This is a genomic window from Streptomyces sp. NPDC102270 (assembly GCF_044766405.1).
In the GTDB taxonomy this organism is placed as follows: domain Bacteria; phylum Actinomycetota; class Actinomycetes; order Streptomycetales; family Streptomycetaceae; genus Streptomyces.
Genome location: NZ_JBIWLX010000037.1, coordinates 1 through 46,068, shown reverse-complemented (window position 1 = coordinate 46,068; position 46,068 = coordinate 1). Strand labels below are relative to the sequence as shown.

Below are 46,068 nucleotides of genomic sequence, written 5' to 3'. Positions count from 1 at the left end.
TATCAACATATCTGGCGTTGATTTTTGGCACGCTGTTGAGTTCTCAAGGAACGGACGCTTCCTTTGTACTCACCCTCTCGGGCTTTCCTCCGGGCGCTTCCCTTCGCTGTTCCAAACTCTATCAGTGTTTTTCCGGCCCCCTGACCACCCTCCTGCAGGCATGCAGAAGATGATCCGAAGTTAGGATCTGACAAGTTGGATGCCACCGGGCGAGGGCGCATGGTCGCGCCACTCAGCCTCAAGCAGGAGTACGACTGTACACGGGGCCTCGGAGACGGTGCAAATCGATGGGACTGGTGGTCTAGACCACTAGCCGGTATCTTCCGTGCGGAACGCTCAGTTCATCTGACATACGCTGCTGGACAGAGTCGTCCGAGACAGGCAGTGGCGGCCCATATACGCAGCTCCACCCCTGGGAGGCTTCCCATGACCACCGTGACGTCCCCTCTTGTAGGACGCGCCATCGGACTGGCCGCCGTGCCGGATCCGGTCTTCTCCGGGGCCATGGTCGGCCCGGGTACAGCGATCGATCCCGTGCGCGAACCGTCCGAGGCCGTCGCGCCCGTCGACGGTGTGATCGTCTCGCTCCACCCGCACGCGTTCGTCGTCGTGGACGAGCAGGGACACGGCGTGCTCGTCCACCTCGGCATCGACACCGTGCAGCTCAACGGAGAGGGTTTCGAGCTGCTGGTGAACAAGGGCGACACCGTCGTGCGCGGTCAGGCGATCGTGCGCTGGAACCCGGCTGCCGTCGAGGCCGCCGGCAAGTCCGCGGTCTGCCCGGTTGTGGCGCTGGAGGCCACGGCCGAGGCCCTCTCCGAACTCCGTGACAACGGCGATGTGAAGGCCGGCGACAGTCTCTTCGTCTGGAAGTGACGTCAGAGCCGTCCTACGCGGCAAGCAGGGAAGACAACCACCGCGGCGGCGGGACCTGCCGCACTACCGGAGACGGGTGAAATGGAGACAACGCTGCGAGGCGTCGGCGTGAGCCACGGTGTGGCGATCGGCGAGGTTCGGCACATGGGGACGGCGGTGCTTGAGCCGCCTGCCAAGCAGATTCCGGCGGAGGACGCGGAGCGCGCACAGGGGCGTGCGCGCAAGGCTGTGGAGGCTGTGGCGGCCGACCTGATGGCGCGCGGCAATCTGGCGGGGGGCGAAGCCCAGGCCGTGCTCGAAGCGCAGGCCATGATGGCCCAGGACCCCGAGCTGATGGCCGATGTGGACCGGCGGATCGCCGTCGGCAGCACGGCCGAGCGTGCCGTGTACGACGCGTTCGCCGCCTACCGCGAGCTCCTGGCGGGCGCGGGTGAGTACCTGGCCGGTCGCGTCGCGGACCTCGACGACGTGCGGAATCGTATCGTCGCCCGTCTGCTCGGGGTGCCCATGCCGGGTGTCCCGGACAGTGACGAGCCCTATGTACTGGTGGCGCGTGATCTCGCGCCCGCCGACACCGCTCTGCTGGACCCGACGCTCGTTCTGGGTTTCGTCACCGAGGAGGGTGGACCGACCAGCCACAGCGCGATTCTGGCGCGGGCGCTCGGTGTGCCGGCCGTCGTGGCGCTGCCGGGTGCCGGTGAGCTGGCCGAGGGCACGGTCATCGCTGTCGACGGCAGCACCGGTGACATCTTCGTGAACCCGAGTGACGAGAAGAAGGCCGAGCTGGAGGCCGCTGCCGCCGAGCGCAAGGCCGCGCTCGCCGCGTCGACGGGTCCGGGTGCCACTGCCGACGGCCACAAGGTGCCGCTGCTGGCCAACGTGGGCGGTCCGGCGGACGTACCCGCCGCGGTCGAGGCGGGGGCCGAGGGTGTCGGACTCTTCCGTACCGAGTTCCTCTTCCTCGACGACAGCAAGAACGCTCCGTCCGAGGAGAAGCAGGTCGAGGCGTATCGCCAGGTCCTCGAGGCATTCCCCGAGGGGCGTGTGGTCGTCCGTGTCCTGGACGCGGGCGCGGACAAGCCGCTGGACTTCCTGACGCCGTCCGACGAGCCGAACCCGGCGCTGGGCGTGCGTGGTCTGCGGACGCTGCTGGACCACCCTGACGTGCTGCGCACCCAGTTGACGGCGCTCGCGAAGGCCGCCGAGGGGCTGCCGGTCTATCTCGAGGTCATGGCCCCGATGGTGGCGGACCGTGCCGACGCCAAGGCGTTCGCCGACGCGTGCCGTGCGGCCGGGTTGCGGGCCAAGTTCGGCGCGATGGTCGAGATTCCCTCGGCCGCGCTGCGGGCGCGGTCGATTCTGCAGGAGGTCGAGTTCCTGTCGCTGGGGACCAACGACCTCGCGCAGTACACCTTCGCCGCCGACCGTCAGGTGGGTGCGGTGTCCCGGCTGCAGGATCCGTGGCAGCCCGCGCTGCTCGACCTGGTCGCGCTGTCCGCCGAGGCGGCGAAGGCCGAGGGCAAAAGCTGTGGCGTCTGTGGTGAGGCCGCGTCCGACCCGCTGCTCGCCTGTGTGCTGACCGGTCTTGGTGTCACATCGCTTTCCATGGGTGCGGCGTCTCTTCCTTATGTCCGAGCGGCGTTGGCCAAGTACACGCTGGCTCAGTGCGAGCGTGCCGCCGCCGCCGCGCGGGCCGCCGACAGTGCCGAAGAGGCACGTGCCGCGGCTCAGGCGGTGCTGTCGGGCGAGTAGTCGGAACCGGATCGGCGGCTGACGGCTTCCGGAGGGCGCTCCACCTGTGGGTGGGGCGCCCTCCTTGTGTTCAGTGACTGTGCCGCGGAGTCTGTCCTTCCGGTCCGAGGTCGGGAGGCACGCAGTAGTCGACATCCGATTCCGGGGAGATCAGATCGCCGGATTCGATGTCGGTGCAGTAGGCGTCGAAGACCTCTCCGGCGGTGAGGGGTTCGAGGCCGTCGCCGCGCAGGCGCCAGCCGTAGATGCGGTCGGTGGTTCCGGGGGCGCTCGTACGCATGACGAGTCCGCCGGGGCACTGGGTGGCGAGGCCGAGTGCGAGGACCGTGATGAATTCGAGGGCCTCGGCCTCGTCGAGTTGTACTGCTCCGTCGGTGTCCTCGTCGGAATGGAGGACGGCGACGAGGGTTTCCGGGGTGCCGGTGATGCTGCAGACGAGGTGGTGTTCGCCCGGCCGGGCTGTGTCGAGGATCCGGACGAGGAGGTCCGAGGCGCGGGTGAAGGCCGCGCGGCCGATGTCCTCTCCGCAGGAACCGCAGGTGCCGAGACGGGCGAGGAGGGTGGTCGCGTACTCCCAGGTGGCCTGGCGGACGGCCTCGTCCACGAGAGCGGGTACGAGGTCGGTGAGAGGCTGGCCCTCGTACGGGAGCGTCGGTCCGGTGTTGGCGAGTTCGGCGGTGAAGCGTGTGCGGCTGGACGGGATGTCCGGGTTGAGGCCCGTCTCCTCGCAGAACTCGGCGTATTCCTGAGGGTCGAAGAGGGCCACGGTGGTGTGGCTGCCCTGTGCGGCGCGGGTCCTCAGGAGGTCTTCGACCTGCTGAAGGTAGGTCGCGTGGTCGTCGAAGGTGAAGCTGCGGTAGCGCCGCATGGCGCGGAAGTCGTGTTCGTCGGTGAGCAGGCCGATGGTGCCGGCGATTTCTCGGCGCAGAACGCGTCGCATCGTCTGGTGGTCGGTGTGCGCCATATTTCCCCCTGTGCGCAGTCGATCATTGCTCACTCACAGTAACTGGCGGCACTGACAATGAGGGGTTGAGTGAAGCGTCCTCGAACCATTCGGTGACGGATTGCGCAAGTCAGAGCGATAACGGTGTCGAAGCTGGCCCCAGCTTGCCGGTCGGGCGGCGATAGCCGCGGTGACCGTGAGTAGGTTGGTGCTGCCCTGGGCCAGAGAAATCTCCGAGACGTGCCTACGGCGGTTGACCCGCCCCGTCAGGCGCGTTTGCGGGCCAGGTCCTCGTAGAAGTGGAGCAGGTCGAGGTTGTCGATGGAGCCCGGGTTGACCGCCTTCTCCAGCGAGGTGCCCTGGAGGAGGCGCTTGACGGGGACCTCGATGCGCTTGCCGGTGAGTGTGTGCGGGATGCCGGGGACCTCGATGACCTCGTCCGGGATGTGGCGAGGGGAGAGGTTCTCGCGGATGGTCCGCTTGATGCGGTCCAGGAGTGCCTGGTCGAGGACGGCTCCCGGAGCCAGGTGCACGAACAGCGGCATCCAGTAGCCGCCGTCGGGCTGCTCGATGCCGATGACCAGGGATTCCTTGATCTCGGGGAGCCGCTCCACGGCCTCGTAGATGTCGGCCGAGCCCATGCGTACGCCCTGGCGGTTGAGCGTCGAGTCGGAGCGGCCGTGGATGACGACCGAGCCGCGCGAGGTGAGGGTGATCCAGTCGCCGTGCCGCCACACTCCGGGATAGGTGTCGAAGTAGCTGTCGTGATAGCGGCTTCCGTCGGGGTCGTTCCAGAAGTGGATCGGCATCGACGGCATGGGGTTGGCGACGACGAGCTCGCCGACCTCGTCGATGAGGGGCTTGCCGCTCGGGTCCCAGGACTGCAGGTCGGTGCCCAGGCTCGGCGCCTGGAGCTCGCCGATGTGGACGGGCAGGGTCGGTACGGCGCCCGCGAAGCACGAGCACACGTCCGTGCCGCCGCTGACGGAGGCGATCCAGAGGTCCTCGCGGACCTCGTCGTGCAGCCAACGGAAGCCGTCGGGCGGGAGCGGGGAGCCAGTGGTGGCCACGCACTTCACCTTGGAGAGGTCGAAGTCACGTCCTGGGTGCACGTCGGCCTTGCGGCAGGCCATGACGTACGCGGCCGAGGTGCCGTAGAACGTGGCGCCCGTGCGTTCGGCGACCCGCCACTGGGCGCCCGTGTCGGGATAGCCGGGGCTGCCGTCGTACAGGACGACGGTCGTGCCCGTGAGGAGGCCGGAGACGAGGAAGTTCCACATCATCCAGCCGGTGGAGGTGTACCAGAAGAAACGGTCCCCAGGGCCGAGGTCGCAGTGCAGGCCGAGCTGCTTGAGGTGCTCGACGAGGATGCCGCCCTGGGACTGGACGATCGCCTTGGGCAGGCCCGTCGTGCCCGAGGAGTAGAGCACCCACAAGGGGTGCGCGAAGGGCACCTGCTCGAAGACCGGTTCCGTGTCCGCGCGCGTGAGGTCAGCCCACTCCAGGGCGCCCTCGGGAGCCTCGGTGCCGAGGAGGGGGATGTGGACGACGGCGCGCAGGGAGGGCAGTTCGCGGCGGAGTTCGGTGACCGTCTCGCGGCGGTCGTGCTCCTTGCCGCCGTAGCGGTAGCCGTCGACGGTGAACAGGACGACCGGTTCGACCTGCTCGAAGCGGTCCAGGACGCTGCGGGCGCCGAAGTCGGGGGCGCAGGAGGTCCAGACGGCGCCCACGGCGGCCGTGGCGAGGAGGGCGACGACGGCCTGCGGGATGTTCGGGAGATAGCCGCTCACGCGGTCGCCGGGCCGGACGCCGAGGGCGCGCAGCTCGGCGGCCAGGGAGCCCACCTGGCGGCGCAACTCGGACCAGGTCACCGGGGTCGGCTCATGGGTCTCGTCGACGGACAGGAGGGCGGGTTCGTCCGCGCGGGTCTCGGCCGCGCGCAGGGCGTGTTCGGCGTAGTTGAGGGTGGCGCCGGGGAACCATTCGGCGCCGGGCATGGAGCGGTCGCCGAGCACGCGCGCGTAGGGCGTCGAGAACCGTACGTCGAACCATTGGGTGACGGCTTCCCAGAACGGCTCCAGCTCGTCCACGGACCAGCGGTGGAGGACTTCGTAGCCTCCGTCGGCCGGGGCGCCGTGATGCTCGGCCGCCCATGCCTGGAACCTGGTGACCTGGGACCGGGCGATGCGCTGCGGGTCTGGCTGCCAGAGCGGCTGGGGATTCACGGTCGACATGGGGGCTCCCGGACTGTGCGCGTCGTGTGCGTCTCCCGCGCACGGGCCAGGGGTGTGCGCGTGACGCGGCTGACAGGGACGATGCCATGTGATCAACTTCTACGCCAGGGTGCGGCCCACATAGTCCGTGTCGTGAAGATGTGGCCCCGGCATGGGTGAACGGCAGCTGAACGGCACACGCGGGTGGGGCAGTGAGTGGCAGGGTGAGCAGCATGAACGGTCGTGACCTGGTGCGTTCGATGAAGGCGGTCGTTTCGGTGGGGGCGCCCCAGGGGTTGCGTACCGTGCGTGCCGCGTGGCGCAGGAGGCGCACCGACGCCGTCGGGCTGCCGGTGCGGAGGGCCGAGCGGGCGCGGGTGCCGGGGCCGGTGCAGGACGCGGAGCCGGGCCCGGGCGGGGGTGTCGTCCGGTTCAGCCGCTCCGAGCTGCGGATCGTCGTCGCGGTGAACGGGGCGGTCTTCTGGGGGTGGGACGGCGCCGAGCCCGAGCCGTCGTACGCGCTGGCGGGCCGCTGTCCGGAGCCGGATCCCCGGGCGGTTCTGGAACCTGACAAGGACGGCGGCTGGCGGGTCGTGGCCGAGCGCGCGACGGTCGTGGTGTCGCGGCACGGGGCCGTCGAGGTGCTCACGCCCGGCGGGGTGACGCTGCGCCGGGATCTGCCGCCCCGCTGGTGGGAGCCGGTGGGCGGGGGCGGGGCGCGCTGGGTGCAACGGTCGGAGGTGGCCGCCGACGCCCGGTTCTTCGGGCTGGGTGGACGGGCCTCGGGGCCTCGGCTGCGGGACGGGACGTATCGGCTGTGGAACACCGACCCCGGGCGGCCGTTCGGGCGGGCGGACGATCCGCTGTACGTCACGATGCCGGTGCAGCTGGTGGTGGCCGACGCCGCCACCCATCTCGTGTTCCACGACAACTCGTGGGACGGCACCGTGACCTTGCGGGAGGGTGAGGAGGGCGCCGGTTCCGGGCACGACCGGGTGGGGGTGTCCGAGCTGCGGATGGCCGGCGGTCCACTGCGCTGCTGGGTGGTGGTGGGCACTCCCGCGCGCGTGCTGCTCGCCTGGGCCTCGCTGACCGGGGCGCCCGCGCTGCCGCCGTCCTGGGCGCTCGGCCATCAGCACGCCCGCTGGGGCTTCGGCAGTGAGCAGGAGGTGCGGCGGATCGTCGCCGGGTACCAGGAGCGCGGGCTGCCGCTGGACGCCGTGCACCTGGACATCGACCACTACGAGGAGCATCAGGTGTTCACGGTCGACCAGGAGCGCTTCCCCAAGCTGCCCCAACTGGCCGACGAACTGCGGCGGGACGGGATCCGGCTCGTGTCGATCGTCAACGCGGCGATCAAGGCCGCGCCGGGCAACGCCGTCCATGACAGCGGTACGGCCGAGGACGTCTTCGTGCGGGACGCGTCGGGGCGGCTCGTGGAGGGGGTCGGGCGGCCCGGTGGGGTGGTCTATCCGGACTTCACGCACGCACGCGTGCGTGCCTGGTGGGGTCGCCTCTACCAGGAGAGGCTCACAGCGGGGTTCACGGGCTTCTGGCACGACATGAACGAGCCCACGTCCTTCACCGCGTTCGGGGAGTCCACCCTGCCGCGGTCGGCCGGGCACGCCCTGGAGGGCCGCGGCGGTGACCACCGGGAGGCGCACAACCTCTACGCGCTGTGCATGGCCCAGGCGGGGTACGAGGGTCTGCGCGAACTCGTGCCGGACGAGCGGCCTTTCCTGTTCTCGCGCTCGGGATGGGCCGGCATACAGCGATACGGCGGCACCTGGTCCGGTGACGTGGCCACCGGCTGGCCGGGTCTGCGGGCCTCGCTGTCGCTCGTGATGGGGCTGGGGCTGTGCGGGGTGCCGTACTCGGGGCCAGACGTGGGCGGTTACGACGGGCACCCGTCGCCCGAGCTGTATCTGCGCTGGTTCCAGCTCGGCGCCTATCTGCCGCTGTTCCGTACCCACGCGAGTCTGCGTGCGGGGCGCAGGGAGCCGTGGGAGTTCGGAGCCGAGGTGCTGGAGCACGCACGAGTGGCGCTCGTGGAACGCCGGCGGCTGCTGCCGTACTTCATGACGCTCGCACAGCTGGCCCGGCGTACCGGCGCGCCTTATGTACGGCCCTTGTGGTGGTCCGCGCCCGAGGACCGTGCCCTGCGGGACTGCGAGGACGCCTTCCTGCTCGGTGACTGCCTGCTGGTGGCACCGGTGCTCGATCCGGGCAGCGACCGGCGCGCGGTGCAGCTGCCGCGGGGGCGCTGGTACGACACGACCACGGAGCAGGTCTACGAGGGGCCGGGGCAGGTCCTTGTCGACGCTCCGCTGTCGCGGATCCCGGTGCTCGCGCGCGCGGGTGCCGTCATTCCGGTGCGGGCGGAGGACGGCGGAATCGAACTGGAGGTGTGGGCACCCGCCCGGGGGCGGAGCGGGGGTGGGCTGGTGGTCGAGGATGCGGGCGACGGGTGGGCCGAGCCGGAGATCGAACGTTACGTCGCCCGCTGGGAGGGCCGGAAGGTGGTCGTTCAGCGGGAGGGCGAGGACGGCTTGGGCGAGCCGTCCCACCCGGTGCGGCTGCGCGGGCTGGGAGCGCGCTGAGATTCAGAGGTAGCGGCCCTCGAACCAGGCCCGTACGGCCAGCGTGTGCAGTGGGAAGGCGAGCTCCTCGGGCCGGCGCAGGAGATGCCAGCCCTCCGTCTCGTCGGTGGCGGCGGACTGCGGGAGACCGTCGGCGGGACGTTCCGGCAACGCCCCGAACAGCAGCAGGTGGCCGTCGGACGAACTCAGCGCGTCGACGAGCCGTACGTCGCGGGTGGCCGCGTCGATGCCGGTCTCTTCCTTGAGTTCGCGGACCAGGGCGTGCCGCCAGTCCTCGCGGTGGTCGATGTACCCGCCGGGCAGCGCGATGCCTCCGCGCGCGGGAGCGATGGTTCGGGTGATGACGACCAGGGCGGTTCCCTGGGTGTCGTAGACGGGCTGGAGTGCGACGGCGACCGGCAGGGGGTTGCGGTACGCGACGGTGTTGCAGACGGGACAGGTGCGGGGCCAGCCCGCGACACCCTCTCCGTAGGGCGCTCCGCAGCTCGAACAGTGGGAGCCGGCTGCGGAGTTGGGGGTGGAGTGCTGAGTTTCGGACACGCCGCGGACTGTATCCGATCATCAGGTTCTCCGGTTCGTCGGGCCCTCTGCCTGTTTGCGGCCGCCCGTGCGACACTCCTGACGTTCCGTCAGATCCTGCCCTCGGGAGGGGCTTTGCCGCGTACACGTACACCTGTGGTCGCCGGGTGGTTCGCCGGTGACGGAGACGACTTCACGCTCGTCGGTACCCGCTGCTCCGCCTGCGCCTCGGTCTTCTTCCCGCGCGAGGACGGCTGGTGCCGCAACCCCGGATGCTCCGGTGGCGATCTGGCGGAGATTCCCCTTTCGCGGCGCGGTCGCGTCTGGTCGTACACGGACGGCCGGTACCGGCCGCCGTCACCGTACGTGACCGATCCGGAACTTCCGTGGGTGCCGTACACGTTGATCGCTGTGGAGCTGGCCGCCGAGCGGATCGTGGTGCTGGGGCAGGCGGTTCCCGGGGTCACGGTCGCCGATCTGACCGTGGGCGCGGAGGTGGAGGTCGTCCCCGGTGTGCTCCATGAGGACGGGGAGACGGTCTGGACGACGTGGCAGTGGCGGCCGACGGGGGCGAGGGCATGACGGGCGAGGTGGCGGTGCTCGGCGCGGGGATGCACCCGTGGGGCAAGTGGGGGCGAAGTTTCGTCGAGTACGGCGTGGCGGCTGCGCGCGCGGCGCTGGCCGACGCCGGCCTGGAGTGGCGGGACATCGGATCGATCGTCGGCGCGGACACCGTGCGGGGCGGCTATCCGGGCCATGTGGCGGGGGCGACCTTCGCCAAGGCGCTGGGCTGGCAGGGGGCTCGTGTTGCCAGCGTGTACGCGGCGTGTGCGTCCGGGGCGCAGGCCGTGGCGGCCGCGCGGGCGCAGATCCTGGCGGGGCTGGCCGACGTGGTGCTCGTGGTGGGGGCCGATGCCGCTCCCAAGGGGTTCTTCCGGCCCGCGGGCGGTGACCGGCCCGACGATCCGGACTGGCTGCGGTTCCGGGTTCTCGGCGCGACCAACCCGACCTACTTCGGGCTGTACGCGCGCCGGCGCATGGCCGTGCATGGGGACACGGTCGAGGACTTCGCGCAGGTCAAGGTGAAGAACTCGGCACTGGGCGCGCTGAATCCGTACGCGCGGTACCGGAAGCGGGTCAGTGCGGAAGAGGTCGCGGCCTCCGCCGTGGTGGCTGATCCGTTGCGGCTGCTCGACATCTGCGCCACCTCGGACGGCGGGGCGGCGCTGGTGCTCTCCAGCATGGAGTTCGCGCGTCGCAGGGGCGTTGCCGAGCCCGTGCGGATCAGAGCGGTGTCGACGGTGACGCCGACGTATCCGAACACGGTGCTGGATCTGCCGGACATCGCGACGGACTCCGCCGCCGCGGTCGAGCCCGCCGCCGAGACGTTCCGTGCGTCGATCGCGCGCGCGGCCTACGAGGAGGCGGGTGTCGGGCCGGAGGATCTCTCTCTCGCCGAGGTCTACGACCTTTCCACCGCTCTGGAGTTGCAGTGGTACGAGGATCTCGGGCTGTGCGGGGAGGGCGAGGGCGCGAAGCTCCTGCGCGAGGGGGCGACAGCGCCGGGCGGGCGCATACCCGTCAACATGAGCGGTGGGCTCGCCTCCTTCGGCGAGGCGGTGCCGGCCCAGGCGATCGCCCAGGTGTGCGAACTCACCTGGCAGCTACGGGGCGACGCGGGTGACCGGCAGGTCGAGCACGCGCGCGTGGGGATCACCACGAACCAGGGGCTGTTCGGGCACGGCTCGGCGGTGATCGCCGTGCGGTGACGGGGAGCCGGGCTCGACCCGCTGACGCGGTTTCCCTGGTTCTGATGCCGGCAGGTCAGCGATGGGGCAGGGTTCGCGGCGGGCGACGAGGTCATCCGCGCGGTGGGGCGGGCGGGCCGGTCCGCCGCGTTCGGCACCGCGCGCGTGGGGGCACCTTGGCGGGACGGCTTCCCGAGGCTGACCGGACCGGAGGAACTGGCTTCCGCCGACCACCTCCGTGCCGGACGCACCCTGGGCCACGGGCGGCGGAGTACCGGACACAGGCGGCTTCGACGGGGTACGCGGCGGCAGAGCCTAGGAAGGGGCCGAAGGCGCATCCGCAAAGCGCCGTCCGGCTCCCTCAAAGCTCGGCCGGGCCTGCGCCCGTTGATCGAGGCAGAGCGGTGGCAGAGCACAGGAAGGGACCGAAGGCGTATCCCGCACAGCGCCCTCCGGCTCGCACCAGGCTCGGTCGGGCCTGCGCCCCGTTGCCCGAGGCGGTTCCGCAGGCCGTGCCAACCGTTGTCGTCGGCGACCTTGACGCCCCTCGGGGCCCGGTGAACACTTCCCGTGTCGGTCGACATCGCCGTACATTCTCGGCGTTCCAGGCACCACGCCGCGCGGGCCCCCACGAGCCAAGGCCCATACCCCCACGGGCGATTCGGCTGCGACGGCACGCTCGTCGCGGACGCCGGGCGGGGCGCGGGATCCTCCTGCCCTCGGCAGTTCGCCAAGGGAACCGCACCCGCACGCAGGGCCTAGGAGCCGCCATGAGCAACGGAGACGTATTCCTCGGTGAGGTCATCGGTACGGCGATTCTGATCCTCTTCGGCGCCGGCGTGGTCGCCGCCGTCGTACTCAACCACTCCAAGGCGAAGGACGCCGGCTGGGTCGTCATCGCGTTCGGCTGGGGCTTCGGCGTGCTCGCCGGGGCGTACACCGCCGCCCCGCTGTCCGGCGGGCATCTCAACCCCGCCGTGACCCTCGGGATCGCCGTCGACACCGGGGACTGGGACCAGGTTCCCGTCTACATCGCCGGGCAGATGGTCGGTGCCATGCTCGGGGCGGTCCTGTGCTGGCTGGTCTACTACGCGCAGTTCCGGGCCAACGCCGAGGAGGAGCTCGCCCAGCCCACGCTCGGGATCTTCTCCACCAGTCCCGCGATCCGCAATCCCGTGGCGAACCTGGTCACCGAGATCATCGCGACCGTCGGCCTGGTCCTGCCGATCCTCGCCTTCGGCCTCACCAAGGGCCTCGGCGAGTCCGGTACCGCGGTCCTCGTCGTCGCCTTCCTGGTGGTCGGCATCGGTCTGTCGCTCGGCGGGCCCACCGGGTACGCCATCAACCCGGCCCGTGACCTGGGCCCGCGCATCGTCCACACCCTGCTGCCGATCCCCAACAAGGGCACGTCGGACTGGGGTTACGCGTGGATCCCGGTGGTGGGACCGCTGATCGGCGGGGCGCTGTCCGGGGTGATCTTCAACGCAGCCTTCTGAACACGCCTTGTGGAACGCAGCCCTTGTGAAACGCAGCTTGGGCAGGAATCGACGAAGGGGACGTCATGACGGACAAGTTCGTCGCCGCTATCGACCAGGGCACCACCTCGAGCCGTTGCATCATCTTCAACCAGGACGGCGCGATCGTGGCCGTCGACCAGCGCGAGCACCGCCAGATCTTCCCCAAGCCCGGCTGGGTGGAGCACGACGCCACCGAGATCTGGTCCAAGGTGCAGGCCGTGGTCGCCGGGGCGATCGCCAAGGCCGGGCTGCGCGCCGACCAGCTCAGCGCGCTGGGCATCACCAACCAGCGTGAGACGACCGTCCTGTGGGACCGCGCCACGGGCAAGCCCGTGCACAACGCGATCGTGTGGCAGGACACCCGCACCGCGGCCCTGACCCACCAGCTCGGCGGCTCGGACGGCCAGGACCGTTTCCGCGAGCAGACCGGGCTGCCGCTGGCCACCTACTTCTCGGGGCCGAAGGCGGCCTGGCTGCTCGACAACGTGCCGGGGCTGCGCGCGCGTGCCGAGAACGGCGAGATCGCCTTCGGCACCATCGACTCCTGGCTGATCTGGAACCTCACCGGCGGCACGGACGGCGGTCGGCACGTCACTGACGTGACCAACGCCGGACGGACCATGCTGATGAATCTGGAGACGCTCCAGTGGGACCAGTCCATCCTGTCCGCGATGAACGTGCCCGACGCCGTCCTGCCCGAGATCAGGTCGTCCGCCGAGGTCTACGGCACCGCGGTCGGCCAACTCGCGGGCGTGCCCGTGGCGTCGGCGCTGGGCGACCAGCAGGCCGCGGTGTTCGGGCAGGCCTGCTACGACGTGGGCACGGCGAAGAACACGTACGGCACAGGGTCCTTCCTGCTGCTCAACACCGGTAACCGGCCGGTGCCGTCGAAGAACGGGCTGTTGACGACGATGGGCTACAAGATCGGCGGTGAGGCACCGGTCTACTGCCTGGAGGGGTCCATCGCCATCACGGGCGCCCTGGTCCAGTGGTTCCGCGACCAGCTCGGCATCATTCGTACCGCCGACGAGATCGAACCTCTCGCGGCCAGTGTCGAGGACAACGGCGGTGCGTACATCGTGCCCGCCTTCTCGGGCCTGTTCGCGCCCTATTGGCGTTCGGACGCGCGCGGGGTCGTCACGGGCCTGACGCGATACGTCACCAAGGCGCACCTCGCGCGGGCCGTACTGGAGGCGACGAGCTGGCAGACGCGCGAGGTCGTGGACGCCATGTACCAGGACTCCGGGGTGCAGATCACCACCCTGAAGGTGGACGGCGGCATGACCAAGAACAACCTGCTCATGCAGCACCAGGCGGACGTGCTCGACGTGCCGGTGGTCCGGCCGAAGGTGTCCGAGACCACGTGTCTCGGCGCCGCGTACGCGGCCGGGCTCGCCACGGGCGTGTGGAACGACCTGGACGAGCTGAAGTCCCACTGGCAGAAGGACGTCGAGTGGACGCCGAACATGGAGGCGTCCGTGCGGGACCGCGAGTACCACAACTGGCACAAGGCCGTGGAGAAGAGCTTCGGCTGGGAGGAGGACGGCGAGAACTAGGCACGCGCGCGTGGTGCCGTCGAGCCGCGGCCCGTACCCCTGTCGGCGGGGGTAGGGGCCGCTCCCCGCCGCTCCCCCGCCTCAGGTGGTGACGGTCTGACGGTGGCGCGCCGAGTACGCCATCGCGTGCTGGACGACGCCTACGAGGACGTTCTTGACCGACTGCTTGTCCCGGGCGTCGCACAGCACGATCGGTACGTCCTCGTCGAGGTCGAGGGCCTGCCGTACGTCCTCCTCGGGATAACGGACGGCGCCCTCGAAGCAGTTGACGCCGACGAGGAACGGTATGGAACGCCGCTCGAAGTAGTCGACGGCGGCGAAGCAGTCCTCCAGGCGGCGCGTGTCGGCGAGCACGACGGCTCCCAGCGCGCCCTCGGACAGTTCGTCCCACATGAACCAGAACCGTTCCTGCCCGGGTGTGCCGAACAGGTACAGCACCAGGTCCTCGCGCAGGGTGATGCGCCCGAAGTCCATGGCGACGGTGGTGGTCCGCTTGCCCTCGACACCGCTCGTGTCGTCGATCGGGCGTCCTGCCTCGGTGAGCAGTTCCTCGGTGCGCAGCGGCCTGATCTCGCTGACCGCGCCCACGAACGTGGTCTTGCCCACGCCGAAGCCGCCGGCCACCAGGATCTTGAGCGTGACGGGCTCGACCGGCGGCTTGCCGCGCTCAGAACGCCCGAAGATCATTGGTCTCTTCTCCTGCTTGCTGGGGGTCGGGTCGACGGCGGACCATGGCCTTTGCTTTCCAGGACGACGTCAGTGGCGACGGCGTCCACGGGTTACCCAGGTGTGCCAGCGTGTCGTCACGTCCACCTCCGCGGAGGGTCGTCGACGATCGGTCAGATCATATCGGCAGGCGCGTTCCGGCGTTCGCCACGCCCGGACGCCACCCGTGAGCGCCGCGCTACGCTCACGGAGGGGCCCGGGTGGTCGGGGCGGCCGGTCACAGGGCCCGGAGTCCGTCGATCACGTCGCGCAGGATGCTCTCGTCCGGAAGCTCGGCGGGCGGCACCGGCCGGTTCACATGGACCCACTCCGAGGCGACGAGGTCGCCTATGAGGACCCGTACGACCCCGATGGGCAGGTCGAGTTCGGAGGACAGCTCGGCGACCGACTGCGGGGTGTCGCGGCACAGGTCGACGATGTCCACGTGCTCGGGGGACAGCGAGTGGTCCCCTTCGGGGTCGTCCGCGTGGGCTTCGGCCACGACGACCGCGATCAGGTCGAGACGGTGCTGACCAGCACTTGTGGTGCGGCCACGCGTCATGGCGTACGGACGGACCACCGGTCCGGCCTCGTCGTCGAACCAGTGGCTTCTTCCCTGACCGTCTGTGCTCATGCCATCTCACTACCCGCCCTGAGGCAGATCGGTGCGTGGAGCGGCACCGAGATGCACACCGACCCGCTTGACCAGGAGCGTCATCTCGTACGCGACGAGACCCACGTCCGAGTCGGCGTCCGAGAGGACGGCGAGGCAACTGCCGTCGCCCGCGGCCGTTACGAACAGGAAGGCGTCGTCCAGTTCCACGACCGTCTGCCGGACATTGCCCGCCTCGAAGTGCCGGCCCACGCCCTTGGCCAGGCTGTGGAACCCGGACGCCACGGCGGCGAGGTGCTCGCTGTCCTCGCGGGTCAGGTCCCTGGACACGCCGGTCGGGAGGCCGTCGCTGGAGAGCACGAGGGCCTTGCGGATGCTCGCGACGCGATCCACCAGGTCGTCGAGGAGCCAGTTGAGCTCGCCGGACTTGTCGGTCGCCTTCGGTGCGGTCATCGACCGTCCCCCTTAGTCGTTCGTTGTGGTGCTGTGCCGCCGGACGTGTCGTCGCCCTCGGCGTTCTCCTCACGGCCGCGCTGCCAGCCGCGCTGGAGCGAGGCCATGCGGCTGCGTACCTCGTCGGCGTCCCGCTCGGCGGGCTCCGCCTTGTTCTGGGGGCGCCGCTCGGGGGCCTGCTTGAGCTGTGGGGCCAGGTTGGCCTGTCGTACGCGGCGGGGCAGCGGAGCGCTGCCGGTGCCCGCCTCGGCGGGCTCGCGGGCGGCGCCGAGGGGCGGCCTGCCCGAGCCGGACGCACCGGAGGCACCGCGGGCGGACTCGCCCCAGCCGGGCCGTACGGCGCCGCCCGGGGCGGAGTCGGTCACGTCGTTGCTCCCGAGGGCGTCCACGGCCGGACCTACGGCGCCGAGAGCGGACGTGTCCGAGCGCGGCCCGCTGGTGGCACCGGTGGCCGGGTCGTCCGCGACCGGGCCGCTCGACGCGATCTCGGCACGCCGGGTGCGCCGTGGCAGGGCGGGGGCGCCGGGGGCCTCGCCGGGTTCACGGCCCGGGAATGCCGAGGAGGTCGGTGTCTGCGTCAGCTCGTCGAGGCGGTCGGCCACGCCGGTGCTGCGCCGCAGGGCCGCGGCACGGCGGCGGCTGGGCAGGGTCGGGGGTTCGGAGTGTGCGGGTCCCGGCACCGAGGGGGTGGCCTGCGCCCGGGACGCGCCCGGACCGGTCACCGGTGGCCGGGCCGTCTCCTCGCGTCCCGTCCGCTCGTCGGTGACCGGGCGTCCGTGGGAGCTGACCAGCTTGGGGGTACGGCGGCGGGACAGGGACACCGGGGCGTCCGGGCCGTCGTCGCCGATGTCCACCCCGTCGGTTCCAGGGACTTCGTCGTCGACCTGGGCCAGGGAGCGGCGCGGTCGGAACAGTCCGCCGCGCTCGCTGTCCTCGGATTCGAGCACGCCCGGGAGATCGCTCAGGGTGTCCAGGTCGACGGGCGCCTCCAGTTCGACCGGGCCGTCCAGGATCGCGGGCGGCATGCCCGGCAGCTGGGCCGGTCCCCGGGTGAGCGCGACGCGCCGCGACTGCTCCAGTTCGGCCTCCTTCGGCGGCCGGGGGCGGTCGAGGCGGAAGCCGATGCCGTTGGTGTCGGGGACGTCGTCCGTCAGCAGCGCTTCGGGGATGAAGACGACCGCGGTCGTGCCGCCGTACGGCGAGGGCTGCAGCGAGACCCTGACGTTCTGCCGCTGGGCGAGTCGGCTGACCACGAAGAGCCCCAGCCGGTCGGTGTCGGACAGCTCGAACTCCGGGGTCTCGGCGAGCCGGAGGTTGGCGTCCAGCAACGCGTCGGCGGCCATGCCGAGTCCCCGGTCGTGGATCTCCAGGGTGAAGCCGTTGGCGACGCGCTCGCCCAGGACCTGGACGGCGGTGTGCGGCGGGGAGAACACCGTGGCGTTCTCCAGGAGTTCGGCCACGAGGTGCGTGAGGTCCGCGACGGCCGGGCCGGTCACGGCGACCCGGGGCAGCCTGCGGACCTCGATGCGCTCGTAGTCCTCGACCTCGGCGACGGCGGCGCGGACGACGTCCATGAGCTGGACGGGTTTGCGCCACTGCCGGGAGGGGGCCGCGCCGGAGAGGATCACCAGGCCCTCGGCGTGCCGGCGCATACGGGTCGTCAGGTGGTCGAGGCGGAACAGGTCGGCGAGCTCGTCGGTGTCCTCGGTGCGGCGCTCCATGGTGTCGAGCAGGGTGAGCTGCTTGTGCAGCAGGACCTGACTGCGACGGGCGAGGTTGACGAAGACCTCGGAGACACCGGCGCGCAACTCGGCCTGTTTCACGGCGGCTTCGACGGCGGCGCGCTGGAGGGTGTTGAGGGCCTGGCCGACCTCACCCATCTCGTTCTTGTCGTACTCCAGGCGCGGGACCTCGGTCTCGATGTCGACCTGTTCGCCCACGGAGAGGCGGCGCATCACGCTGGGCAGCCGTACGCCGGAGGCCTCATGGGCTTCCAGACGCAGTTGCCTCAGGTCGCGGATGAGGCCGCGGCCGACGCGCACGGAGAGGACGAGCGAGAAGAGCAGGGCGATCAGACCGAGGACGCCGACAGCGGCCGCCTTGATGATGACGCCCATCGCGTCCGGCCGGACGCGGTCCTGGAGGCGGTCGCCCGCCTGGTCGTCGAGCTTGGCGAGTTCGTCGAGCGCGGTGCCCGCGGCGGCGTCCCAGCTCTTGGCGCTCACACTGCGGGCCGTGCCGGGCTCCGCCCTGGCGACGGACTGCTCGGCGGAGCGCAGCGGAGCGGTGGCGGCGTTCTTCCAGAAATCCTCGTAGCGGTCGCGCTCCGAGGCCGGCAGCACTCCCAGGCTGATCTCGTACATCAGGTTCCGCTGGGCGACGAGGTCGGAGACGTCACGGATCTCGTCGCGGGTGAGCTTGCCCACCACGAGGGCGGAACCGAGAAGGGCGTCCTCGCGGGAGAGCAGTTCGCGGGCCCGGGTGACGTTGACCAACGCCCGTGCCTGCTTGTCCAGTTCCACGTTGTCGATGCCGTCGAGGGTGGCGAGGAGGGCGTGGGCGGGGTCGACAAGGCGGTTGTACTGGTCGAGGGCCTGGAGCCGGGAGACGGTGCCGTCCTCGACACCGCGGCGCAGCGAGTCGATGCCGTCGAACGCGTCCAGGACGGCGGTGAGGCGCTCGTCGTCGTCCTGGTCCATACCGTCGCGGACATCGGGATCGCGCGCGTTGCGGCGGAACTTGGCGATGGCCTCGTCGGAGGCGGTCCTTGTGCTGCGCAGCGCGGACAGGGCGTCCGACGCGCGCGGGTCGGCCAGGTAGACGAGCGTCTGGCGGCGTTCCTGCTGGAGCACGCGCACGGTGTCCTCGGCGGGATAACCGATCTTCTCCGTGACGGTGGACACCTGGAAGAGCTGGGCGACTTCACGTCCCGTCAGCACTGTGACGAAGCCCCACACCGCGATCAGGGACACCAGCGGCACGAGAAGCAGCGCCACGATCTTCCGGCGGATGGACTTCCCGCGAAAGCGCATGGCCTCCCCCAGCTCGACCCCCGCCGGCCGGGGGTACACATGTACGTCAACAAACGGCGCGAGCCTACTACCGACGCACGCGTAACTCGAAGTTGCGTCCGGCACCCGAACTTCTGCTCCGACATCGAGACATCGGGAGTTGTCCCCCCATTACGGGAGTTTGCCTCCTGCGACCAGGCGAGTCGTGTCGGACCGGAACCGATCGGCCAGGGCAGGTGGTTGGCTGGATTTTTTCGTTTCTTTGACGTGGCGGGGGAATCTTGAAGGAGTCTTGTTCGTCCTTCTCTTCGGGAAATGGCGGTGGATTCGGCCACAGGAGCCGCATCTGCAACTGGGCGGCGTAAAGCAGCGCAAGCCGGGCAGCCACCTTGAAGCCCGGTTGACGCACACCGGGTCAAGGGAACTGCCGGCGGTGGGGAGTGACACGTGATGGGCACGGCGGAACGACAGGAGGCGCCGGGAATCGGCGTGGAGACAGCGAGTCCGGCGGCGCCGCGGCGCCCCGAACCGCGGGTTCTCGGCATACCGGCGGAGCCGGACGTGCCGAGAAGGCGTGCCGCGGCCCGGGAGGAGCCGTACCGGCCATTGTGGGTCGAGGAACCCGCTCGCAGGCGTCGGCTGCCGGATCCGGTGCGGACCTCCGCGGTGCGGGCGGTGCTCATCATCGCGGTGACCCTGCTTCAGGCGATGGTGGCCTTCCTGTGCACCATGGCCGGATCCTGGCTGGCGTTCCCGATGGTGCTCAGCAGTGTGGCGAGCACCGTGGTGGCCACCTGGGCCGCCCTGGACGTCTGGGTGACCCGCCAGGTGTGGAACCAGCGCCACGGCGTCGTGTCGGCCCCGAGCAGCACGGCGCGTGCCCTGCGGCGCGAGCGGCGCAAGGCCCGTCGGCACGCGCGGGTCACCGCGCGGGCGCAGGCGCGGATACGTCGGCAGGGCGGCGGCGCGGGGCAGCTGTCCCACCCCTGAGCCGGACCTTCTGAGCGACCGAGTTTTCGTCTCCCGAGTGGCTGAACTCCCTTACGGAGACACCGGCGCCGGACGCTTGAACATGCGCGTCGCCGTGATCTCGCTGTGCCCCGCCTCGTCCGCCTGGGGCTGCTGCGGCAGGCCCGGCCTGAGGTGTTCCTCCACGCTGATGTACTTCAGGCCGGCCCTGAGGTCCGCGTCATTGCGCAGGCGGATGACGAGGGGGAACTCCGCGAGTGCGGTGGTGTCGAACAAGCCCGTGGTGTACAGGAGTTGGACGCCGAGCGCGTCCGACACCGCCCGCTGGAGCTCCAGCAGATACGTCGCGTTGGCGCGGCCGATCGGGTTGTCCAGGAACAGCGTGCCGGCGTGTCGGTGCTTGTCCCGGCCCCGGTCGTTGGAGCGCAGGGCGGCCATCGTGCAGTACAGCGCGATGGCCGCCGTCAGCAACTGGCCACCGGAGAACACGTCACCCATCTGCCCGACGGGCACCCGCTCGGCGCGCAGCACCGCGTCCGGCTTGAGGATCTCCACGGCCACGCCCCTGGGCTGGAGCGCCGCCCCGACTCCCCGCAGCAGCAGGGACATTCCGTCGCGCCGCAGGTCGGAGTTCTTCTTCACCGCGGCCCTGGTGGCCTCGTCGATGACCTCGCCGAGCCGCACGGTCAGCGTCGCCTGGTCGGGTTCCTCGAAGCGGATCCGCAGGAACTCCTGCCCGGACCACTCCCCGAGTCCCTCGGGCAGCCGGGAGAGCCGCTGGGCGGACCTGAGCGTGGCGAGCGCGGACTCCACGAGCCCCCGCAGCCGGTCCACGATCGAGTCACGGTTGCGCTCCAACTGTGCCAACTCGTCGGTCAGCACCCGCAGTCGGGGCGCGAAGGCGTCCGCCCACTTCTGCGCGTGCTCGGGCAGCGCGGACGCGGGCAGCTCCCGGATCTGCTGCCGCGCGGGGGTACGCACCTGCTCGTAGCGCGTGGAGTTGGCGTGCCGGACGAGCACGTCGCTCGCCTCGCGCACGGCGCCCTCGGCGGCGGACAGGTCGGCGGCGCAGCCACGCAGCGACCGGCGGGCCTCGGCAGCGGCCTGCCGGGCCTCCTCGGGGCTGCCCGGGTACGGCTCCGACTCGTCCTGCTCGTCCTCCATGGCGTGCTCGCGCAGCAGGTCGCGGAGCATCGCGGCGATCTCGTCGAAGCCGCCCGCCGCGTCCTCGGCGGCCCGGTGGGAGCCGAGCAGCTCCGCGTGCGCCTCCCTGGCCTGCGCCAACGCCTCGGTGCGGGAGGCGAGTTCGGCGGTGGCCGTACGCAGCAGCGCCTGCGCGTGCTCGGCGTCGCGCGGCTCCAGCTCCGGCGACAGCTCGGTGTGCGCCTCGCCGTCCTCGGGAGCGTGCCGCTCGGCCTCGCCGCGCAACCGTCCGAGCTGCTCGCTCGCGGTCGAGACACGGGTCTCCAGGAGCTGCACCAGTTCCTCAGCGCGGGCGGCGGCGGCCTGCCGGGAGGGCCCGTCGGACCCGTCGGGCGACTGGAGCAACTGCGCCGCGCGCGTGCGGACCTTGTTGCTCAGCCGGTCCAGTTCGGCGAGGGCCGCGCTCTCGTCGCTCTCCGCCCGGGCCTGCTCGGCCCGCAGGTCGGCGCCGACACCCACCTTCTCGTACAGCTGGGAGGCGGCCCGGTAGGCCTCGCGGAGTGCGGGCAGGGACGCCTTGGACGCATCGGGGGCACTGTCCGGTACGTCGTCGGGGGCGCCGGCGATCTCGGCGCGCTCGGCGCGCAGCGCACGGGCGGTGCGGCGGGCGTCGTCGGCGGCCCGCTGGGCCCCGCGCCGGTCCTCGTCGGCGGCCCGGGCGCGGTCCAGACAGGTCTGGGCGCGGGCTTCCGACTCGGTGGCCTCGTCGGCCAGTTCACGCAGCTTGGCCTGCCAGCCGGCCCGCTCCCGCAGCCGGTAGGCCAGTCCGGCGAGGGCGTCGGCGGCGCGCCGGGCCTTCTGGGCGGCCTCCTGCCGCTCGTCGCGTGTCCGCGCGGCCTCGGAGGCGGCTTCGTCGGCCTCGGCCCGCACCGTGCGCGCCTCGGCCAGCTCGGCCTCGGCCTCGTCGGCGAACACGCGCGTGTCCCGGGCGGCCTGCGCCAGCTCGACGAGCCGGCCGGCCGGACAGCCGGTGCGCCAGGAGGCGAGCCGGGCATGGAGTTCACGGTCCTTGCCGAGGCGGGCGGCGAGCGACCGGATCTCCTCGTCCCGCTCGCCGGCCCGGGCGCGCAGTGCCTGGCGCTCCTCGTCGGCGGCGTGTTCGTCGTGCATGGCCGGGTTCGGCGGTACGAGGAAGACGTCACCGCTCTGGGAATCGGTGGCCGGGGTCGGCGCCAGCAGTGCGGCGGCCGTGCCGACGGCCACGGCGGAGCGCGGGAGCAGCGCCGCGTCGTTCAGTGCCTCGCGGGCACGCGCGTGGGTGGCGGGGTCGGTGATGATCACGCCGTCGACCAGTTCGGGCCGGGCGGCCAGCACGCGCGCGTGGTCGGCGGGGTCGACGGCCTGGGCGAGGTAGCGCCAGCCGGGCAGGGCGGGGATGCCGTTCTCACCGAGGAACTCGACCGTGGCCAGCACGTCCGGGCCCGGCGGCAGAAGCCCGCCGTCACCGAGCGCGCCGAGGATCCGGGAGTCGTCGGCGGCGGCCGTACGCAGCTCGAAGAGCTGGCGTTCGGCCGAGGAGACGGAGTCGTCGAGCAGCTCGCGCAGTTCGTCGGCGAACCGGTCGAGGTCCTCGGGGGTCAGGCCGCCGTCGGAGTGAGCACCCGTGGAGCCGGTGTGCGGATCGGTCCCGGCTGCGGAACTGTCGCGCCCGGTCGTGCCGTTCGTCTTCGTGCCCTCTGCCGCGCGCGGTCCCGGCACGCCGCCGGTGGTCCCGCCGGTGGTCCCGGTCAGGCTCAGGAGCTCCGCCAGCCGCTCCTCGCCCGCCAGTCCCTCGGCCAGGCGCCGCTCGGCCTCGTAGGACCGGGCGGCCGCCGTGGCCGCGTCCTCCGCGCGGGCGGCCGTGAGTTCCGCCCGGGATTCGGCGGCGGCCGCCTCGCGCGCGTGCTCGGCGGCCCGGTTCGACGCCTCGCGGGCGGTGTCCCAGGCGGCGACCGCCGACTTCTCGGCGTCGCTCGCGGCGAGGGCCGCGCGGGCGGGGTCGGCGTCCGGGGCACTGTCGTCGAGCCAGCCCGCGCGCACGGCCTCGGCGGTCTCCTGTTCGACCTCGCTCAGCCGCTGGCGCAGATGGCCGATCTCGCTGCGGGCGCGCTGCGCCTCGGTGGCGGCCGACGTGGAGTCCTGGTAGGCCGACTGGCTGACGTCCTGGAGAGCGGCGGACCGCTCCTCCTCCTCGTTGGCGAGCGTCTCGGCGCTCTCTGCGGCCGTCTGCAGGGCGCGGACGAGATCGACGGCGGCCCTGGCGCGGGCGGCGAGCGCGGGCGCCGCGTCCCGCTCGGCCTCCTGGATGGCGACGGCCACGCGCGCGACCCGGTCGGCGGCGGCCCGGTGGCGCAATACGGCCTCGGCGGCCTGCCAGGCGGAGTGCAGCGTCCGCGCTTCGGCGAGCTCGCGCTTCTGGGCCGCGGCCGACTTCTCGGCGGCGGCGAGCGCCAGGGAGGCGTGCCGGTAGGCGAGTTCGGCGGCGATGAGCGCACTGCGCTCCCGGCCCGCCTCCGCGTGTGTGACGGCGTAGGCGGCCGCGGTGACCCGCTGGGCCAGGTCGCCGGCGCGTACCCGCTCCCGGACGCCTCGCGCGGACAACCGGCGGGCCAGCGTCCGGGTACGGCGTTCGGCGCCCGTGTGGATGTCACGCGCGCGTGAGCGGGCCTCGGCGGCCTCGACGATGCGGCCCAGCAGGTCCACCGATCCCGCGGTGAACTCCCGTTCGGCGATGAGCTCGGCGCGGCGCCCCAGCTTGTTGCCGAACCCGCTGACCAGGTCGGCGAGCCCGTCGGTGTCGCGGGTGTCGGTCACGGCCCGCAGCAGCAGGTCGGTGAAGTCGGAGTCCTTCTTCACCGCGAACAGGCCGGCGGCCTCGCCCTCGTCGGCGTTCATCTCCCGCTGGTAGCGGAAGAGTTCGGGGTCCAGGCCGAGGTCACCGAGGTGCTCGATCCAGCGGTCGTGGATCTCCTCCCAGTGCACCTCCAGATGCGGATACGCCTTGCCCGCCTCGGTGATGGCGTCCCGGAAGCCCTTCATGGTGCGGCGACGGCCCTGCGCGGCCGACTGCCCCTCGGCGGGCGGCCGTACGGCGGTGGACTCGGCGACGGGCAGGTTGTCGAGGCTGAGCCCCGGTCCGGGCCTGAACGAGTACCAGGCCTCGGCGAACTTCCGCGGGTCGTTGGAGACCTGGCGCCCCCGCCACTCGCTGACCTTGCCGACGACGACGCACTCGCCGGTGAGGGTGTGCTGCCACTCCAGGGCCACGTGCCCGCAGTCGTCCGCCAGCAGGAACTTGCGCAGCACACCGGAGCTGGCGCCGCCGAGGGTGTTGCGGTGGCCCGGCAGCATCACCGAGAAGATCAGCTTGAGCAGGACGGACTTGCCGCCGCCGTTCTCCAGGAAGAGCACTCCTGCGGGTGCGGGCCGGCGCGGCGGGCCGACGGGCTCCTCCTCGAAGAACTCCGCCTGGGTGGGCGCGGGGTCGGGCACTTCCGCGCCGACGCCGCGCAGGTCAAGCACGGTGTCGGCGTAGCGCGCACCGGCAGGACCGATGGAGTAGAGGCGGACCCGGGACAGCTCGTACATGGCGGACTCTCGTAAGTCTTCGGCAGGTCAGGGAAGTTCAGGAGTGGAACGGCAGCCCGGCATCGGCCACCAGCTCCATGTCGTCGCCGTCCTCGGGCGGCAGCAGCGTCGGTGTGCCGTCGGTTACCGGGACGACTCCCAGTTGGAGGAGTTCGGCCATGGCGGCGCTTCCGGCCATGTCCCGCACCTGGAGCTGGTAACGAGCCGTGGTCCGGTAGGTACCGCCGTTGTCGTCCCCCGTGCGCTGGAGGAACCCGGAGTCGGTGAGGAAGGCGGCCGCCTTGCCGACGATGCCGGTCGTGGACCCGGCGAGCCGGCGCGCGTCCTTGGTCGCACCGGCCGCGCTGCGTCTGGCCCAGATCCGCCAGGCCGCCTCGAGGCCCGGAGCGTCGGTGGCCGGGTCGGTGTTCTCGCCGACCTCCTCTGCGCGCTCCTCGAGGCGTCGGCAGGCCTGCCGTACGAAGGCGTCGACGCCATTGACCGAGACCCGCCCGATGTAGCCGTCGTCGGCGAGGTCCTCGGGCCGCGGGAACGCCATGGCGGCCACGGCGAGATGGGCGAGGCCGTGCAGGAAGCGGTCGCCGCCGTCGGCGGACGTACGACGCGCGTAGTCCCCCATCCGGACGGCGAAGACGGAGTCCTCGGCGGCGGTCACGGCCATCCCCGCGCGCGGGGACACTTCGAGGACGACAAGGCCGAGTCCGGCGGCGACGGCGTCGGCGAGCCGCGCGAACGGCGGGTCCTCCCGGCAGCGCCGCAGCAGTTCGGCGTACTCCTGGTCCCGCGCGGGCTGCAGTTTGGGCTGCAGCCCGAAGGCGACGAGCCGAGCGGCGTCGGCGGCGTCGGCGGGGGTGACGGCGGCGGACGCCGACGGGGTCGGGACCTCCGTGTCGCTCCACTCGACTTGCTCACTCACGGCTTGGGCTCCTTGTCACGCTGTTGCTCACTCATGCTGCCTCCGTCCGGTCCGCCGCCATCCCCGCGGCGTCCAGCAGGGCTGTGCCGACGATGAGGTCGGCGCCGCCGAAGTCCGGGTCGTCCAGTTCCGTCCCGTCGTCCACGGCGAAGAGGAGCTTCTGCTCGCCCTGGCGGTAGGCGGTGCCGACGGCAGGGCTGGCGGCGTGGATCGCCAACAGGGCGACCAGGTAGGCGAGATCGAACCCGCCGGTCCGGCGGGCGTCCGCGAGCAGTCCCGAGAGCCTTCGCGGTGCGTCCGCCGGCAGGTCGAGCAGCTGCTTCGCGGAGGCCAGTTGCTCCTCGCTGAACCGGCTGTCGTCGGGGGTGGCGATGAGGTCCGGCTCCGGCATCTCCGCGCCCAGGTGCTCTCGCTCCATGGGCGGGGTCAGCAGTAGGTCGACGAGATCGCCCACCCGGACCGACACCGGCGTGCGCAGGCCGGTCCCGCGCGCGAAGAACGCGTCGGTGACCCGGGTGGCCTGCTGCAACGGCAGGGGCAGCACCGGGGCGACGAGGTGGCCGTAGAGGTCGATCCCCGATGTCGTCATGGGGGTGGCGAAGGCCTGCCGGTCCTGTTCGGCCCGGAACAGGGGACCGGCTTCCAGGAGCCGGGACTGGAGCTGGGTGTGGCGCCGGATGCAGTCCTTGACGATGTCGACGAGCTCGGCGGCGCGCCGCTTCTGCTCGGGGTCCTCCGACTCGTCCCGCGCTTTGCGGATGTTGGTCAGGATCGCGTTCTCGTGGCGGTACCGGTCGGCGACGTGGTCGAGCGCCTCGGCGATCATGTCGGGCACGGAGTTGAGCCAGTCGACGGCCCGGACATTGCGGCGAGTGGCGTCCAGCGCCCTGCGCAGGGTCTCGGAGTACTGCACGGTCCGGTAGCGGGCCTGCTCCGCGGCGAGCTGGGCGTCGGCGAGGCGGCCGCGGCTGATCAGTACCTCCAGCTTGACCTCGGCGGCGATCTGGGCGCTGGTGACGTCGGTGTCGAGGGCTCCGACGAGGACGTTGACCGCCTCGTCGGTCGTCCGGAGATACACCGAGCCGCCGGGGCCCGGCACCTCCTCGATCAGCTTGAAGTCGTAGTCACGCCGGACATAGGTGCCGTCGGGATCGAAAGTGCCGTAGACCGCACGGAAACCGCGGTCGACGCTGCCGACGTTGATCAGGTTCTCCAGGACCCAGCGGGCCACGCGCTCGTGCTCGGCGACGGGTCGCTGCGGGGCCTGGGCGGCGATGCGCGGGATGAGACGGGCGACGATCTGGTCGTGGTCGGCGCCGGTGTCGAAGTCCATGTTCAGGGTGACCAGGTCGATGGCCGCGAGGGCCACCTCCGCCATGCCGTACACCGAGTACTCGCCGGCGAGATTGGCCTTGCGCGCGTCGAGGTCGTGCAGCGGCGCGGTGCAGGCGAGCGCGCGCAGCCGACGCGCCAGTCCCTCGTCGGCGGCCGGGCCCGGTGCGGGGCGCGGCCCCGCGCTGAACTGGGGCGGAACGCTGTCCGTCGTCGCAGGCGAAGTCACGGTGCACAGACTAGGTCCTCGGTCTGACAACTCCCCAAACGGCGCGGATCGCCTCCGGCGGTTGGACCGGGGACTGCCGGTTGCGTCGCGTCGGCAGGCCGGTGGGGGCTTGTCGCGCTGGCCCCCGCGCCCCTACGGGGCGCTCACCCTGCGCCGGTAGACATCGACCACTCGTTCCAGCGAGTCGCGCAGATACACCGCCAGCAGCTTTTCGGCCGCATCCTTGTCACCGGCCTCGAGCGCCCCCAGGATCTGCTGGTTGCGGGCCAGGTACGGCTCGTGGAGGGCCTTGGGATCGTCCACGACGTGGAAGGCCAGGCGGAGTTCGGCGAAGACGCTGCGCATCAGTTCGTCGGTGCGGTCGCTGCCCGCGAGGGCGACGAGTTCGCGGTGGAAGTGGATGTTGGCCGTGCCCAGCGTTTTCCAGTCACCTTCGCGCACCGCCCGCTGCCCCTCCCCGACCGCTTCGGAGAGCGCGCCCAGGGCGTACGGCGGTTCGCCCAGTCCGCGGACGACGGCGCACTCCACGAGCGCGCGGGTGCGGTAGATGTCCTCCACGTCCTCGACCGCCAGGACCCGGACGAACACGCCGCGGTTCAGCTCGTGGACGAGCAGCCGCTCGTGCGTGAGCAGCCGGAACGCCTCGCGCAAGGTGTTGCGGGAGACCCCCAGTGCTCCGCCGATGCTGTCCTCCGACAGCCGCGTCCCCGGCGGGAAGTAGCCCTCGGCGATGCGGCTCCTGAGGATGTCCGAGACCCGCTCGGCCGTGCTGGTACGGCCCAGGAGGGCACGGTCGTCGGCCAGTCCGCTCAGCTGCTCTGCCATGCCCGGAATTCAACCGCAGACACGAGAACGAAACAACAGGGGTATTGAAGGATCGTTGAACGATCCTCTACGTTGCTCTACACCGCACGGCTCAGCTCCGCATCCTCCGTCCTCCCACTGCGAGGTGCTCATGAGCACGACCCCGCCCCCACAGGCCCTGACCGATCACCCCACAGCGACCGAACACCCCGCCGAAGACGGGGCGTTGGGCTGGTACCGCGCCCTCGGTCCGCGCGGCCGACGTGCCTTCGCCGGTGCGTTCGGCGGCTACGCCCTCGATTCCTACGACTACTTCACGCTCCCGCTGAGCATGGTCGCGCTGGCTGCCTCCTTCGGCCTGAACAGCGGCCAGACCGGTCTCTTCACCACCGTCACCCTGCTGGCCTCCGGTATCGGCGGGGCCCTGGCGGGGGTGCTGGCCGACCGGGCCGGCCGGGTCAGGGCGCTGATGATCACGGTGGTCACCTACGCGATCTTCACCGTGGCCTGCGGCTTCGCCCCCGACTTCGAGTCTCTGCTGGTCTTCCGCGCCCTGCAGGGCCTCGGTTTCGGCGGCGAATGGGCGGTCGGCGCGATCCTGGTCGCCGAGTACGCGAGCGCCAAGCACCGGGGCCGCACGCTGGGCGCGATCCAGAGCTCGTGGGCCGTGGGTTGGGCCCTGGCTGCGATCATGTACACGCTGGTGTTCTCGGTCCTCGACGACGGCACGGCCTGGCGCGTGATGTTCTGGACCGGTGCGCTGCCCGCGCTGCTCGTCGTCTGGATGCGACGCCGGGTCCAGGACGCCCCGGAGGCGGTCGCGGTGCGCGAGAAGAGCGCCGGCAAGGGCTCCTTCGCGGCGATCTTCAAACCGGACCTGCTGCGTACGACGATCTTCGCCGGGCTGCTGTCCACCGGCGTCCAGGGCGGCTACTACACGCTCGCCACCTGGGTGCCGACGTATCTGAAGAGCGACCGCGGGCTGTCGGTCGTGGGCACCGGCGGCTATCTGACCTTCCTGATCTCCGGGGCCTTCCTCGGCTATCTGACCGGCGGTTACCTCACCGACCGGCTGGGCCGGCGGCGCAACATCTGGCTCTTCGCCCTGCTGTCGGCCGTCTGCATCGTGGCCTACGGCAACATCCCCAGCGGAGCCGACACCTGGCTGCTGATCCTCGGCTTCCCCCTCGGGTTCTGCATGTCGGCGATCTTCAGCGGCTTCGGGTCCTATCTGAGCGAGCTGTACCCGACGGCGGTGCGCGGCTCGGGTCAGGGCTTCACGTACAACGCGGGTCGCGCGGTCGGCGCGGTCTTCCCGACCACCGTCGGCTTCCTGGCCGACAGCTGGGGTGTGGGCGGGGCGCTGGTCTTCGGCGCCATCGGCTACGGCATCGCCGCCCTGGCCCTGCTCGGACTGCCGGAGACCCGTGGGAAGGAACTCGCATGAACCGTACGGAGGACCGCCCTCTGACCGTCGCCGACGAGCACGCGCACGCGTGGAGCCCGGCCGAGGCACGCGCCCGCTTCCGCGCGGGCCTGGCCGGCCCCACCGCCGGGGTCGCGGCCGGCCACACCCAGGTCAACCTGATCTCGGTGCCCGCCGACTGGGCGTACGACATGCTGCTGTTCTGCCAGCGCAACCCCAAGCCCTGTCCGGTCCTCGACGTCACGGACGCCGGCGACCCGACCACCGTCCTCGCCGAAGGCGCCGATCTGCGCACCGATCTCCCGCGCTACCGGGTGTGGGAGGACGGCCGGCTGGTGGACGAGCCGACGGACGTGCGCGCACACTGGCGTGACGACCTCGTTTCGTTCCTGATCGGGTGCAGTTTCACCTTCGAGTGGGCACTTTCGGAGGCGGGCGTCCCGATCCGGCACATCCAGCAGGGCCGGAACGTTCCCATGTACGTGACCAGTCGACAGTGCCGTCCCGCGGGGCGGCTGCACGGACCCATGGTGGTGTCCATGCGCCCGGTGCCGCCCCAGCACCTGGCCGCCGCCCTGAGGGAGAGCAGTCTGCTCCCGGCCGTGCACGGCAGTCCGGTGCACTGCGGCGATCCCTCCGCGCTCGGCATCGACGACCTCGGCCGCCCCGACTTCGGTGATCCGGTGGACGCCGAGCCCGACGACATCCCGGTGTTCTGGGCCTGCGGAGTGACCCCGCAGGCCGCGGTGATGGCCTCGCGCCCGCCGTTCGCCATCACCCACGCACCGGGGCAGATGTTTCTGACGGACGCCCGCGACGAGCAGTACAGAGTGGCCTGAAGACCCCCACTGGAGCCCCTTGAGAACCCGTTGAGAATCCCGGAAGGAGATACGAGACCTCCATGACCTCGATCGATCTGAACGCCGACCTCGGCGAGGGCTTCGGCCGCTGGCAGCTGACCGACGACGAGCAACTGCTGTCCGTCGTCACCAGCGCCAACGTGGCCTGCGGGTTCCACGCCGGGGACGCGGTCACCATGCGCCGGGTGTGCGAGCTGGCGGCCGCGCGCGGAGTCCGGATCGGGGCCCAGGTCTCCTACCGCGACCTCGCGGGGTTCGGGCGGCGTGCGATGGACGTGCCGTCCGCCGAGCTGACGGCCGAGGTGGCCTACCAGATCGGCGCCCTGGAGGTCTTCGCCCGGGCGGCGGGCACACGCGTGTCCTACGTCAAGCCGCACGGCGCCCTCTACAACCGTGTCGTCCACGACGAGGAGCAGGCCGCCGCGGTCGTCGCCGGCGTACTCCTCGCCGACGCCACGCTGCCCGTGCTGGGCCTGCCCGGCTCGCGTCTGCTGGAGGCGGCCGGCAAGGCGGGCCTGGAGGCCGTCACCGAGGCCTTCGCGGACCGCGCCTACACCGAGGAGGGCACGCTGGTGCCACGCGGCCAGGAGGGTGCGGTGGTCACCGATACGGAGGCGGTCGTGGAGCGCTCGCTGAGCCTGGCCCGGGACCACGCGGTCACCGCGCGCTCCGGGACCCGCATCGAGGTCGAGGCCCGCTCCCTGTGCCTGCACGGCGACACCCCGGGCGCGGTGGAGCTGGTCCGACGGGTGAGAGAGCGCCTGGTGTCCTCGGGCGTCCGGGTGGAGGCCTTCGTATGAGGGCGCTGCGCGTCGGGGACGACGCCCTGCTCGTCGAGGTGTCCTCGGGCGAGGAGGCCCAGGCCCTCCACGCCGAGCTGGTGCGTCGCCGCGCGGAGGGCTCGCTGTCGGTCCGCGAGATCGTGCCCGCGGCCCGCACGGTCCTCCTCGACGGTCTCGCCGACCCGGCCCGCCTGACCGCCGAACTCACCGACTCGGATGTGCCGCCCGCTCCCCCACGCGCGCGCGAAGTGATCGAACTCCGGGTGCGCTACGACGGCCCGGACCTGGCCGACGTGGCCGCGCACTGGGGCGTCTCCCCCGCGGAGGTGGCCCGCGTCCACGCCGGCACCGAGTTCACGGTCGCCTTCTGCGGATTCGCTCCCGGCTTCGGCTACCTCACCGGCCTGCCCGACCGCTACGACATCCCGCGCCGGGCCACCCCGCGCACGGCCGTCCCGGCGGGTTCGGTGGCGCTCGCGGGCCCGTACACCGGCGTCTACCCGCGTTCGTCGCCGGGCGGCTGGCACCTCATCGGCACCACGGACGCCGTTCTGTGGGACCACACACGCGTGCCGGCCGCGCTGCTCTCGCCGGGTGCACGGGTGCGCTTCGTGCCGACGGGGGCGGCATGACCGACCGCGCCCTCTCCGTCGTCCGGGCCGGAGCACTGACCACCGTCCAGGACCGGGGCCGCCCGGGCCACGCCCACCTCGGCGTCCCCCGCTCGGGCGCCCTGGACGGTCCGGCGGCCGACCTCGCCAACCGTCTGGTCGGCAACCGCCCCGAGGCGGCCGTCCTGGAGACCACGCTCAACGGCTGTGCGCTGCGCCCCCGTTCGACGGTCACCGTGGCCGTCACGGGCGCCCCCTGCCCGATCGCGGTGGACGGCCGGCCTGCGGCCTGGGGCGCGCCGGTGCGCGTGCCGGCCGGAGCACTGCTGAGCGTCGGAACGGCCGTATCGGGACTGCGCAGTTATGTGGCCGTCTCCGGCGGAATCGCCGTGGAGCCGGTCCTGGGCAGCCGCTCCACGGACCTGCTGTCCGGCCTGGGCCCGACTCCCCTCACGGACGGCGCGGTACTCCGACTGGGCACGCCGAGTCCCCTCCACACACGCGTGGACACGGCACCGCAGCCGGCGCCCCCGGCGGAACTCGTCCTCCGCGTCACGCTGGGCCCCCGAGACGACTGGTTCACCCAGGAAGCGGTACGGACCTTCACCTCCCGCGCCTTCCAGGTGTCCTCGGCGAGCAACCGCATCGGCCTGCGCACGGAGGGGCCGGCCCTGGAGCGGGCCCGGCCGGGCGAGCTCCCCAGCGAGGGCATGGTCCTGGGCGCGGTCCAGGTCCCGCCGAACGGCAGGCCGGTGATCTTCCTCGCCGACCACCCGACCACCGGCGGCTACCCGGTGATCGGAGTGGTCCGAGAGACGGACCTCCCGGCGGCGGCCCAGGCGGTGCCGGGAACGCCGGTGCGCTTTGTGAAGGTACGTCGCCGATAACCGGCGTACGTCACCGATAACCGGCCCAGGGCGACGCAGCGCGGGCCTCATGACACACCCCCGGCTCATGACGCGCCGCCGCTCATGCCACACCTCCCGGCACGGAACGCCGTACGACATCCTCCGTGTCGTGCGCGGCGAGGAACGCCCGGACCGCCGTGTCCCACCCGAAGCACTCCGCACGCGCGCGTGCGGTCTCGCGACGCTCGGCCTCGGGCCGGCCGAGCAGCATGTCCACGGCGTCCGCGAAGGCCTCCCCACGGTCTGCGGCCACGGCCCCGGCGGATCCGATGACCTCGGGCAGCGCGGAGGAGACGCTCACCACCACCGGCGTGCCGCACGCCATGGCCTCCAGCGCGGCCAACCCGAAGGTCTCGGCCGGTCCAGGGGCCAGGCACACGTCGGCGGATGCCTGGAGGGCGCCGAGCAGCCCGCTGTCGGAGAGGTGCCCGAGGAAGGTGACCGGCAGCCCGCGCTCCCGCGCCCGCTGCTCCAGACGCGGCCGCAGCGGCCCGTCCCCGGCCACCACGAGCACCGCCCGCCGCCCGCGCCGTACCAGCGCCTCCACGGCGTCCAGCGCGGTGCGGGGCCGTTTCTCCACGGACAGCCGGGTGCAGGTCACGAGGAGTGTCTCGTCCTCGCGCGCGTAGCGGGCCCGCAGTCCCGCGTTGCGCAGCGCCGGGCGCCGCTCGACGAGGTCGACGCCGAGTGGGGCCCGTACGACGTTGCGGGCGCCGATCCGCACGAACTCCCGCTCGGCGAACTCGGTGGTGCACACCACGCGCGCGTACGTGTGCGCCGTACGGACGTTGAGGGCGTCGGCGGCACGCCGGGCCGCGCCCTCCGGCAGGCCCCAGGTGCGCAGCACGCCGTCGGCGGTCTCGTGGGAGACCATCACGGCGGGAACCCGGGCGCGCCGGGCCCACTTGCCGGTCCACCTGAGGGTCGTACGGTCGCAGACCTCCAGGCGGTCGGGGGCGAGCTCCTCCAGGAGCCGGGCCACGCGCCGCTTGTCGGCGAGGACGCGGTAGCCGCCGGTGCCGGGCAGCAGCGGGCCCGGCAGGGTGATGATGCGTCCCTGCTCGGTCAGGCGGTCGCTCGCGCGGTCGCCGGGCACGATGAGCACGGGGTCGTGTCCGGCCGCCCGGTAGCCCTTGCCGAGCTCGCGCAGGGCGGTGCGCAGGCCGCCCGAGGTGGGAGCGACGAAGTTGGCGAGCCGGACGATCCGCAGCGACCGTCCGCTCATGCCGCCATGTCCGCTCATGCCGCCACCGCCGCCTTCCGGCCGGCGAGCACGGCGGCGTAGTGGCCGATCAGCCGGTCGCCGACGGCCGCCCAGGTGCGCCCCTCGACCATGGCCCGCGCGGCGACGCCGAACGAGGCACGCATCTCGGGGTCGGCGGCCAGGGACCACACCGCGTCCCGTACGGCGGCCGGGTCGCGCGGCGGGACGAGGAACCCGGTGCGCCCGTGGGCGACCAGGTCCAGCGGTCCGCCGGCGGCGGGCGCGACGACGGGCACACCGCTCGCCATGGCCTCCTGCACGGTCTGGCAGAAGGTCTCGAAGGGGCCGGTGTGCGCGAAGACGTCCAAGGAGGCGAAGATCCGGGCCAGTTCGTCGCCCGTGCGGGGGCCCAGGAAGACCGCGCCGGGCAGTGCCTGCTCGAGAGCGGGCCGGGTCGGCCCGTCCCCCACCACCACGACCTTGACGCCCTCCAGTCGGCAGGTGTCGGCCAGCAGCTCGATGTGCTTCTCCGCGGCGAGCCGGCCGACGTAACCGACGATCGTCTCGCCGTTCGGGGCGAGCCGGCGGCGCAGCTCTTCGTCGCGCAGGTCGGGGCGGAAGCGGACGGTGTCCACGCCCCGCGGCCACAGCTCGACCCTGGGGACGCCGTGCGCCTCCAGGTCGCGCAGGGACGCACTGGACGGGGCGAGGGTGAGATCGGCGGCGGCGTGGACGGAGCGGATACGGCGCCAGGCGGCGGCCTCTCCCGCGTGCACGTAGGTGCGGGCGTATCCGGCGAGGTCGGTCTGGTACACGGCCACGGCGGGGATGCCGAGCCGGGCGGCGGCGGCCATGCCGCGGACGCCGAGGACGAACGGGCCGGCCAGGTGGACGACGTCGGCACGGTGCTCGGCGATCGCCACGGCCACGCGCCTGCTGGGAAGGGCGACGCGGACCTGGGGGTAGCCCGGGAGGGGGAGGGAGGGGACACGGACGACGGGGCACGGCGCGAGGGCGTCCACGCCGGATCCGGGGCCGGACGCGGTGGCCGGCGCGACGACGAGCGGAAGGTGACCGCGATCCACGAGGTGCCGGGCGGTCTGGAGCGCGCAGTGGGCCACGCCGTTCACATCGGGGGGAAAGGATTCGGTCACTATGACGACACGCATAGGACTGTTCTCGCCGCGCTGGACGTGGCCGCGTCAACGTGGATCTTTCCGGACGAGGAACGTCCCATGAGCGTTCCGCTGCGCACCCGAGCAGGTCGGGCGACGTCCATGCGCACCTGACCCGCGGGTCGTCCGGAGTTCACCGGGCGGGTGTGACAGGGCCCGGATGTTCACACCCGAAGGCGGTGTCACATGGCCGCGGTGTCCGGTCCGATACGGCTGCGTACGGCCGTCTGGACCTCGGCCTCCTCGGCCGGGTCGGCGGCCAGCCGGCGCAGTCGCTCCACGACCCGGGCGTCGCCGGTCTCGGCGTGCCGGGCGGCGATCTCGCGGGTGGTCTCCTCGCAGTCCCAGAGGCATTCGACGGCGAAGCCGGTGGCGAAGGAGGAATCGGTGGCGGCGAGCGCGCGGGCGGCACGGCCGCGGAGGTGGGAGGAGGCCGTCTCCCGGTAGATGTGGCGCAGCACGGGGGCGGCGCAGGCGATGCCGAGGCGTCCGGTGCCGTCGACGAGGGTCCACAGGGTGGCCGCGTCGGGTCCCTCGCCCCGTACGGCCTCCCGGAGGGCCGCCAGCACGAGGTCCCGGTCCTGGGCTCCGCCCAGGCAGGCGAGCATGCGTCCGGCGGCGGCGCCCAGCGGATCGGGCCGGCGGGCCCAGCCACGCGCGCGGTCGACGGCGGCGATACTGCGCATGCGTTCGAACGAGTCGAGGGCGGCTTCCACGACGGCCGGTGAGCCGGTGACGGCGGCCAACTCGATCAGATCGAAGGCGTCGGGGTCGTTGCTGTCGGAGAGATAGCGCAGAGCGGTGGCCCGGGCCCCCTCGGTGCCGTCCTTGGCGACCGCGATGATCTCGGGCCGGTCCTCGGGTCCGGCGACGGCGGCCAGGCAGCGGGCGGCGGGCACATGGAGGGCGGCCCCGCGCTCGACGCCCTGCTGGGCCCACTCGAAGACGGCCTGCACGCTCCACCCCGGGCGGGGGCCTGCGGGTCGCATCTGGCGTTGCCAGCGGTCGAAACAGCCGGCCTCCTGAGCGGCACGCACACGCGTGGAGACGGATACGCGGGGATCGTCGGCCCACAGCCGCCATGGCCTCGGCTCGAAGGCGTCCCGGACGGCGGCGGCAAGTTCGGCCTCGCCCTCGGGATCGGTCCCGAAGCGGGCGAGCACGGGCACGGCAAGGGCACGCAGGCCGGCGTCGTCGTCCCGCAGCGCGAGTTCGTCCAGCGCCCAGGCCCAGTTGGAGCCCGAGGCGGCGTACCTGCGCAGCAGTTCGAGCGCGTCGCGCCTGCCGTAGGAGGCGAGGTGGCCGAGGACGGCCAGGGCGAGGCCCGTGCGTGACTCCTCGGTGTCGAAGACGTCGTCCACCTCGAAGAGGTGCGCCTCGATCTCGTCCAGCTCGCCGCCCAGGTCGAGGAAGAGACGGGCGTAGTACAGCGAGCGGTTCTCCACCTGCCAGTCGTGGCGGGGATCGCGCAGCACGCAGTGGTTCAGGGCCGCGAGCGCCTCGGCGCGCGGGGCGGTGAGCGCGTGCAGTGTGCCGTCGCCGCGGCCCCGCTGGAGCAGGCCGAGCAGCGTACCGCTGGGCGCTATGACCGGATCGAACATGGGAAACAGCCTCACATCAAGCGTCGACGCAACCGGGGACGTGCATTACCTGGCCGCGTGACAACACGTCGGGGCGCCCGCCGTTTCCTGCTTGCTGTAAGCCATCTTCCTCTGCCTCTCGTCGGTGGCCCATACGGACCGTGTCACGGTCCGCGCGGTGCGGCATCAGCTGCCCGGCCATCACGTCCGTGAACCACGAGGTCATGATGACTCGGCACTTCCATCTGCCGCGACCGAAATTTCGGCGGCCTTGTACCGCCTCCCCCGTTGTGAGTGTTTTCGCTGGTCAGAGCATGCGGATCAGTGTGCGGCGAACAGTTCGAGCAGTTCGGTCCGGCCGAACATCCGGGCGGTGTCGAGGGCCGAGGGGGTGCCCTCGGCCGGATCGGCGCCGCCCTCCAGCAGGGCCTCGATGACGTCCGTGGAGCCCTTGAAGACGGCTCCGGCGAGCGGCGTCTGCCCCCGGTCGTTGACCCCGCCGGCCGCCGCCCCGCGGGCGACGAGCGCGCGCACCGCGTCCGCGTGACCGTGGTAGGCGGCGAGCATCACGAGCGAGTCCCCGCGGTCGTTGGTGAGGCCCACCGGTACACCCGCGTCGACGTACGCCACCAGCGCCTCGGTCTGCCCCTGCCGGGCCAGATCGAAGATCTTGGTCGCCAGCTCCACGACCTCCGGGTCGGGGGCTTCAGTCATCGGCCGGACCGCCTCTCATACAACCGTTCAGGTGAATCGCAAGGGTACTGGCTCGCGCGGCAGATGACCCGAAGTGCCGGAGGTAAAGATCACCACTGCTCCGCCAACTCAGTGAAATCGCGAAGAATTCATTCATTTGCACCTTTTGTCGTATAGATACATGCTGTGATGCTGGAAGTACTCATGGTGACTGTCCCCACGAACCAGGAGCACCGCAATGATCCTTTCCATCTCCGGTGTCGTACTGCTCGGCATCGTCGTCTTCATCTTCTTCCGCAAGGACGGGCTCAAGGCGTCGCACGCCCTGATCTCGGCGTTGTTCGGCTTCTACCTGGCCAGCACGGCCATCGCCCCGAGCATCAAGGCCGGTGGCGAGAGCCTGGCAAGCCTCCTCGGCGGCATCAAGTTCTGACGCCGCCCCTCCCGTCCGTACGCACCTCCAGGAGACAGCAGTGGCTCGCCGCCCCCTCCCCCGCATCCTGAGCACAGGCAGCGCCCAGATCGCCCGGAGCCGGGAGCTGGCCCGGACGGCGGCCGACAGCGCCACCGACGTCCTCCACCCGCTGATCACGATCACCCGCGGGCTGCGCCGGCTGGCCTCGGCCGGGCGGCGCAGGTGGGCCGAGACCCCCAAGGACAGGCGCGGACCGCTGCTGTTCCTGGTGGCCTCGGTGGTCCTGGTCGTGGCGCTCGTTCCGTACGGTCCGCTGCTCGCCGTCATCAGCCTGATGGCGGCGGCAGCCTGGCAGGGCCGGGACCGCAGGCCGCTGGAACCGGAAGGGCCGGACGAGACGCAGACACAGCGGCTGCAGTCGCTGTACGAAGCGCTCGTCCCGTACTTCTCGGCGGCCGAGGACCCGGCCCCGCTGTACACGCACGGCGGCGAGTGGGAGAAGGCCTTCCCCGCGTACGACTTCGACGGCACCGGCCGCATCACCCACCTGCTGATCCGCTACCCGGCGTACTTCACCGACGGCGAGGCCGAGTCCCGGGCCCGCATCGAGCAGTTGCTGCACGCCAAGTCGGGCCGCGGCCGCGAGTACCACTTCAGCTGGGACGAGGAGGGCAACGAACTCACGGTCACCGTCCTCGCCCCGCTGCCCACCGACATCGCCGCCCAGCGTTTCGTCACCGCCCCGGGCGAGACGGTCCTCGGCTTCACCGACCCCACCCAGGTCCAGCGCACGCTTCCGCTCGGCTACGGCGACGGGCAGCGCGACGTCCCGCCGGTGGTCTGGCGCACCGGCATCCGCTCCACCGAGCCGCACCTGCTGGTCATGGGCCAGCCGGGCAGCGGCACCTCGACCCTGTTGCGTTCCATCGCGCTCCAGGCCCTCCAGTACGGCGATGTCGTCATCATCGAGGGCGGCAGCACCGGCGAGTACGCGTGCCTGACCGGCCGGGACGGCGTCCTCGCGGTCGAGTGCGGGCTCGCGGGGGCACTGGCGAGCCTGGAGTGGGCGGCGACCGAGACGGAGCGCCGCCTGATCGCGGCCAACCGCGCCCGGCAGGCGGGCCATCCGCCGCCCGAGGACACCAAGCGTCCCCTGTGGATCCTCCTCGACCGCCCGAGCGCCTTCACCCACCTGGCCGCCGCGGACGGCCGCAAGGATCCGCAGTCCCTGCTCCAGGTCCCCCTGCGGCACGGGCGCGCGGCGAACGTCACGGTGGTGGTGGCCGACCAGTTCGACAGCGCGGAGGCGCTGAGCGAGCCGGTACGGCAGCACACGCGCGCGCGTGTCGTACTGGGCCCTGCGACGCCGGACCAGTTGGAGGCCTTCCTCGGAGCGCCTCCGCACACGACCCCGGTGACCGATGTTCCGCCCGGCCGCGGGTACGCCCGCCTCGGGTCGGGCCCGGTCCATCGCCTCCAGGTGCCGGCGACTCCGGATCCCTACGACGACGCGACGAGCGAGGCGGACCGGCAGGCGGTGCTGGCGTTGCTGCCGGCACGGACGACTCCGGCGGACGCCGAGACGGTCCCCTCGGGAACGGAAGCGGAGGAGGTCCCCTCGGGAGCGGAGACGGTCCCCTCGGGAGCGGAGCCGGAAGCGGTGGCCGCGGAGGCGCCGTAGCCCTCAGCGATGCTCGTGCGGCTGCGGCTGCGGGTGCGGCTGCGGGTGCGTGGCGGCTGATCGCACAGTGCTGTCAGGCCACGAACGTACGCGGCGCCTCCCCGCCCCCGGACCCTCCGCTCTCCACCACCCGCGCCGCCGCGGCCAGCCGCGCCGCAGCCTCGTCGGCCACCGCTCCTCCGACGGTGAACGGCAGTCGCACATAGCCCTCGAAGGCACCGTCGACCCCGAACCGCGGCCCGGACGGCACCCGTACGCCCACCCGCTCGCCGACCTCCGCCAGCCGGGAGCCGGACAACCCCCCGGCCTTCACCCACAGCGTCAGGCCGCCCTGCGGCACCTCGAACTCCCAGGTCGGCAGTTCCCTGCGCATCGCGGCCACCAGCGCGTCCCGGTTCTCCCGGGCCTGGCCTCGCCGCAGCTCGACCGCCTGCTCCCATCCCCCGGTGCTGAACAGCCAGTTCACGGCCAGCTGCTCGAGGACCGGCGTCCCGAGGTCGGCGTAGGCCCGCGCGGCGACCAGACTGCGGATCACGTCCGGTGCCCCCCGGACCCACCCGATCCGCATTCCCGCCCAGAACGCCTTGCTGGCGGAGCCGACGGTGACCACGGTGGATCCGGCCGGGTCGAAGGCGCACACCTGCCGTGGCATCGAGACGTCGTCGTCCAGCCAGAGCTCGGTCATCGTCTCGTCCGCCACCAGCACGGTCCCCGCGGACCGCGCCGCGTCCACCAGCTGCCGTCGCTGGTCCTCGTCGGCCAGCGCGCCGGTCGGGTTGTGGAAGTCGGCGACCACATAGGCGATCCGGGGCGCCGCGTCCCGCAGGACCTGTCGCCAGCGGTCGATGTCCCAGCCGGTCAGCCCCTCCGCCATCGCGACGGGCACGAGCCGGGCGCCCGCCTCGCGCATCAGCTGAAGGATGTTCGCGTACGACGGCGACTCGACCGCGATCCGCTCACCCCGGCCCCCGAACAGATGACAGATCGCGTCGATCGCGCCCATCGCGCCGGTCGTGACCATGATCTGCTCGGGCATCGTGGGGATCCCGCGCGCGGTGTACCGCTCGGCGATCATCGCGCGCAGAGCCGGCAGACCCGCCGGGTAGTCCCCGTGCGTGTGGGCGTACGGCGGCAGCTCCTCCAGGGCGCCCTGCACCGCGCGGGTCAGCCACGGCTCGGGCGCCGGCAGTGCCGCGCAGCCCAGGTCGATCATTGAACCGAGGGCTTCGGGCGGGAGGGGTTCGAGACCGCGGGCGGGGAGCGGGTTCCCGGCCGGTACGGCCGTCCAGCTGCCCGCGCCGCGCCGGGACTCCAGGAATCCCTCGGCCCGCAGCGCCTCGTAGGCCGCCGCCACGGTCGTACGGCTGACGGACAGGGAGAGGGCCAGCTCACGTTCCGCGGGCAGGCGTGCGGCCACCGGGACCCGGCCCTCCAGGACCAGCAGGCGGATGCCGTCGGCGAGTGCGCGGTAGGCCGGCGGGCGGCGCGTGCCGGGGCCCGCGGGACGGTCCTGCTGGGATTTGAGCAGCCGGGCGAGCTGCGCCGCGCCCACCGCCGAGGTCCACTGCGCCACTGAAATCAGTCCACCTTCCCCGAATTGGCCATGGATGGCGTGTCATCCCAAGCCACAGGGTGTCATGCATCAGGCCACTACCACCACAGGGGGACCCACCTTGTCCACGCAGAGCCGTCCGGTACGACGGTTGATCCAGCTGTACGTCGGACTCGCTCTGTACGGGGCCAGCTCCGCGCTGCTCGTCGAGGCGGGCCTGGGCCTGGAGCCCTGGGGCGTGCTGCACCAGGGCCTCGCCGAACTCACCGGGGTGTCGATCGGTGTCGTGTCCATCGTCGTGGGCGCGGCGGTGCTGCTCCTGTGGATCCCGCTGCGCCAGCGGCCGGGTCTCGGCACGGTCTCCAACGTCTTCGTGGTCGGCATCGCCATGGACGCGACCCTCGCCGCGGTCCCCGACGTGCACGGTCTCGCCGTACGGATCCCACTGCTGCTGGCCGGGATCGTGCTCAACGGTGTGGCCACCGGTCTCTATATCGCCGCCAGCTTCGGCCCGGGCCCGAGGGACGGTCTGATGACCGGGCTGCACCGGCGGACCGGACGCTCCATCCGGCTGATGCGGACCGCCGTCGAAGTCGCCGTCGTGGTCACGGGATTCGCGCTCGGCGGCACCATCGGCGTGGGAACCGTCCTCTACGCGGTGTCCATCGGCCCGCTCGCCCAGGTTTTCCTGCGCATGTTCGCCGTCCCCCGGGCATCCGACGTCAGCACGGTCGTTGCCACCGGGCAATCGCGGGGAGCGATACTGCGTCCGTGACCCCGCGGATACGCCACCCCTACCTGGACCATCCCGGCCCCATCCCCTTCGCCCACCGGGGCGGGGCGGCGGACGGCCTGGAGAACACCGCGTTCCAGTTCCGGCGGGCGGTCGAGGCGGGCTACCGGTACCTGGAGACCGACGTCCACGCGACCGCGGACGGCAAGCTGGTCGCCTTCCACGACGCGACGCTGGACCGGGTGACCGACGGGGCGGGCCGGATAGCGGATCTGCGCTGGGCCGAGGTACGGCACGCGCGTGTGGCGGGCAAGGAACCGGTGCCGCTCCTCGAGGAGCTCCTGGAGACCTTCCCCGAGGCGCGCTGGAACGTCGACCTCAAGGACGAGCCGGCCCTCCAGCCGCTCCTGGACCTCATCGAGCGCACGGGCACCTGGGACCGGATCTGCGTCGGCTCCTTCTCCGAGGCGCGGGTGATGCGCGCCCAGCGGCTCGCCGGACCCCGCCTTGCGACGTCGTACGGCACCCGGGGTGTGCTCAACCTGCGGCTGCGCTCGTGGGGCGTCCCGGCGGCACTGCGCCGCTCCGCCGTCGCCGCCCAGGTGCCCGAGGCCCAGTCCGGCATCCAGGTGGTCGACCACCGCTTCGTGCGCGCCGCCCACGCGCGTGGGCTCCACGTGCACGTGTGGACCATCAACGAGCCCGAGCGCATGCACCGGCTCCTGGACCTGGGAGTCGATGGCATCATGACCGATCACATCGACACACTGCGCAAGGTCATGGAGGACCGCGGCGTCTGGGTCTGACCCCTGTCCGACCCGCCCCTTCCCCGGCCCGCGCACGGCACCTTTCACGGGGAAGCGAGGGCACGGGTGGGCATCGACACCGTGCGGGCGGGCGCGGCGGACGAGGCCGCCGACCGGCGGCGTGAACAACGCGGCTGGTACTTCTACGACTGGGCGTGCTCCGTCTACTCGACGAGCGTGCTCACCGTGTTCCTGGGCCCCTATCTGACCTCGGTCGCCAAGCACGCGGCGGACGCTGACGGGTACGTCCACCCGCTGGGCATCCCGGTGCGTGCCGGTTCCTTCTTCGCGTACTCGGTGTCCCTGTCGGTGATCGTGGCCGTGCTGGTGATGCCCGTGGTGGGTGCCGCCGCCGACCGCGGCGGCCGTAAGAAGCCCCTCCTGGCGGCCGCCGCCTACACCGGGGCCGCCGCCACGACCGGCATGTTCTTCCTCGGCGGCGACCGCTATCTGCTCGGCGGCGTCCTCCTGGTCGTCGCGAACGCGGCGCAGGCCGTGGGGACGATGCTCTACAACTCCTACCTCCCGCAGATCGCCCCGCCCGAGGAGCGCGACGCCGTCTCCTCCAAGGGCTGGGCCTTCGGTTACGCGGCGGGCGCCCTGGTGCTGGTGGCGAACCTGGTTCTGTACACGGGCCACGACTCCTTCGGCCTCTCCGAGAGCGCCGCGGTCCGCATCTGTCTGGCCTCGGCCGGGCTGTGGTGGGGCGCCTTCGCCCTGATTCCGCTACGACGGCTGCGCGACCGGAGTTCCCCCGCGAAGCAGTCGACGGCCCCGGGCCCGCGGCAGCTCACCGCCACCGTCCGCGACATGCGCCGGCACCCGCTCACGCTCGCCTTCCTGCTGGCGTACCTGATCTACAACGACGGCATCCAGACCGTGATCTCCCAGGCGTCGGTCTACGGCTCCGAGGAACTGGGGCTCGGGCAGTCGACGCTCATCACGGCCGTGCTCCTGGTCCAGGTGCTCGCGGTGGCGGGGGCGCTGGCGCTCGGCCGGCTCGCCCGGGCCTACGGGGCCAAGCGCACGATCCTCGGCTCGCTGGTGGCCTGGGCGGTGGTCCTGGGGGCCGGGTTCTTCCTGCCCGCCGGCGCGCCCGGATGGTTCTTCGTCCTGGCCGCCGGCATCGGGCTCGTCCTCGGTGGCAGCCAGGCCCTGTCCCGCTCGCTGTTCTCCCACCTCGTCCCGCCCGGCAAGGAGGCCGAATACTTCTCGGCGTACGAGATGAGCGATCGCGGGATGAGCTGGCTGGGCCCGCTGCTGTTCGGGATCACCTACCAGCTGACGGGAAGTTATCGGGACGCGATCATCTCGCTGGTGGCCTTCTTCGTCATGGGATTCGTCCTGCTCGCACGGGTCCCGGTGCGGCGGGCGATCAGCGATGCGGGCAATCCCGTACCCGAAAGGATTTAGCGTTCAACACGAAAGCGCTGTAGTGTACGCGTTTGGCCTGCCAGGCGTACCGTTACTGCGCGTCAAAGATGCCGAAACGGTGTGTCACATCTGCCAGCAGATGTGACAAACCGGGCGCTGGTGGGTACAACAAGGGGCGGCTACGACGGCGACGCAATGCCCGGGACGGGACCCGGAACGGGAATCTTTACCGCCGACCGGACGTTGACCGGATGACGACGACAGCGACACCTGTCCTGTGGGCGACAAGCCCGGGAGGCACGATTCATGAGTGAGCGAGCTCTTCGCGGCACGCGCCTCGTGGTGACCAGCTACGAGACGGACCGCGGCATCGACCTGGCCCCGCGCCAGGCCGTGGAGTACGCATGCGAGAAGGGGCATCGCTTCGAGATGCCCTTCTCGGTCGAGGCGGAGATCCCGCCGGAGTGGGAGTGCAAGGTCTGCGGGGCCCCAGCACTCCTCGTGGACGGCGACGGCCCTGAAGAGAAGAAGGCCAAGCCCGCGCGTACGCATTGGGACATGCTGATGGAGCGACGCACCCGAGAGGAACTCGAAGAGGTCCTCGAGGAGCGTCTGGCGGTTCTGCGTTCCGGCGCGATGAACATCGCTGTTCATCCCCGGGACAGCCGCAAGTCGGCCTGAGCGGGAACAACAGCGCATACAAGTAACCGCGGGCGCGGTACGTGATTCACGTACCGCGCCCGCGGTTTGTGCTGCCCGGCTTCGGCTCAGCGGGTGAGCGGCGGCCGCGGTTCCTGCGGGGTGTCGCCGCCCGGCTCGTCCCGGACGATCACCTCGCCCTGGACCACCTTGCCGTCGGGGCGCTGCATACGGGCCTGCTGGAACGCGTCCCCCAGGGTGCCGGGGACGGCAGTGCGGATCTTGCGGTCGAAGGTGCGCTCGGCGTAACGGCCGACGGCCTTCTGGACCGGCGGGATCAGCAGGAGCAGCCCTATCGCGTCGGAGAGCAGTCCGGGGATCATCAGGAGCAGGCCGCCCAGCATCATCAGGCCGTTGCCACCGCTGCCGGAACTCGACGGGGCACCGCCCCGCTGGAGCGCCTCGTTCAGGTTCTGGAAGGCGCGGCGGCCGGCCCGCTTGATGACCACCGACCCGAGCACGAAGCCGGCGACCAGCAGCAGGAACACCGCGAACCCGCTCGCCGCGCTCGCGACCACGCTCAGCAGCCAGATCTCCAGCACCAGCCAGGCGGCGACGCCCAGCGGCAGAACGGTGCGCATACGGGAGCGGCGGGGTCGGGCGGGGTACGTGGGGGTCGGAGCGCCTGTCGTCATACGTCCAGTGTGCCTGGGCGCGGCTCAGAGCGGCATAAGGGGACGATCAGCCAAGCCTGTGGGGCCGTAGGGCTACGACTGTGCGCGCTTTGCCCGGGCTGTGATCCTGCCGACCCGCTCCCCCACGCCCCAGGTGGTGACCCGCCACAGGGCCTCCACGAGGATGTCGCGGCTCATCTTGGAGTCGCCGAGTTCACGCTCGACGAAGGTGATCGGCACCTCGACGACGTGGTAGCCGGCCTTGACGGCCCGGCGGGCGAGGTCGACCTGGAAGCAGTAGCCCTGGGAGGCGACGTCGTCCAGGCCGAGGCCTTCGAGGGTCTCGCGACGGAAGGCGCGGTAGCCGCCCGTGATGTCACGCAGGGGAAGGTCGAGGGCGACGCGCGAGTAGAGGCTGCCGCCGCGGGAGATGATCTCGCGGGACCTGGGCCAGTTCACGACCCGGCCGCCGGGCACCCAGCGGGAGCCGAGGACCAGGTCGGCGCTCTTGAGGGCGGTCAGCAGACGGGGCAGTTCCTCGGGCTGGTGGGAACCGTCGGCGTCCATCTCGACCAGGACGCCGTAGCCGTGCTCCAGGCCCCAGCGGAAGCCCGCGAGATAGGCGGCGCCGAGGCCCTCCTTGCCCTTGCGGTGCAGGACGTGGACCTGGTCGTCCTCGACGGCCAGGTCGTCGGCGAGCTTGCCGGTGCCGTCGGGGCTGTTGTCGTCGGCCACGAGGACGTGCGCCTCCGGGACGGCCTTGCGCACCCGGCGGACGATGGCCTTGATGTTCTCCGCCTCGTTGTAGGTCGGAATGATCACCAACGCCGTGCCGAGCGGGCCGAATCGCCTCTCCTGGCCCGTGTGGGTCCCGTCGCCGTCGTTCACCGCTGCCCCTTCGAATCAATACGCAGGCGTCCACCATAGTGCGCACGGCCTGCGGTGACGCGACAAGGCGTTCGGATGCTGGTGTCGTTTCCACAAGATCGGGGTAAGAAAACAATTTTCGGCCGCCCTGGCCGAATGTCCGCCCTCGCTGCGGATGGGGGCCCGGCGCCCTTCGGGCCGACCTGGGGCCCGCTGGCTGCGGGTCGACCGAAAGCCGTTGTCTACTGAACGCCCGGGCCCCACCCGGGTCACACCTCCCCGGCCGGACGGAACGTTCCCTTGCCGTGGCGCGAGCGCTGAGCCTGGCTCCCAGTGGCGGTGTTCCCGTGCGGCACACCGTCCCTGACCCAGCGGCGCTGCGACGACTGGGCGGAGGTTCCCCGGTCGGGCGTCCGGTGGTGGACCCGGCCGAACCTACCGGCCTCCTGCCGTCGGCTGTCAACAGTCGTGGGGGGGGGGGGGGGGGGGGGGGGGGGGGGGGGGGGGGGGGGGGGGGGGGGGGGGGGGGGGGGGGGGGGGGGGGGGGGGGGGGGGGGGGGGG

General features: G+C 71.9%; 37 protein-coding genes. 19 read left to right on the top strand and 18 right to left on the bottom strand.

Annotated features, from left to right (window positions below; all coding sequences use genetic code 11):
• Positions 1-426: 426 nt before the first annotated feature.
• Positions 427-876, top strand: a complete 450-nt coding sequence (locus ACIRP7_RS43375; RefSeq protein WP_403671866.1) for a PTS glucose transporter subunit IIA — start codon at positions 427-429, stop codon at positions 874-876.
• A gap of 81 nt (positions 877-957) precedes the next feature.
• Complete coding sequence (ptsP, locus tag ACIRP7_RS43370) at positions 958-2,628, top strand: phosphoenolpyruvate--protein phosphotransferase (protein WP_352389884.1); 1,671 nt, start codon at positions 958-960, stop codon at positions 2,626-2,628.
• Positions 2,629-2,698: 70 nt separating this feature from the next.
• On the opposite strand, the gene ACIRP7_RS43365 is transcribed toward ptsP, so the two are convergent.
• On the bottom strand, positions 2,699-3,592 hold the full coding sequence (locus tag ACIRP7_RS43365; protein WP_403671862.1) for a hypothetical protein: 894 nt from the start codon (positions 3,590-3,592) through the stop codon (positions 2,699-2,701).
• A gap of 245 nt (positions 3,593-3,837) precedes the next feature.
• Positions 3,838-5,805 carry an acetoacetate--CoA ligase gene (locus tag ACIRP7_RS43360; protein ID WP_403671859.1) on the bottom strand — a complete coding sequence of 656 codons (1,968 nt, stop codon included), beginning with the start codon at positions 5,803-5,805 and terminating at the stop codon, positions 3,838-3,840.
• Between the two features lie 212 nt (positions 5,806-6,017).
• Here ACIRP7_RS43360 and ACIRP7_RS43355 point away from each other — a divergent pair, with 212 nt between their 5' ends.
• A complete protein-coding gene (locus ACIRP7_RS43355; protein ID WP_403671852.1) occupies positions 6,018-8,384 on the top strand; it encodes a glycoside hydrolase family 31 protein in 2,367 nt (788 codons plus the stop codon).
• A 3-nt stretch (positions 8,385-8,387) separates the two neighbouring features.
• On the opposite strand, the gene ACIRP7_RS43350 is transcribed toward ACIRP7_RS43355, so the two are convergent.
• Positions 8,388-8,924, bottom strand: coding sequence for an NUDIX domain-containing protein (locus ACIRP7_RS43350; RefSeq protein ID WP_403671849.1), 537 nt, complete (start codon positions 8,922-8,924; stop codon positions 8,388-8,390).
• 135 nt (positions 8,925-9,059) lie between these two features.
• Between ACIRP7_RS43350 and ACIRP7_RS43345 the strand changes: the two genes are divergently transcribed.
• The 4 genes from ACIRP7_RS43345 (at position 9,060) to glpK (ending at position 13,724) form a co-directional block, all read left to right on the top strand.
• Positions 9,060-9,485: a Zn-ribbon domain-containing OB-fold protein gene (locus ACIRP7_RS43345; protein WP_403671878.1), complete on the top strand. Its 426-nt coding sequence runs from the start codon at positions 9,060-9,062 to the stop codon at positions 9,483-9,485.
• Entirely contained in the window at positions 9,482-10,672 is a 1,191-nt protein-coding gene (locus tag ACIRP7_RS43340; protein WP_403671875.1) for a lipid-transfer protein, read from the top strand. The genes ACIRP7_RS43345 and ACIRP7_RS43340 overlap by 4 nt, the downstream gene beginning before the upstream one ends.
• A gap of 749 nt (positions 10,673-11,421) precedes the next feature.
• Positions 11,422-12,147, top strand: a complete 726-nt coding sequence (locus ACIRP7_RS43335) for an MIP/aquaporin family protein (RefSeq protein WP_403671846.1) — start codon at positions 11,422-11,424, stop codon at positions 12,145-12,147.
• A 65-nt stretch (positions 12,148-12,212) separates the two neighbouring features.
• Positions 12,213-13,724 (top strand): glycerol kinase GlpK, encoded by a 1,512-nt coding sequence (gene glpK, locus ACIRP7_RS43330; RefSeq protein WP_403671843.1) that lies wholly within the window; start codon positions 12,213-12,215, stop codon positions 13,722-13,724.
• Between the two features lie 81 nt (positions 13,725-13,805).
• On the opposite strand, the gene ACIRP7_RS43325 is transcribed toward glpK, so the two are convergent.
• From ACIRP7_RS43325 to ACIRP7_RS43310, 4 genes are all read right to left on the bottom strand, one after another.
• Positions 13,806-14,411 (bottom strand): GTP-binding protein, encoded by a 606-nt coding sequence (locus tag ACIRP7_RS43325; RefSeq protein ID WP_403671840.1) that lies wholly within the window; start codon positions 14,409-14,411, stop codon positions 13,806-13,808.
• Positions 14,412-14,667: 256 nt separating this feature from the next.
• On the bottom strand, positions 14,668-15,063 hold the full coding sequence (locus ACIRP7_RS43320; RefSeq protein WP_403671837.1) for a DUF742 domain-containing protein: 396 nt from the start codon (positions 15,061-15,063) through the stop codon (positions 14,668-14,670).
• A 9-nt stretch (positions 15,064-15,072) separates the two neighbouring features.
• On the bottom strand, positions 15,073-15,495 hold the full coding sequence (locus ACIRP7_RS43315) for a roadblock/LC7 domain-containing protein (protein WP_403671834.1): 423 nt from the start codon (positions 15,493-15,495) through the stop codon (positions 15,073-15,075).
• Positions 15,492-18,527: a nitrate- and nitrite sensing domain-containing protein gene (locus tag ACIRP7_RS43310; RefSeq protein ID WP_403671831.1), complete on the bottom strand. Its 3,036-nt coding sequence runs from the start codon at positions 18,525-18,527 to the stop codon at positions 15,492-15,494. Before ACIRP7_RS43310 ends, ACIRP7_RS43315 begins: the two co-directional genes overlap by 4 nt.
• Positions 18,528-18,956: 429 nt before the next feature.
• Here ACIRP7_RS43310 and ACIRP7_RS43305 point away from each other — a divergent pair, with 429 nt between their 5' ends.
• A complete protein-coding gene (locus ACIRP7_RS43305; protein ID WP_403671872.1) occupies positions 18,957-19,496 on the top strand; it encodes a hypothetical protein in 540 nt (179 codons plus the stop codon).
• Between the two features lie 51 nt (positions 19,497-19,547).
• Here the strand turns inward: ACIRP7_RS43305 and ACIRP7_RS43300 are convergent, their stop codons facing one another.
• From ACIRP7_RS43300 to ACIRP7_RS43285, 4 genes are all read right to left on the bottom strand, one after another.
• Positions 19,548-24,245 (bottom strand): hypothetical protein, encoded by a 4,698-nt coding sequence (locus tag ACIRP7_RS43300; protein ID WP_403671828.1) that lies wholly within the window; start codon positions 24,243-24,245, stop codon positions 19,548-19,550.
• Between the two features lie 37 nt (positions 24,246-24,282).
• Positions 24,283-25,161, bottom strand: coding sequence for a hypothetical protein (locus tag ACIRP7_RS43295; RefSeq protein ID WP_403671825.1), 879 nt, complete (start codon positions 25,159-25,161; stop codon positions 24,283-24,285).
• Positions 25,162-25,192: 31 nt separating this feature from the next.
• Positions 25,193-26,722, bottom strand: a complete 1,530-nt coding sequence (locus ACIRP7_RS43290; protein WP_403671822.1) for a hypothetical protein — start codon at positions 26,720-26,722, stop codon at positions 25,193-25,195.
• 132 nt (positions 26,723-26,854) lie between these two features.
• Positions 26,855-27,547 carry a GntR family transcriptional regulator gene (locus ACIRP7_RS43285; protein ID WP_403671819.1) on the bottom strand — a complete coding sequence of 231 codons (693 nt, stop codon included), beginning with the start codon at positions 27,545-27,547 and terminating at the stop codon, positions 26,855-26,857.
• A 130-nt stretch (positions 27,548-27,677) separates the two neighbouring features.
• Between ACIRP7_RS43285 and ACIRP7_RS43280 the strand changes: the two genes are divergently transcribed.
• The 5 genes from ACIRP7_RS43280 (at position 27,678) to ACIRP7_RS43260 (ending at position 32,092) form a co-directional block, all read left to right on the top strand.
• Positions 27,678-28,973, top strand: a complete 1,296-nt coding sequence (locus ACIRP7_RS43280) for an MFS transporter (RefSeq protein ID WP_403671816.1) — start codon at positions 27,678-27,680, stop codon at positions 28,971-28,973.
• Positions 28,970-29,791, top strand: coding sequence for a putative hydro-lyase (locus ACIRP7_RS43275; protein ID WP_403671813.1), 822 nt, complete (start codon positions 28,970-28,972; stop codon positions 29,789-29,791). The genes ACIRP7_RS43280 and ACIRP7_RS43275 overlap by 4 nt, the downstream gene beginning before the upstream one ends.
• A gap of 62 nt (positions 29,792-29,853) precedes the next feature.
• Positions 29,854-30,612, top strand: a complete 759-nt coding sequence (locus ACIRP7_RS43270) for a LamB/YcsF family protein (protein WP_403671810.1) — start codon at positions 29,854-29,856, stop codon at positions 30,610-30,612.
• Complete coding sequence (locus ACIRP7_RS43265) at positions 30,609-31,226, top strand: allophanate hydrolase subunit 1 (protein WP_403671807.1); 618 nt, start codon at positions 30,609-30,611, stop codon at positions 31,224-31,226. The genes ACIRP7_RS43270 and ACIRP7_RS43265 overlap by 4 nt, the downstream gene beginning before the upstream one ends.
• Positions 31,223-32,092: a biotin-dependent carboxyltransferase family protein gene (locus ACIRP7_RS43260; protein WP_403671804.1), complete on the top strand. Its 870-nt coding sequence runs from the start codon at positions 31,223-31,225 to the stop codon at positions 32,090-32,092. Before ACIRP7_RS43265 ends, ACIRP7_RS43260 begins: the two co-directional genes overlap by 4 nt.
• 82 nt (positions 32,093-32,174) lie before the next feature.
• Here ACIRP7_RS43260 and ACIRP7_RS43255 read toward each other — a convergent pair whose 3' ends face one another.
• The 4 genes from ACIRP7_RS43255 to ACIRP7_RS43240 all read right to left on the bottom strand — a co-directional run bounded on the left by ACIRP7_RS43255 (position 32,175) and on the right by ACIRP7_RS43240 (position 36,786).
• Complete coding sequence (locus ACIRP7_RS43255) at positions 32,175-33,338, bottom strand: glycosyltransferase (RefSeq protein ID WP_403671869.1); 1,164 nt, start codon at positions 33,336-33,338, stop codon at positions 32,175-32,177.
• A gap of 14 nt (positions 33,339-33,352) precedes the next feature.
• A complete protein-coding gene (locus ACIRP7_RS43250) occupies positions 33,353-34,486 on the bottom strand; it encodes a glycosyltransferase family 4 protein (protein WP_403671801.1) in 1,134 nt (377 codons plus the stop codon).
• A gap of 188 nt (positions 34,487-34,674) precedes the next feature.
• Complete coding sequence (locus ACIRP7_RS43245) at positions 34,675-36,093, bottom strand: HEAT repeat domain-containing protein (RefSeq protein WP_403671798.1); 1,419 nt, start codon at positions 36,091-36,093, stop codon at positions 34,675-34,677.
• Between the two features lie 300 nt (positions 36,094-36,393).
• Positions 36,394-36,786 carry an ankyrin repeat domain-containing protein gene (locus tag ACIRP7_RS43240; protein ID WP_352389907.1) on the bottom strand — a complete coding sequence of 131 codons (393 nt, stop codon included), beginning with the start codon at positions 36,784-36,786 and terminating at the stop codon, positions 36,394-36,396.
• Between the two features lie 217 nt (positions 36,787-37,003).
• Here ACIRP7_RS43240 and ACIRP7_RS43235 point away from each other — a divergent pair, with 217 nt between their 5' ends.
• A complete protein-coding gene (locus tag ACIRP7_RS43235; RefSeq protein WP_007380617.1) occupies positions 37,004-37,198 on the top strand; it encodes a hypothetical protein in 195 nt (64 codons plus the stop codon).
• A 40-nt stretch (positions 37,199-37,238) separates the two neighbouring features.
• Positions 37,239-38,861, top strand: a complete 1,623-nt coding sequence (locus tag ACIRP7_RS43230; protein ID WP_403671795.1) for a hypothetical protein — start codon at positions 37,239-37,241, stop codon at positions 38,859-38,861.
• Between the two features lie 73 nt (positions 38,862-38,934).
• On the opposite strand, the gene ACIRP7_RS43225 is transcribed toward ACIRP7_RS43230, so the two are convergent.
• Positions 38,935-40,434, bottom strand: coding sequence for a PLP-dependent aminotransferase family protein (locus tag ACIRP7_RS43225; protein ID WP_403671792.1), 1,500 nt, complete (start codon positions 40,432-40,434; stop codon positions 38,935-38,937).
• Positions 40,435-40,498: 64 nt separating this feature from the next.
• On the opposite strand from ACIRP7_RS43225, the gene ACIRP7_RS43220 reads away from it, so the two are divergent.
• The 4 genes from ACIRP7_RS43220 (at position 40,499) to ACIRP7_RS43205 (ending at position 44,007) form a co-directional block, all read left to right on the top strand.
• Entirely contained in the window at positions 40,499-41,188 is a 690-nt protein-coding gene (locus ACIRP7_RS43220; RefSeq protein ID WP_403671789.1) for a YitT family protein, read from the top strand.
• Positions 41,185-41,952, top strand: a complete 768-nt coding sequence (locus tag ACIRP7_RS43215) for a glycerophosphodiester phosphodiesterase (RefSeq protein WP_403671786.1) — start codon at positions 41,185-41,187, stop codon at positions 41,950-41,952. The genes ACIRP7_RS43220 and ACIRP7_RS43215 overlap by 4 nt, the downstream gene beginning before the upstream one ends.
• Positions 41,953-42,018: 66 nt before the next feature.
• Positions 42,019-43,365: an MFS transporter gene (locus ACIRP7_RS43210; RefSeq protein ID WP_403671783.1), complete on the top strand. Its 1,347-nt coding sequence runs from the start codon at positions 42,019-42,021 to the stop codon at positions 43,363-43,365.
• 267 nt (positions 43,366-43,632) lie between these two features.
• The gene (locus tag ACIRP7_RS43205) at positions 43,633-44,007 is read left to right on the top strand and encodes an RNA polymerase-binding protein RbpA (protein WP_009187548.1); all 375 of its coding nucleotides are present in this window, start codon (positions 43,633-43,635) and stop codon (positions 44,005-44,007) included.
• 86 nt (positions 44,008-44,093) lie between these two features.
• Here the strand turns inward: ACIRP7_RS43205 and fxsA are convergent, their stop codons facing one another.
• Complete coding sequence (fxsA, locus tag ACIRP7_RS43200; RefSeq protein ID WP_403671780.1) at positions 44,094-44,660, bottom strand: FxsA family membrane protein; 567 nt, start codon at positions 44,658-44,660, stop codon at positions 44,094-44,096.
• Between the two features lie 72 nt (positions 44,661-44,732).
• A complete protein-coding gene (locus ACIRP7_RS43195) occupies positions 44,733-45,527 on the bottom strand; it encodes a polyprenol monophosphomannose synthase (RefSeq protein WP_403671777.1) in 795 nt (264 codons plus the stop codon).
• Positions 45,528-46,068: the final 541 nt, after the last annotated feature.

What these genes read in the sequence shown, in the direction of transcription:
- glpK (WP_403671843.1), top strand. Translation starts at nt 12,213, where the DNA reads ATGACGGACAAGTTCGTCGCCGCTATCGACCAGGGCACCACCTCGAGC.
- ACIRP7_RS43325 (WP_403671840.1), bottom strand. Translation starts at nt 14,411, where the DNA reads ATGATCTTCGGGCGTTCTGAGCGCGGCAAGCCGCCGGTCGAGCCCGTC.
- ACIRP7_RS43360 (WP_403671859.1), bottom strand. Translation starts at nt 5,805, where the DNA reads ATGTCGACCGTGAATCCCCAGCCGCTCTGGCAGCCAGACCCGCAGCGC.
- ACIRP7_RS43250 (WP_403671801.1), bottom strand. Translation starts at nt 34,486, where the DNA reads ATGCGTGTCGTCATAGTGACCGAATCCTTTCCCCCCGATGTGAACGGC.
- ACIRP7_RS43255 (WP_403671869.1), bottom strand. Translation starts at nt 33,338, where the DNA reads ATGAGCGGACGGTCGCTGCGGATCGTCCGGCTCGCCAACTTCGTCGCT.
- ACIRP7_RS43270 (WP_403671810.1), top strand. Translation starts at nt 29,854, where the DNA reads ATGACCTCGATCGATCTGAACGCCGACCTCGGCGAGGGCTTCGGCCGC.
- ACIRP7_RS43335 (WP_403671846.1), top strand. Translation starts at nt 11,422, where the DNA reads ATGAGCAACGGAGACGTATTCCTCGGTGAGGTCATCGGTACGGCGATT.
- ACIRP7_RS43285 (WP_403671819.1), bottom strand. Translation starts at nt 27,547, where the DNA reads ATGGCAGAGCAGCTGAGCGGACTGGCCGACGACCGTGCCCTCCTGGGC.
- ACIRP7_RS43310 (WP_403671831.1), bottom strand. Translation starts at nt 18,527, where the DNA reads ATGCGCTTTCGCGGGAAGTCCATCCGCCGGAAGATCGTGGCGCTGCTT.
- ACIRP7_RS43265 (WP_403671807.1), top strand. Translation starts at nt 30,609, where the DNA reads ATGAGGGCGCTGCGCGTCGGGGACGACGCCCTGCTCGTCGAGGTGTCC.
- ACIRP7_RS43375 (WP_403671866.1), top strand. Translation starts at nt 427, where the DNA reads ATGACCACCGTGACGTCCCCTCTTGTAGGACGCGCCATCGGACTGGCC.
- ACIRP7_RS43260 (WP_403671804.1), top strand. Translation starts at nt 31,223, where the DNA reads ATGACCGACCGCGCCCTCTCCGTCGTCCGGGCCGGAGCACTGACCACC.
- ACIRP7_RS43240 (WP_352389907.1), bottom strand. Translation starts at nt 36,786, where the DNA reads ATGACTGAAGCCCCCGACCCGGAGGTCGTGGAGCTGGCGACCAAGATC.
- ACIRP7_RS43235 (WP_007380617.1), top strand. Translation starts at nt 37,004, where the DNA reads ATGATCCTTTCCATCTCCGGTGTCGTACTGCTCGGCATCGTCGTCTTC.
- ACIRP7_RS43340 (WP_403671875.1), top strand. Translation starts at nt 9,482, where the DNA reads ATGACGGGCGAGGTGGCGGTGCTCGGCGCGGGGATGCACCCGTGGGGC.
- ACIRP7_RS43280 (WP_403671816.1), top strand. Translation starts at nt 27,678, where the DNA reads ATGAGCACGACCCCGCCCCCACAGGCCCTGACCGATCACCCCACAGCG.
- ACIRP7_RS43205 (WP_009187548.1), top strand. Translation starts at nt 43,633, where the DNA reads ATGAGTGAGCGAGCTCTTCGCGGCACGCGCCTCGTGGTGACCAGCTAC.
- ACIRP7_RS43315 (WP_403671834.1), bottom strand. Translation starts at nt 15,495, where the DNA reads ATGACCGCACCGAAGGCGACCGACAAGTCCGGCGAGCTCAACTGGCTC.
- ACIRP7_RS43365 (WP_403671862.1), bottom strand. Translation starts at nt 3,592, where the DNA reads ATGGCGCACACCGACCACCAGACGATGCGACGCGTTCTGCGCCGAGAA.
- ACIRP7_RS43320 (WP_403671837.1), bottom strand. Translation starts at nt 15,063, where the DNA reads ATGAGCACAGACGGTCAGGGAAGAAGCCACTGGTTCGACGACGAGGCC.
- ACIRP7_RS43300 (WP_403671828.1), bottom strand. Translation starts at nt 24,245, where the DNA reads ATGTACGAGCTGTCCCGGGTCCGCCTCTACTCCATCGGTCCTGCCGGT.
- ACIRP7_RS43220 (WP_403671789.1), top strand. Translation starts at nt 40,499, where the DNA reads ATGCATCAGGCCACTACCACCACAGGGGGACCCACCTTGTCCACGCAG.
- ACIRP7_RS43305 (WP_403671872.1), top strand. Translation starts at nt 18,957, where the DNA reads ATGGGCACGGCGGAACGACAGGAGGCGCCGGGAATCGGCGTGGAGACA.
- fxsA (WP_403671780.1), bottom strand. Translation starts at nt 44,660, where the DNA reads ATGACGACAGGCGCTCCGACCCCCACGTACCCCGCCCGACCCCGCCGC.
- ACIRP7_RS43245 (WP_403671798.1), bottom strand. Translation starts at nt 36,093, where the DNA reads ATGTTCGATCCGGTCATAGCGCCCAGCGGTACGCTGCTCGGCCTGCTC.
- ptsP (WP_352389884.1), top strand. Translation starts at nt 958, where the DNA reads ATGGAGACAACGCTGCGAGGCGTCGGCGTGAGCCACGGTGTGGCGATC.
- ACIRP7_RS43275 (WP_403671813.1), top strand. Translation starts at nt 28,970, where the DNA reads ATGAACCGTACGGAGGACCGCCCTCTGACCGTCGCCGACGAGCACGCG.
- ACIRP7_RS43355 (WP_403671852.1), top strand. Translation starts at nt 6,018, where the DNA reads ATGAACGGTCGTGACCTGGTGCGTTCGATGAAGGCGGTCGTTTCGGTG.